Source organism: Sphingobium sp. FW305-3-2-15-F-TSA7, assembly GCF_058787155.1.
Genome location: NZ_JBYSZM010000008.1, coordinates 57,672 through 114,189, shown reverse-complemented (window position 1 = coordinate 114,189; position 56,518 = coordinate 57,672). Strand labels below are relative to the sequence as shown.

Genomic DNA, 56,518 nt, shown 5'->3' with positions numbered 1-56,518 from the left:
TGTCCGGGCCGATCGCGGCGCGGATAGTTGATATGCGTCCCTCCCAAGGACGTGCTGGGCGATGGTCGAATGCCTTTTTGGAAAGGCTATTCGTCATCGCCCGATCTGATTGCCTCGACGCTGCCCGACTCCGCGCTCCGGTAGATCGCCTCGAGCACGGTCAAGGCCCTGATCCCGTCGGCAGCGGTGGTCGCCGGTGCGGTGTCGTTGCGGACGCAGGCGGCAAAAGCCGCCATCTGCCGGGTGAACTGCACCGGTGGCGGCGTGCCATCGACCGGCAGCCGGACAATGCCGTTGCCGTCGTTGCGATAGAGCTCGCCGGCATAGTGCCGGACGAGCAGCGACCCGCGGCTTCCGTAGAGATGGATGGCGGCGGGATGCGGATCCCAGTCTCCCGCCGGGGCGGCGCCATCGCTGCCCCACCCCCGGCCATTGAGGAAAGTCCCGTGTTGCGGCAGATCGGTGAAGTAGCTGCTCTCCAGATACATGAGATGCCCGGTCGTCCGGCCGCCGCGCATCGTCATCACCGCATATTCGGACCGCGGCTCGCGTCCCGATATCTGTCCGCGCCCGCAAATGGCCTCGATCGGTTCCCCGGCCATCCAGGGAAACAGATCGAGCATGTGGACGCCGTGGTCGACCAGCCCCCAGCCGCCGCCGCCCGGGCCGCCGGGCGGATAATGCGCCGCCGACATCGGGGCATAGGCCTCCGCACCCGCGCCGCCGACGATTTCCTCGCGCAGCATCAGCAATTCCCCGATACCGCCTTCGCCGACGATCTCGCGCGCGCGCTGGATCGCCGGCAGATAACGGCACGAGGAGCCGTAGAAGAATTTGACCCCAGCCTGATGACAGGCGCGCGCCATCAGGCGCGCCGAGCGGACCGACAGCGCCATGGGTTTTTCGCACAGGATATGGAGGCCCGCCGCCGCCGCTTCGATCGCGATCACCTCATGCGTCGCGACCGCCGAGCAGATCACGATCGCGTCGAGCGGCACCGACGCGATCATCTCCGCCGCGCTCTCGAACATCTGCATGTCACGGCCGGCAAAACGGGTACGGGCCGCGAGCGACGGATCGGCCCCCGCGACGATCGTGACCGTGTCCAGCGCCGCGCTGCCGTGAATATGCGCCGCCGCCGCGTCGCCAAGGCCGACCACGCCCAGCCGGAGGGGACGCGTGCTCATCGATCGAGCCCGAGTGGAACAGAGAAAGGCGTGGTACGAAATTTCACGAGCGATTCCGGTATGTCAGAGGGATGAAGTGGCAAGGATCGCGCCGCGATCGCGCTCATCGATGGCGCGACGGCGCCGACCGCCCACGATCCAGCACAAAGCGATCGCAGCACCGCCCACCCCCAGCGCGGTCCATGGCGCAAGCCGTTCGGCGGCGGGGAACAGCAGCAGATCGCGTATCGCGAGGACAAGCAGCAGCACCGAAGCGACGACCGCCACCCATGGCGCGACCATCCGCCCCGGAACGCGATAGGGGCGCGGCAGATCGGGCGCGATGCGGCGGAGGCGGATGACAGCGCCACATGCGAAGAGGAAGACGATCACGAGCATGACGCTCGCGGCGGTGATCAGCGCGATGCTCAGCCCGCGCCCGGCCAGGCCGAGCAGATAGCCGCAGCAACTCGGCAGCAACAGGCTGACGACCGGCACGCCATTGGCGACCGGCGCACCATCTGCGGAACGCGCGCGCGAGAAGCCGGCCGGGGCGAGATGGGCGCGCGAAAGCGTGTCGAGGATACGCGCGGTGGTGAACGTCGTCGAATTCCAGGAGGACAGGATGCCGACCAGCGCCAGGAGGATGACGACCCCCGCGAGCGCACCCGACCCCGTCGCTTCGTGCACAACCTGATAGACCGACGGGCCATTCACGCTGCCGCCGATCCGTTCGGCAAGGCTGGCATATGCCAGGATGATCGCCGCATAGAAGAGGAAGCTGGCGATGATTGCCAGGATGACCAGCCGACCGATCCGGGCAAGCCGGACGCCGGCGGCGCGCTCGCCCATTGCCTGGGGAAGCACCTCGAAACCCGAGAACCAGAAGGGGGTCGTGATCGCGACTGCTGTGACGCCCGACAGTGTGGCCTGCCCCGCGGCACCGGCCATCAGCGACGCATCTGGAGCCACGCGACCGACGACCAGCGCGACGCCGCACAGCACGACGACCAGCATGAACTTCGCGATGACCAGCCCGTTCTGCAGGCCGACGGTCAGTCGCGTGCCGTGCCAATTGGCAAGAAAGACGAGCACCGTGCCCAGCCCTCCGAGCACAAGCGCGCCGCGATCGATCTCGAACCCGAATATCTGCTGGGAGCCGGCGCAGATGCCGGGAAGCGCCATCTGAACGACATAGGGCAGGGTCGTGACGAAGAAGCCGATGGTCGCGACATAGCTGAGCACAAGCAGCGCGCCGACTATATATGCCGCCGCCGACCCGAAAGCCCCATAGGTGTAGCCGACGATGCCCCCGCTATCGGGCATCATCGCCACCAGCTCCGCGAAGCACAGTCCGATGAGCGCCATCAGCGCCGCGCCGAGCCCGAAGGCGATGATGGCGCCGATCGGGCCCGCCTCCGCCACCCAGGCACTGGTCGCGGCGATCCAGCCGGCGCCGATGATCGTGCCCACCAGCAGGGAGAACATGCCGACGAGCGTCACGCCGGTCCGACCATCGTCGCCCCGCTTCATGTTCTAACAATCTATCTGTTGATATAACATAGTCGAGTTTGCTATATCAGATTCGGGCACAGGTAAAGAGGCAATGTCCCGCCCCATCGACGCCCGGAAGGATCGCGTGTGACACAAGCGGAAACCGAAGACCGTTCGGCGACGGGGAAAGGCCAGGACGACGGATCGCCTGCGCAGCCGGACGCGCTGTGGCGCCAGGCGCTGGTGTGGGACAATGTGTGGCCGGTCGACCTTCCGGGCGAGGAGCCGGTCGGCAATGGCTGGCACACGCTCGAACGCTTCCGCGCCGCGGGTTTCGATATCGTGTCGACGACGCTTGCCGGGGACAATCACGGATCGGACGGCGCGCTCGCGCTCGTCGCATGGGCGCGGCGGCGCATCGCATCCTCCGACCACACCGTGCTGATCGGATCGATCGACGAGATCCCGATCGCGCGGGCGAGCGGAAAGCTGGGCATCGTCCTCCAGTTCGAAGGCACGCGCTGCTTCGAGCGCAATCTCGACCTGATCGAGGCCTTTTATGCGCTTGGTGTCCGCCAGACGCTGCTCGCCTTCAACAATACGAACAGCGTGGGCGGGGGCTGCGCCGAGAAAAGCGACGGCGGCCTGACCAGCTATGGCCGCCGTCTGGTCGCGGAAATGCAGCGCGTAGGCATGGTGGTCGATCTCAGCCATACCGGCGCGCGCACAGCGATGGACGCGCTCGAGATCGCCACCCGGCCATGCCTGTTCAGCCATTCCAACGCCGCGCGCCTTCACCCGAGCTTCCGCAACATCACCGACGCCCAGGCCATTGCCTGCGCATCGACCGGCGGGGTGATCGGCATATCGGGAGCGAGCGAATATCTGGGCGACCCGGCCTGCTCCAGCGAGACCATCTTCGCGCATATCGACCATTTCGCGAATCTGGTCGGGATCGAGCATGTCGGACTGGGGCTCGATCTCGTGTTCGACGCGAGCGCGCTCAACGACTGGGTCCGGGAACGGCCCGACGAATGGCCGATCGCGGCCGATCCGGCATGGCCGGGCTTTCGCTACGCGACGCCGGAACAGATGCCGGGCCTGATCGGGATCATGGCCGACCATGGCTATAGCGAAACCGATATCCGCGCCGTGCTCGGCGAAAATATGGTGCGGCTCTGCCGCATGGCATGGGGAGCAACAGGACAATGAACAGAGTCTATGCATGGGCGGCCGCGGCGGCGATCGCCATCATCCCCGCCGTGCCAGCTATCGCCCAAAAGGCGGAAAGCGTGTCGGGTACGTCGCTGTCCGCGCTCGGCGTTGGCGAATATCGTTCGGACGAGCCCTTTCGCTATCGTCAGGCCGTCCGGCGTTCGGTCTATGTCCGTGCCCGTGACGGCACGAAGCTGGCAGTCGACATCTACTTACCGGCGGTCGAGGGCCGCGCGGTCCGCGCCCGTTTTCCCGTGGTTTTCGAATATACCCGCTATGCACGCGCCAGACCGCTGCCCGGCGGCGGAACCAAGATGGCCCGATATTCGATGGCCGATGCCGCCGGCGTCATGCAGATCGCGGACAAGCCGCTCTGGTCCGAGCTGATGCTCGCCTATGGCTATGCGCTCGTGGTCGCCGACATGCGCGGCGCCGGCGCTTCGTTCGGCCCGTCGCATGCCGAGGGCGACGATATCGAGGGCAAGGACGGCGCCGACCTGATCAACTGGATCGCGAAGCAGCCATGGAGCGATGGCACGGTGGGCATGCTCGGCGCTTCCTATCTGGCGGAAGTGCAACCGCGCGTCGCCGCCGAGCGCCCACCCGCATTAAAAGCGTTGTCGATGGTCTATGCCTTCTTCGACGGGCCGAGCAGCGCCTATGGGATGGGCGGCATATTCCGGTCGGGCTGGCAGTCGGGCTGGGTCAGCCGCGTCGCCGCCGCGGACAACCGGACCTCCGCGCCCGATGCGCCGATCACCAACATTCCTCCGGTCGATGGCGATCAGGATCAGCGCGAATTGCGGCAGGCGGTCGCCGAGCATCGCAACGGGGTGGACGACGAATATTTCAACCACATCGACCGCTTCAAAAGCGTCGGCATCGTGCGCGACGAGCTGCCGTTCCTCGACACCTATCAGAAGGCCGGTCAGAACAACCTCTACACGCTTCTTCCGAAGGTGAACGCCAGCGGCATTCCCACGCTTCTCAATGGCGGCTGGCACGACATCTACGCCAACGACATGCTCTATTGGTTCGCGAACCTGACGGTTCCGCGCAAGATGATCTACGGCCCCTATCCGCACGGCATCACGGGCCCCTCGCCGAACGATCCACGCGATACCGAACGCGACCACATCGTCTCCCGCGAGACGCTGCGCTGGTTCGACCATTGGCTGCGAAAGATCCCGAACGGGGCCGACACCCGGGCGCCGGTCCATTATGGCGTCGCGCGCGGTCCGGCACGCACCGAATGGTTTTCAGCCGACGACTGGCCGACGAAACTGACGCGGGACGCGATTTTCCATCTGTCGTCCGCCTCAGCGGGCAGCGCGCGTTCCCAGAATGACGGCTCGCTGGCCTGGTCGGCCGACGGCAAGACCTCGCAACAGGGCTGGGTCGTCGATCCGGAAACCTCGCTGGGCAACCGCGGGACGCGATGGGCGGGCCCAGTCTACGAGATCGACGTGACCAACAACGATCTCAAATCGATGACCTTCACGTCGCCGCCGCTGGCCCGGGATCTCTATGTCGCCGGCATTCCGTCCGTCCGTCTGTTCCTGTCCTCCGCCGACACGCCGGTGATCGACGTCCATGCCTATCTCACCGCGGTCGCCCCCGACGGGACCTCCCGGCTCGTCTCCGAAGGCATATTGCGATCGTCGCACCGCACGCTCGGCAAGCCACCCTATCGCAATTTCGGCCTCCCCTTTCCCAGCTCGCTGCGCCGCGACGTGCTTTCTGCGGCGCCGCTCTCGGTGCGCCCCGAGCCCATGGAATTCGGAATGATCGCGGTCGGCCGCATCTTCCAGCGCGGAGAGCGATTGAGGCTGACGATCGCCGGTGCGGATCGGGACAATGTGTCCGCGCCCGAGATCAGCGCCACCCAGAATGCGGGGCTGCATATGGGCGGTGAGACGGACGCCTGGATCCGGCTGCCCATCGTCGGCGAAATCGATCGATCGCCGTTCGAGTGACCCATTCTCAACACCCGACATCGGCACGGGAACTTGGCAGGCCAACGGGTCAACACTAAGAGTTCGGCTGACCATATTGATCCGCCACGACCCATCGCCCCCGACACAGCGCCTCCTCGATCAACCCGGAACCCAGTGCATGCCGACCCTCGCCCCCGCAGACCCCAAGACACCGGCCGGCAGTGCGGCAGCCGCGACGCTGAAGGACACGGCGTATGAGACGATCAGCTCGCTGATGATCCAGGGCGCATTGAAGGCGGGTGAGCCCGTGACGCTGCGCCAGGCCGCCGAACTCACCGGACTGGGTCTCGGCCCGGTGCGCGACGCGATCTTCCAGCTCGTCGCGGAGGGGGCACTGCAGATGCTGCCCAACCGGACGACGGTCGTCCCGCTGCTGACGCGCGTCGAATTCGACGAACTCTACGAGGTGCGATGCGTTCTCGAGGGGCTGGCGGTCTCTCGCGCCGCGCTCAACATCCGCTCGTCCGAACTGAAAGCGGTTCGCCGCCATCTCGGCGATCTGCTCGACGCGCTCGACGCACGGGACCTGACCAATGTGCTGCAGAGCAACCGGGCGTTCCAGTTCGGCATCTACAATGCGTCGGGATCGCACACGCTCGTCAAGATGATCGAGGGTCTGTGGCAGCGCTTCGGCCCCACCTTGATGATGCTGATGAACGCCGAGACGCTGGAGCGCGAGCAGTTCTTCCGCGGAACCTATGACGACCATGTCGGCCTGGTCGATGCGCTCCACGACCGCAATCCGGAAGCAGCGCGCAAGCATCTGGTCAGGATGGTCACGAGATCCGACGAACTCGAATATTACAGCAATCAGTCATCGGACTATGACGGCATCACCTATGCCGATATCAAGATCGAGGAAAATTCGATCTAGGATCTGAATCCGCTCTGATTCGGGTCGGGCAGGACGGGATGAGAAACGACCGATACCCGATTGGCGCGATCGCCATTGCCCTGCTGATGGCGGGATGCGGCAACAAGCCCGCGATCACGCTGCCCGCCGATCCGCAGGCACGCGCCACCACCTGCTACGCCGCCAGGATCGCGCTGTTCGGGACGCAGGGCGGCGGCACGGCGCTCACCGTCGAGCAAGCCAATGAAGCCGCACATTTCCTGCTGCTCGGCGCATCGGCCAATGGCATCGCCGAACCTGAAACGGCGAAGACGCTCGCCGCGCGCGGCCAGGCGCTGGAAGCCGCGATCAGCGAGCGGAAGAACGCCTCCGACTATGCCGAGCCATGCGCCAAGGCCTATCCCGAGACCCTGTCATCGGCGTTCAAGGGATTGCCCGCCGACGGTTCCGAGACGCGGATGATGTGCTTCACGCTCGCCAACGCGCTCGGCCAGATCCATCGGGCAAGCGACGTCCCGCCCGGCGGCAAGGCCGAAACCTATGCCCGACTCGACGCGGCGCTCGACACACGCATCTCCGACGAGATTCGGGCCGCGGGCGCGATCGATCCCGGGCAATTGCTCACGCGTGCGACGCGCGGCCTTGCCGCGGCAGCACATGCCGGTCCGCCGACACAGGTGCTGGACGCCTGTGCCGCACGGTATCTGAAACCCTGAACCTTCCCGATTTCCAGCGTCGGTCGCCTCTTGACCCGCAATATCGCAGGCATATGGTCCGCACATGAAAAAGCCTATCGTGATCATCGTCGTCCTGCTGCTGCTGGGATTTGCGGCCGCCTTTTATTTCGTGTCACGCGGCAAGCCCGCCTTATTGTCGGTCGACGCGGTGACGGGTGCGAAGCCCACCATCTCGGCACCGCGCCCCGAGCGGTTGCCGACCATCAACATCGCGGATCCGGTCGGCTGGCCGAACGGCGCCAAGCCCGACGCGCCCAAGGGCCTCAGCGTCGCCGCCTTTGCCGACAAGCTCGACCATCCACGCTGGATGTATCTGCTGCCCAATGGCGACGTGCTGGTGGCGGAGACCAATTCCCCGCCGCGTGAAGGCGGCGGCATCAAGAACTGGATCATGCGCACGCTGATGGGCCGCGCCGGCGCGGACGTGCCGTCCGCGAACCGCATCACATTGCTGCGCGACGCCGATGGCGACGGCAAAGTCGATCAGCGCACCGCCTTTCTCGAAGGATTGAACTCGCCCTTCGGCATGGCGCTGGTGGGCAACACGCTCTACGTCGCCAATACCGACTCCGTGATGGCCTTCCCCTACGAGACCGGCCAGACGAAGATCACCGCCAAGGGCAGCAAGGTGGTCGATATACCCGGCGGCGATGGTCATTGGGCGCGCAACGTGATCGCCAGCCCCGACGGCAAGCTGCTCTACGTCACCGTCGGTTCGGCCAGCAATATCGGCGAGAACGGCATGGACAAGGAAGTCAATCGCGCCGCTGTGCTCGAAGTCGATCCGGCCAAGAAGAGCTTCCGCATCTATGCGACCGGCCTGCGCAATCCCAATGGCCTGGCCTATGAGCCCAAGACCGGATGCCTGTGGACCACGGTCAACGAGCGCGACATGCTCGGCGGCGATCTGGTGCCCGATTACATGACCTGCATCGAGTTCGGCGCCGATTATGGCTGGCCCAACAGCTATTGGGGCGGTTACCAGGACAATCGCGTCGAGCCGTACCGGCCAGACCGGCTCGAATATGTGAAACGCCCCGATTTCGCGCTCGGCCCGCATGTCGCAGCACTCGGCATCGCCTTCGCCGACGGCGCCAATCTCGGCCCCGCCTATGCGAACGGCGCGTTCGTCGGCCTGCACGGATCGTGGAACCGCACGCCCGCTTCGGGCTATAAAGTGGTCTGGGTGCCGTTCGGCCCCAACGGCTATCCGCTGCCGAACGCCAAGCCGCAGGATTTCCTGACCGGATTCCTGGTGGGTGACGAAGCGCGCGGCCGGCCGGTCGGCGTGATCAAGGACCGCACCGGCGCGCTGCTCGTCGCAGACGATGTCGGCAATACGATCTGGCGGGTCAGCGCGCCCGGCGCACCGCCGCTCGCCCCTGCCCCGGCACGCCCGTCCGGCTCCTGACCGGGGTCGGGCGGTGAGCGACCGGAACGCAACCGTCGCGATCATCGGCGCCGGCGATCATATCGGCAGCGCGATCGCGCGGAAGTTCGCGGCCGAGGGCTTCACGATCTTTGCCGGGCGTCGCAATGGCGACAAGCTCAAGCCGCTGGCCGAGGAGATCGCGGCGGCGGGCGGCGACATCTTCGCCCGGTCGCTCGACGCGCGCGTGCCGGAGGATGTGGCCGCCTTTCTCGACGATGCCGATGCGCACGCACCACTGGCGCTCGTCATCTTCAATGTCGGCGCCAACGTCAATTTCCCGATCCTCGAGACCACCGACCGCGTGTTCCGCAAGGTCTGGGAAATGGCGTGCTTCGCCGGTTTCGTCGCCGGGCGCGAAGCCGCGCGCATCATGCTGCCGCGCGAAAGCGGCAAGATCTTCTTCACCGGCGCCACCGCCGGGCTGCGCGGCGGCACAGGCTATGCCGCTTTCGCATCGGCCAAGTTCGGGCTGCGCGCGGTCGCCCAGTCGATGGCGCGCGAGCTGTGGCCCAGCGGGATCCATGTTGCGCATCTGATCATCGACGCCGGCGTCGACACGCTATGGGTCCGCGAGATGATCGCACAGCGCGAGGGCAGGGATGCGGTCGACGCGATGCATCCCGACCGGCTGATGCCGCCCGCTGCGATCGCCGACGCCTATTGGCAGCTTTTTTGCCAGCCCAAGGCCGCCTGGACCTTCGAACAGGAGATCCGGCCTTATGGAGAAACCTGGTAGCTCGATCCGATCGCCGCCTTTCCGGCCGATCGACGATTTTGCCAAAAGAGTGAATCGACTCTGTCGATTTCCGCTCTAGTCTCCGTAGCGATGACGAAGACGATCATGCTTTCGCTGCTCGCCGCCGTCGCGGCACCGATCGGTATCTATGCGGTGGCGCAGCGCCAGGCCCCGGCGCTCGCGCCGGGCGAGATCACGCAAGCGGCGCCCGCGACCGACTGGCGGGATATTCCGGCACGCGACCTGCTGCTGATGGACGTCGCCGGCGGCGGCCGCGTCGTCATCCAGCTCGCCCCCGATTTCGCGCCCGTCCATGTCGCCAATATCCGCAAACTGGCGGCGCAGCGCTGGTGGGACAACACCTCGATCAATCGCGTCCAGGACAATTATGTCGTGCAATGGGGCGATGCCACCGAGCGCAAGGCATTGCCCGCCGACGTGACGGCGAAACCGCCCGAGGAATATGTCCGCACCGAGACCGGCCTGAACCCCAGCTGGATCTCATGGCCCGATCCCTATGCCAAACATACCGGCTTTGCCGATGGCTGGCCGGTCGGCGGCGACGGCGACGGCAAGATCTGGCTCGCCCATTGCTATGCGATGGTCGGGGTCGGCCGCAATCTGGCGCCCGATACCGGATCGGGCGCCGAACTCTATGCCGTGATCGGCCAGGCCCCCCGCCATCTCGACCGCAACATCGCCCTGGTCGGCCGCGTGATCGAGGGCATGGAATTCCTGGCCTCACGCCCGCGCGGCACCGCGGCGCTCGGCTTCTACGACGATCCCCGCCAGCGCATCGCGATTTCGAGCATCAAACCGATGTCCGAAGCCGATCCGGGGGCGCAATCGGCCTATCAATATCTGACCGGCAAGAGCTTCGCCGCCTATCGCGAAGCACGCGCCAACCGGCGCGACCCGTTCTTCAACGTCCCCGCCGGTGGCGCCGACGTCTGCAACATACCGGTCCCCACCCGCCGCAAACCTTAGGACGGGGCGTCATTCAGGTGATGCTGGCCTGCGAACGGCATCGATCTGCGCTTCCGGTGCTCACGTACTGAAGTACGCTGCGCGCCGGTTCTCGATCGACACCATTCTCGACTCAGCCTGACCTGAATGACACCCCGTCCTCAACGTCTGACAACGCCGATTCAGGAGACGGAACACCAAAAAAAGGCCGCCCCGGCAGATGCCGGGACGGCCGAGCAGGATGATCGCGGCCGGACGGGAACCGGTCTGGCCCCAATCTCCCTATTCGTAGCGCAGCGCGTGGATCGGGTTGGTGCGCGCGACGCGGAAACTGTGCGCACCGATCGTCCCGACCGCGATCAGCAGCGCCAACGTGCCCGCCACCAGGAAAGGCACCGGCCCCAGCGCGATGCGCGCATCGAAGCCGTTGAGCCAGTCGCGCATCAGCCACCAGGCGATCGGCCAGGCGATGATGTTCGCCAGGATCACCGGCCGGGTGAACTGCCAGACGAGCAGCCGTACGATCCGTGACGTGCTGGCGCCCAGCACCTTGCGGATGCCGATTTCCTTCGTCCGGCGCTGCGCGGTGAAGGCGGCCAGCCCGAACAGGCCGAGACAGCCGACGACCACCGCGAGCAGCGAGAATGCCCCGAAGATCTGCGCGCGCGACTCTTCCGACTTGTAGAGATCACGGACGATGTCGTCGCCGAACTTGGCGGTGAAGGGCGTATCCGGCGCCAGGCGTTTCCACACCGCCTCGATCTTGCCCATCGCCGCTGCCGGATCACCGCTGTAGCGCACCAGCATCTCGTTGTGATTGTTGCGATCGTAGAAGAACATGATCGCATCGAGCGGATCGCGGATCGAACGGAAACGCGAATCCTGGACGACGCCGATGATCGTGACCGGCACCAGGCCATATTGGTCGCCGGTGATCGCCGCGCGGATCTGCTTGCCGATCGCATCCTGTGGTGACTTGAAGCCGAGCCGCTTGACCGCGAGGGCATTGATCATCGTGTTCGCGCCGCGCGCCACGAATGCATGCTCCGCCGCCGGATCCTCGGGGGTGGGACGCGTGCTGTCGTCGAGCGGCCGGTTGATGTCGAAGCCGCGCCCCGCGAGCAGCTTGATTCCCATCGTGTCGAAGAACCTGGTATCGACATTGTAATAGCCCAGCCCGATCGGCTCCGACTGGCCGGGAAGCTGGACGCCGGTCACAGTGTTGTTGAGCGTGTTGATACCGATCGCCGTGCGCCCCACCGAGGTGACGCCGTCGATCTTGCCGATCTCGCGCACCAGCGTATCCTTGATTGGATCGAGCTGACGACGTTGCATCCCGGAGACCTGGATCAGACCGTCGCGATGATAACCCGGATCGGAGTTCCGCGCGTAGAGCGTCTGCGCATAGACGACGATCGTGCAGATGATCAGCCCGATCGAGACCGCGAACTGCGCGACGACGAGCGCGCTACGCAGCCGGCCCGACCCTTCGGCATCGGCAGCCGACTTGTTCGCCTTGAGCACACGTGCCGGCTGGAAGCGCGACAGATAGAAAGCCGGGTAGATACCGCCGGCAACGCCGACGAGCAGCACCAGCCCGATGATCGGCAGCAACAGGCCGCCGGTGCCCACATATTTGAGCGACAGTTCGGCATCGAGGAAGGTGCTGATCAGCGGCAGGACGAGCTCGGTCATCGCCAGCGCAAGCAGCATCGCAAGTGCCGACACCAGGATCGATTCGCCGATGAACTGGAAAACGAGCTGGCGGCGATTGGCCCCGAGCACCTTGCGCAACGCCACTTCGCGCGCGCGCTGGCTTGCCCGCGCCGTCGCCAGATTGACGAAATTGACGCAGGCCATGCCCAGGATCAACACCGCGATCACCGCGAAGGTCATGATCGAGCGGCGATCATTGCCCGGGGTCATCGCACCTTCCTGCGCGCGCCCGAGATGGATGTCGCGGACGTTGACCAGTGCGAATTCGGCGCTGTCGCCCTGGTTGGTGCGCCGCTCGCCAAAGATCTGATCGGGAATATTGCGTTTTTCCCAGGCATGGAATTGGCTGTTGATGTCCCCGACGTTCGCGCCGGGCTTCAACCGGAAGTAGAGTGCGCCCGCCTGCCAGCCATATTCGGTGAGGAACTGTGGATTCTCGGCCCAATAGGCATTGGCGTCGTAGCGCGCGACCATGTTGAGTTTGAGGTGCGAATTCTTCGGAATATCCTTGAGCACGCCGTTGACCCGATAATCCTGCGAGATGCCGCGCGAGATCAGGGTCAGCGTCTGCCCCATCGGATTCTCGTCTCCGAACCGGCGCTTCGCTTCACTTTCGGTCAGCACCAGACCGCCCGGCTGCGCCAGCGCGGTCTTCGGATTTCCCTGCACCAACGGCAGATCGAGCACGTCGAACAGCGGGCCGTCGACGAACTTCATCGCCTCCACTTCCGTCGCCTGACCGTTGCGAACCACGACAGGGCCGGCCGAGAGCAGATGGACGCTGCTTTCGATCTGCGGGAAATCCTTGAGTATCGCCGCCTTGGTGACATAGGCGGCCATCTGCAGGTTCTGCTGCTCGCCAGTCGTGCGGTCGGTATAATAGGTCTGGAGCTGGAAAGTCCGGTCGCCCTCCGGCATCCACCGATCGTAGGTGAGCTCGTTGCGCACAAAGATCAGGATGATCAGGCACGCCGCCATGCCGATGGCGAGCCCCAATATGTTGATGGCGGCATAGGTACGGCTCTTCATGAGCGACCGCAGCCCGACGATCAGATAGTTGCGCCACATGGCGTGTCTCCTTGTCCGCGGGGTTCAGGCGGCGCGGCGCCGTTCCTGCAGGATGCGGCCGTCGAGCATGTTGACGACGCGGCTGGCGTAATCGGCATGCGAGGGCGAGTGGGTGACCATGACGATGGTCGATCCCTCGGCATTGAGCGTCTGGAGCATCTTCATCACTTCCTCGCCATGCTGGGTGTCGAGGTTGCCGGTCGGCTCGTCCGCCAGGATCAGCCTGGGTTCGGCGACGAGCGCGCGGGCGACCGCCACGCGCTGCTGCTGCCCACCCGAAAGCTGGCTCGGCCGGTGGCGCGCGCGGTGCGCGATGCCCACCCGGTCCATCACTGCCTCGACCTTCGCCTTCCGCGCCGCGGCGGGCATGTCGTGATAGAGCAGCGCCAGTTCGACATTCTCCGCCACGCTCAGCTCGTCGATCAGGTTGAAGCTCTGGAAGATGAAGCCGAGATGCGTCTTGCGCGTTTCGGCGAGCTTGCTTTCGGGCAACCCCGCCACCTCGATGTCGCCGAAGCGGTACGATCCGCTCGACGGGCTGTCGAGCATGCCGATCACGTTGAGCAGCGTCGACTTGCCGCAGCCCGACGGCCCCATCACCGCGACGAACTCGCCCTGATGGATGTCGAGATCGACCGAATTGAGCGCGGTCGTTTCGACCATGTCGGTGCGATAGACCCGGCTGAGGTCGCGCATGCTGAGCATCGGTTGCGTCATGTCTTGGCCTTTCGTCTGTGGCTTGGTCATTTGCGTTCGAGGTCCAGCCGATCCTTGTCGGCGAAACCGGTATAGGGAGAGGTGAGCACTTTCTCGCCGGGCTCCAGCCCGTCGAGTATTTCGATGAAATCGGCATTGCGCCGGCCGAGCCGCACCTGGCGCTTGACGGCCTGGCTGCCGTCGGGGGTCACGACGAACACCCAGCTTCCGCCCGTCTCATTGTAGAAGCTACCATTCGGAATCAGCCGGGCCATGCTCGGATCGCCCAGGGTCAGCTTGACCTGCAGCGTCTGGCCGCGCTGGATCTGCGGCGGCTCGTCGCCGAGGAACTGGAGATCGACTTCGAACTGGCCGTTGCGCACGGTCGGATAGATTTTGGCGACGCGCATCCGATAGGTCTTGCCGTTCCACTCGACGACCGCGGTCTGGCCGGGCTGGACGCGCGCAAGATAGAATTCGTCGACACCCGCCATCAGCTTGTTGCGCCCGGGGCTGTCGATCTGGCCCAGCCGCTCGCCGCGTGCCATCGATTGGCCGACCTGGATCGAGAAAGCGGATAGCGTGCCCGCCACCGGTGCGCGGAGGTTCAGGGCATCGAGATTGGCGCGCGCAAGGCCGAGGCTCGTTTCGAGCGAGATTGCCGATGCGCGCAGCTGCGCAAGCTGGCTGGACTGGAGACGTTCGTCGGTCGCCTGCGCGCGCGCCAGCACTGCGTGACGATCGCGCTGATAGGAATAGTCGTCGCGCGTGTCGGCAAAGATCTTGCCCGCGACGAAACCGCGCTGCGCCAGCGGCTGCTCGCGCTCATATTGACGCTGCGCCTTCTTCACCGCCAGCCCGGCTTCGAGCAGATTGCGCTCGTTCTGGATGCGGCTTTGCGACAGCGCCAGTTCCTGGCTGCGCATCGAGTTGAGCTGCTGCGTCACTTCGGTCTGGCGCGCGAGCACGGAAAGCTGGAGTTCGGCATTGGAGAGCCTCGCGAGGAGCTGCCCCTTCTGCACGGTCGCGCCGTCCTCGACGAACACCTCCTCCACCCGGCCGCCCTCGATCGCGTCGAGATAGACAGTGACGAGCGGGGTGACGCGTGCGCGCAGCGGCAGGAAATCCTCGAAGCGTCCGCGCGTCACGGTGGAGACGGTGACGCGGTCGGCGGGAACGGTCTGGCTGGTGCCGCGCGGCATCAGATACCAGGCCGCGATCAGGATCAGCAGGATCCCGGTGCCGGCCGCGGCGAGCTTCAGACGCAACGGAATGCTCCGCCGCTCGACCACCCGATCCATCGCGCCGCCGCTTGTCGGCTGGTCGCTGCCGCCCGCGTCCTTGTTCATCCGCACCACGCTCATAGGCTGTGTCCGATTCCGAACATTTCGTGTCCGCTATCGGACATTAGGCGCGGATGGGGTCGCAGCCGACGAACGGCCGTTCGATGCACAGGCCCGATGGTGCCGATTCGTCCGCGGCAATGCGCGCATCGCCGCCATAAACGCCGTTTTCCGCCTCCGGAGCGGCAGTCATGAAGGTCATCGTCGCGGCGGCGAGCATGGCGGCGACCGCGCTGGGGAGCTTCGGCGTGCTGGGGGTGTACATGGTCTTTCTCCTCGTCGAGCGGCCGATCGCGGCCCCGTTTCCCATCCCGTTGCAGAGAGCGTGCCAATTGCGAGGAGTGGCGGTTTTGCGCGATTGAAGGCGATCGAGCCAAGTATGGCACAATTATTGATTGCCCGATTTCGGACACTCGCTGTACGGGAACGGACGCATGCCGGAGGGAAAGCCATTCGAATTGTGCGTCGTCATCGATGACGACGAAGACATATTGCTCGCGGCGCGCCTGCTGTTGCGGTCGCTGTTCGACGAGGTTCTGACCTTCACCGATCCGCGCGACGCGTTCGAACGCACGGCGACGCGCGCGCCCGAGGCGATATTGCTCGACGCCAATTTCGCGCGCGGCGCCACCGACGCTGCCGAGGGTTTCGAATGGCTGGGGCGCTTCCTGGCGCGCGATCCCGATGCGGTGGTAGTGATGATCACCGCGCATGGCGGCGTCCAGATCGCGATCGAGGCGATGAAGCGCGGCGCCACCGATTTCGCGACCAAGCCCTGGTCCAACGAACGCCTGCTCGCCACGGTGCGGACCGCCGCCGCATTGCGCCGTTCGCGCCGTGTCGCGGCGGAAAAGGACAAGCTCGTCGCGATCGCCGCATCGGCACCGGGCGGCGAGACGCCACTGCTCGGCACGTCGCCCGCGATGGCGCGCGTCCAGCAGCTGATCGAACGCGCCGCCCCGACCGACGCCAATGTGCTGATCCTGGGCGAGAACGGCACCGGCAAGGAACTGGTCGCACGCGAACTCCACCGCCGCTCGCGCCGCGCCGAACGCGTGATGCTGTCGGTCGATCTCGGCGCAGTCGCCGAGACGGTGATCGATTCGGAGCTGTTCGGTCATGTGAAGGGCGCCTTCACCGATGCCCGCACCGATCGCATCGGCCGGCTGCAAGCCGCCGATGGCGGCACCTTGTTCCTCGACGAGATCGGCAATTTGCCACTCCACCTACAGCCCAAGCTGCTCACCGCTTTGGAGCAGCGCAAGGTGACGCCCGTCGGCGCCAACAAACCGGTCCCGGTCGATATCCGTGTGATCGCCGCCACCAACCTGTCCACGGACCGGCTCGGCGACGAGCACCGCTTCAGGCAGGATCTGCTCTTTCGGCTCAACACCGTCGAGATCACGCTGCCGCCGCTTCGCGAACGGCGCGAGGACGTGCCGATGCTGCTCGACCATTATCTGGAACTCTATGCACGCAAATATGGCAAGGCGGCGCGGCCGATCCCCGCCGACGTGCTTGCCGCGCTGACCGCCTATGATTGGCCGGGCAATGTCCGCGCGCTGCGCCATGCTGTCGAGCGCGCGGTGATCCTGTCGGGCGACGCGCCGTTCACCATCGCGGATTTCTCGATCCGCCGCCCCGAGCCCGCACCGCTGCGCGTCGAGCGCAGCGCGGTGGTCGAGCCGCCGGCCGGCGACGACGATCTCAACCTCGAGCGCGTCGAGCGCCGCATGGTCGAGACCGCGTTGAAGAAACACGGCTACAACATCTCCAACGCCGCCTCCGAACTCGGACTGACGCGCGCGTCGCTGTATCGGCGGATGGAAAAACATGGGCTTTGACCGTCGCTTCGCGATCGGACTGGCGCTGCGCCTGGCGCTCGCACTCGCCGCGCTCGCCGCCTTTGCCTGGTCGTTGCTGACCCCCGGGCTCGCCGCGGCGCGGATCGTTGCCGCAATGCTCGCGACGGGCGCCGGCATCGCGCTGTGGCGCTATGTCCAGCGCACCAATCTGGAAGTCGCCCGATTCATCGACGCGGTGCGCTTCGGCGACCTCCAGGCGCGCTTCGCCCGGCCCGAGGCCGGCAGCGGCTTCGACGTGCTGGGTTCCGCGCTCGACAGCGGCATCCGTACGCTGCGCGAGGAGCGCGAGCGGATCTCGGAGGAAACGCGCTTCTTCTCCGCGCTGGTCGACGATGTGCCCGTCGCGCTCGTCACCGTCGATTCCGAGGGGCGCGCCGAATGCGTCAACAAGGCGGCACGGCGGCTGTTCAACCAGCATAAGGGCATCCGCGTCGCCGATTTCGAGATCTATGGCGCCAGCCTGGTCCAGGCGATCGCCGGCCTGCCGCCCGGGCGGCATCAGCTGCTCATCCTGTCGCTCGACATCGGGCCGCAGCGCGCGACGGTTCGCGCCGCCTCGCTCGCGCGGCTGGGCGGCACGGTGCGGGTGATCGCGGTTCAGCCGATCCAGGATGCGCTCAACGCCGTCGAGGTGGCGGCGCAGAGCGACCTGATCCGCGTGCTGACGCACGAGATCATGAATTCGATGACCCCGGTGACGTCGCTGGCGCGTACCGCCGCGCAGCTCATCGCCGAGGCCGATCGCGGCGACGATCCCGCCATTGCCGATGCGCGCGGCGCGATCGAGACACTGGCCCGCCGCGCCGACGGCGTGATGCATTTCGTCGAAACCTATCGCACGATCACCCGCCCGCCGCAGATCAACCGACGCCTGTTCGCCGCCGAACCCTTCGCGGCCGAGCTGGGCCGGCTATTCGAGGCCGACGGACATTGGGCCGATGTCCGGCTGGAGATCACGATCGCGCCGCCGAGCCACCTGATCGATGCCGACCCGGATCTGATCGCACAGGTCGTCATCAACCTGCTGCGCAACGCCGCCGATGCCGCGACGATGAACGGCGACACGCCCACCGTATCGCTGTCGATCGAGGCGATGCGGTCGGGCCGGACACGGATCGAGGTGGGCGACAATGGCACCGGCGTACCCGAAGCGCTGCGCCACGACATCTTCCTGCCATTCTTCACCACCAAGAAGACGGGCAGCGGCATCGGCCTCAGCTTCGCGCGGCAGGTGCTGCTCGCACATGACGGCTCGATCGAGGTCGATCGATCGCCCGCCGACGGCGCGCTGTTCCGGCTGGTGCTGTGAAGCGCCTTGCGCCGCCGTCAATGCCGCGATAGGGAGCCGCCTTCCAGAGCATGCGGAGCGGTGGCCGAGTGGTCGAAGGCGCTCGCCTGGAAAGTGAGTATACGCCAAAAGCGTATCGAGGGTTCGAATCCCTCCCGCTCCGCCAGCCAGTCGGCATGATTTCCGTAAATGAGAGAATCGCCGCCAGAACGGCGCAGTTCTGCGCCGTTCGCGGCATGATCCCGTAGCGGGAGAATCCCTTTTGGGGCTCTCAGAGGCGTTTTCTCCCGCTCTTTCTCCGCGGCCATTCCACTACTACGGAATCGCGTTTTCGCCATAAATCGGACGGTCCCGCACCGGGCTCCGATCCCATATTTGTCGCCCCTTGATGAACGAAAGGCAGCTTCCGAGGCACCCGAGGTCGGTCTCTAACGGCGGCTATGTTGGCGATGTTGGCGATCGCAGTTGCCTGTTTATGTCGTGATGCTGGCTGGCGGCTCTCGACCAACTCCGGTCAGTTGCATATGCAAATGGCCCTTTGCGAGTCCGCCTAGGGATCGGCTCCTTGCGATGCTGGGCGCCGGGTCCACGAGGGCCGTGGTGCGAACCAGCAGGGAGCGAATGGAAGACCAGCGCGGAAGGTGTGGATCTAATCCTGCTGGTACGAGGCGAAATGTAGCGGCATCCTGTCCGGCATGGATAACGAACACCCCAGTTGGGCCGACGCTGAATTGACGCGTGAATTGCCGCACCTGGCGGCTGCGAGCGAAACGCAGACAGTCGAGTTCAAGCGCGAGTTCCCGAAGCACGCCGGCGATCTTGCCAAGGAAATTGCGGCGTTCGCGACGTCGAACGCGGGCATGATCCTTCTAGGTGTAGAAGACAGCGGCGAGATCATCGGTATTCCGGAAGGGGGAAAGGATGTTGCCCGGCATGGCATTCGCGAGCGTCTCGAAGGCATCTTCAATCTTGTGCGGCCCACGATCACCCTCAAAACATGTATGCGCTTCTTGAAGCGATCAAGCTACGCGCAGTGCGGGTTTCGATAGACCGGCAATAATCCCAAGGTTTCATCGTCCGGAAGTTCACGACGAGGATGACGGGGACGAACCCTCTGACCAAGAGCGCATCGGTGCGGACAACTAAAGAGCAAACGCAAAGAAAAGCACGGTAGCCGCGGCCATAACCGATGTCGCAAACCAGCCTAGCGCTGTGGCCATGGGCGATAGAGTAAGCCGTCCCATTGCCCGCTTGTTGCGAACGATCAGCATCATCATCGCCATCAGCGGCGCCGCCAAAACACCGTTGACGACTGCCGCCCAGTAAAGCGCCCTCACCGGATCGATCGCGATCGACGTAAGCGCGGCGCCAGCAAGCGTCGTTATCGCGATCGTCGCATAGAATAGCCGCGCCTGGAGCGGTTTCGCGTCAAGGCTTCCCACCCTGCCGCTCATTTCGGTCACGGCATAAGCCGCCGAGCCGGCAAGAACCGGCACTGCGAGCAGGCCGGTACCAATGACGCCAAGCGCAAACATCGCGAAGGCGAAGCGGCCGGCGATCGGACGCAGCGCCTCCGCGGCTTGCGCCGAAGTGGCGATGTCGGTGATGCCTTGGGCATTGAGAGTCGCCGCGGTCGCGAACACGATAGCGAGCGAAATGATCGAACTGAACGCCATGCCGGTCAGCGTGTCGATGCGAATCCGCTTGAGTTCGGGACCGGCATCGCGTGGCGCGATACACAAAGGCTTGGCATGATGACGGTGCTGCTCCTCAATCTCCTGCCCGGCCTGCCAGAAGAAAAGATAAGGGCTGATCGTGGTGCCAAGGATCGCGACCATCGCGGTTGCGTAGTCGGCGTTCCATTGTAGCTCGGGCACGATCAGAGAGGTCAGCGCCCGTCCCCAGGGGACGCCAGCGACCGCGACGACCGCGACGTAAGCGAACAGGGACAGGGTGGTCCATTTCAGAATGGCCGCATAGCGTGGATAGCTGAGCGTTACCTCGAGCACCACGCAAAGGATCCCGAACAACAGGGTATAGAGAACAGCATTCCCCCCTGTCAGCAGCACCAGGGCAGCGCCCATAGCACTCAGGTCAGCGCCAAGGTTCACCACATTGGCGATCAGGAGCAGCGTCACCATCGCCCACAGCACGGGGCGAGGATAATGGCGTCGCAGATTGCGGGCGATTCCGGCACCCGTGACTCGCCCGATCTCGGCGGCGACCTGCTGGATGACGACCATCAGCGGAAAACTGAGGACAAAGGTCCAGGCCAGGCCATAGCCGAACTGGGCGCCGATCTGGCTGTGGGTGCCGATTCCGCTGGGATCATCGTCGGCGGCGCCAGTGATCAGCCCTGGCCCCAGCCGAGCGAAGAAGCCCGGCGGTGTGACAATAGTTTCGAAATCCGCTGTCGTCAGTGGATCCGCCGCAGGCACCGGTACACGATCTTCCGTCGGCCGCTGCATCTCAGAGGGCCGTACCGACCAGGTGCCCGATCCCCGCGGTCAATGCCATGGCGAGCGCTCCCCAGAAGGTGACGCGCGCAGCAGCGCGCCAGACGATCGCGCCGCCCGCCACCGCACCTATAGCACCGAGCAGAGCGAGGAAGAGAAGCGATGCGCCGGCTTCGATCGGAACAAGGCGGGCCATTGGCACCAGAAACACGATCAACAAAGGCAATGCAGCGCCACAGGTGAATGTCGCGGCCGACGTCAACGCGGCCTGGATCGGACGCGCCGTCGTCATCTCCAATATACCCAGTTCATCATGCGCATGAGCAGCGAGCGCATCGGCAGCCATCAGCTGGCGTGCCACCGATAGCGCCGTATCGCGATCGAGACCGCGCCGGATATAGATCTGGGTCAACTCCTCATTCTCGGCCTCATTGTCGTTCGCGAGCTCGCGGCGTTCACGGTCCAGATCCGCTTCTTCGGCATCGGCCTGCGAACTGACCGAGACATATTCGCCGGCAGCCATCGACATTGCGCCCGCGACCAGCCCGGCAGCCCCCGCGATCAGGATCGCGTCCCTTTGAGCCGCCGAAGCCGCAACCCCAAGAATGAGGCTTGCCGTGGACACAATTCCGTCGTTGGCGCCAAGCACGGCCGCCCGCAGCCAACCGATACGGGAAACCAGATGACGCTCGCGATGTGTTCCCAACCGACTCATTGGCGCCCGACTCGATGCGTCATGACTTGATCGCCCTCTCAAACCAGTGGCTCCCTGGCACCATCCTTCATTGCGCGCCTTACGTAGATCCCCAAGGAAGCCTCACTCGGCAATCGGCGATGCCCGATACAAGGCGCAGGCCCATACAAGCTTCAGCCGGGGGGATTTCAGGCGGCGGCGTCTTTGGCTCTTCCCGGCCCGGGTCGGGCGATTGGATGCCGGGCGGCTCCTGCATCGGCTCTTCGGCAGGCGGCGCAGAGACGGGCGATTCCGGCGGAGATTGGGGGTTGATAATATCGGGGGCCGGATTGCCTGGCACGGGCATCCCGTTCAGCTGTTCTCGATCAAATTCGGTCATTGTCCGGCCTTCCCGTTCACTTTGCAACGTTCGCTGCAAACGGCGCCCGATGCGTCGTTTCGGTCTGCGGAAGCTGGAATTAGCCCGTCTGCGATGCGATCGGCATTCGGGACATTACGGACTTGAGAGATGATGCCGCACGTAACCACGCCGACGTGGGTCGAGGCCGATGTATTGCCAAGGCTCTTTCAGTATAAACCGAGCATCCGTCCGCCAAGGTTAGCAATGATGGCCCAGCGCAGTGCAGGCATTTTACTCTATCGCCGCGCCGGATCGGGTGTCGAAGTTCTGCTTGCGCACCCCGGCGGCCCTTATTGGCGAAACAAGGACATAGGCGCCTGGCAAATACCCAAAGGCATGATCCAGCCGGGTGAAGATGCTGGAACCGCGGCCCGTCGCGAAGCTATGGAAGAGCTCGGTGTCGCGGTTGAAGGAGACATGCAGCCGCTTATGCAAATCCGCCAGGCCGGTGGCAAAATCGTCGAGGCGTTCGCACACGAACAGTCCATCGATCCCGCCGAGATCGTCAGCAACCGGTTCGAACTGGAATGGCCGCCGGGTAGCGGCATGTTCCAAAGCTTTCCGGAAATCGATTCGGCGCGCTGGATCCCGCTTGCCGAGGCTGATGATGCGATACTCGCCAGCCAGCGGCCAATACTGGCGGCGCTGCGTATCTTGCTCGCCAAAGCCGGTTGAAAGCTCACCATACGTAATATCCCCAATTTCGGACGCGGCACACTCGGCAGACAAAGACCGGCATGACCTGGTATATGATCCGCCTCGATCTCGCGCGAACCCGCGATTTCCCAGAAGGTTCGCGCGCGCATTGCTATCTGCTGCGTGCGCCGCTCGATCAGCAGCAGATTGTCGACCGCGAGGCGATCCGTGCAAAACCCGAGCGCGCGACCGTGCTACGCTCCTGGCCCGACGAGCCCGATGTTCACGGCTATCTGGTGCACAAACGCAAGGGCTGGGCCTTTTCCTATGCCCCCGGCGACGCCGATGACGAGCCGCTGTTCCATCTCGAAGCACATCCGATGCGCGTCGGCGAATATGTGACCGTCACCGAGCGCGACGGCACGCCGCTCGCTTTCGAGATCTCGCTCTGCCAGCCGATTGCCGACGACTGAACCTCCCTTCCGACGCAAATTTTCGACAAGGACGGGAAGGTGGCACAATGGTCATATGGCCCAGCCAATATGCCAGCGTCGCTTGATCATCTCGAGCACCACCAACACGGCCACTCCCGCCACGAAAGCGGCAAACATCTGCTCGGGCTGCAATGCACCGAACCCAAGCAGGTCGCGGACCGGCCGGATCCATTCCGCCAGGCCGAATACCAGCGCGATCACGAATACCACGGCGGCAAGCGCGAAGTTGGGGCGGAGCAACGCACCGGCAATCGACGAGGTGAAGGCGCGATTGACCAGCACGAGAGCAAGGATCGCACCGACAAGCGTCCCGAAAGCGATGGCGCGAAGCTCGGTCACCGGGGCTGTTCGGCTCCACAGCACCATGCCGCCGATCGCCGCGAGCGCGACCGCCCCTTGCACGGCCGACCAAAGCACCAGCGTGCGTGGCAGCAGCGCGGTCGCTGGCGCTCTCGGCGGCCGCTGCATGACGTTGCTTTCCTCGCGCTCCGCCTCGAACACCAGCGAACATACCGGATCGATGATCATCTCGAGCAGGGCGATATGCAGAGGCGCAAGCAAGATCGGCAATCCGAACAGGAGCGGCATCATCGCCAGGCCAGCGATCGGCAGATGCACCGCAACAATGAAGCCCATAGCTTTGCGCAGATTATCGTAGATCCGCCGGCCGACACGGATCGCGGTAACGATGGACCCGAAATCGTCGTCGAGCAGGACGATGGAAGCAGCCTCACGCGCCACATCGGTGCCGCGCCCGCCCATGGCAATGCCGATATCGGCGGCCTTGAGCGATGGTGCGTCGTTGACGCCGTCCCCAGTCATTCCCACGATCTGGCCGCCAGCCTTCAGTGCCTGGACAATGCGCAGCTTCTGCTCCGGCATGATCCTGGCGAAGATCGTGATGTCGCTTACGCGTCGCGCGAGTTCGGCGTCATCGATCTGCGCGAGCTGGTCGCCGGTCATGAGCGTGTCGGATGGAATCCCAGCCTCGCGGGCGATCGCGCGGGCCGTTTCAGGATAGTCGCCGGTGATCATCACCACGCGGATTCCGGCGGTATGACACTGCCGCACGGCGTCCGGCACCGAGGCACGCAGCGGATCCTGCAATCCCACCAGCCCGCGATAGGTGAAATCGAACCCACGCTGCGTGGCGGGAAAACTTGTCCCACGCCAGCGCGCTTCGGCAACGCCGAGCACGCGGAGGCCGCGCGCGGCCATCGCGTCGACCGCAACGGCAATAGCCGCACGTTCGGCCGGATTCATGCCGCACAGCTCGGCGATGGTTTCCGGCGCGCCCTTTGACGCAATGACATGCTCGTCGTCTCCGGGAGACGTGCGCCATATCTGCGAGACCGCGAGGAGTGCCGGATCTAGCGGATAATGGTGCCGCAAATCCCAATCGGCGCGGCGCGGCGTCCCCGCATCGCCAACACGGCCGAGATCGTGGAATGCAACCTCCATGGGGTCGAACGGCTGCGGCGCGCTTGCAAGAATACCGAGTTCCGCGAGCTGCCAGAATTCATCAGGCAGAACTGCCTCGCCGTCATGATCCAGCACCCGTCCGTCCGGCAGCTTGAGCTGAACCACCGTCATCCTGTTTTCGGTCAATGTGCCGGTCTTGTCGGTGCACAGCACGGTCGCGGAACCCAAGGTCTCGATCGCGGCCGCCCGCCGAGCAAGCACACGCACACGCGACATGCGCATCGCCCCCATCGCCATGAATACGGCAAGGACCACCGGGAACTCCTCGGGAAGCATTGACATGCCGAGCGCGATCCCGGTGAGCGCAGCGTCGAGCCAGCCGCCACGGAGTAAACCGTAGAGCAGGACCGCCAGTCCGCTGACAACGCCGCCAATGATCGCAAAGGCCAGCACGAGCTTCCGCGTCTGCTGGCGGAGCTGTGGGGCCTCGGTCTCCAGCGTCGACAGCGACTGGCCAATTCGTCCGATCTCGGTCATTGTTCCGGTCGCGGCAACACGGCAAAGCCCGCTTCCTGCGACGACCAGTGCGCCTGAGAAGATATAAGCGAGGTGGTTCCCGCCCGGCCGCGGCGCCGGCTCATCGTGACACTCCCCGACGCGCACGGCCTTGCTGACCGGCATCGACTCGCCCGTCAGGAGAGACTCATCGAGCCGCAACCCTTTGTCGGCGAGCACCCACCCATCGGCAGCAACACGGTCGCCCTCGCTCAGGACCAGCAGGTCGCCCCGCACGACATCACGCCCGGCGATGCGCCGCCGGACATGGTCGCGGATCACCAGCGCACGCGGGCTGGCCAGGTCGCGCAGCGCCTCGATCGCACGTTCGCTGCGCGTCTCCTGAATGATGGTGATCGCGATCGAAAATCCCGCGAGAACGATGAGGACGAGCGCTTCCACCAGATCACCGAGCGCCAGGTAGACGCCTCCACCAGCCAGCAACAGCAGCAGCATCGGTTCGCGCATGACTTCGACGACGATCGAGATCAACGAGCGGCGTCTTTGCCGTGGAAGCTCATTGGCGCCGTCTCGCGCCAGACGGATCGCCGCTTCACTCTGGGTCAAGCCAATAGGCGCCGCCTCGGCCAGTGCGGTCGTCAAGGTCGTGGACCCGGCCACAGCCTTCAATCCCGTACGACGAATACGGAACAGCGCGCATGACGCACGACGCGCGAGGCGCTGGCACCGAGCAGATAGTCCTTCATCTCGGGGCGGTGAGAGGCCAGAACGATCAGATCGGCAGCAATCCGTTCAGCGACGTTGAGGATACCGCGATAGATGCTGCCGGTCTCGACAAGGCATGAAACGTCCGGCAACCCGGACACGCTGTCGGCAAGGCCGGCAAGACGGCTGCGGGCTGTGTCCACCATCTTGCGAAGGGCGATCGGCGACCACTGAGCTCCGAGCGCCAGCTCCGTTCCGGAGACCACCGTCACAAGCGTGAGCTTTGCCTCGAAGCATCTGCAAAGCCCAACTGCGGCGGGCAACGCCTTGGCCCATGAACTGCTCTGATCGAGATCGACGGCGATGAGGACGTTCCGATACATGACATCTCAGCCTTGGAGTCTGGCGGCCTGACGGTCGCCCTGCCCGACCGAAAGAATTTCGATGCAGCTGCACGACGCCGGCTCCGCGCGATCGTTGCAGATCGAACGCCGTCTACAGTTCGGCTGGTGCAGTTCCACGGCGCCCCCTGAATGCGCGCGATGACATGTACCGTTTGAACGCTGATCAGCAGTGCGGCCATCCGGACTTGTACTGAGTTCGCGCGACAGAGGACGCCGCTAGGCTGGCATCTCGCCTTTGCCGGAGACGCATGATGCTGCACACCGAACCGCAACCCCTAGGCCACCGCGACAGCGACGGTGCGGGATCTCGAAACGCCTCCGCCTTTCCCGGTGCGACGAAATGACGGTCGAGCTGACCTTTCACGGTGCCGCGGGCACGGTCACCGGCTCCTGCATGGAGCTCAATGTCGGCGATCGCCGCCTGCTGATAGACTGTGGCCTGTTCCAGGGGTCGCGCACGCTCGAGGCGCTCAACCATGAGACCCTGCCCTTCGACGTGCGCGGCCTTGATGCGATCGTGCTGACGCACGCGCATCTCGACCACAGCGGTCGGCTGCCGGTTCTGACCCGGGCCGGTTACGATGCGCCGATCTGGTGCACGCCACCGACGCGCCATCTGCTCGCACCGCTTCTACTCGACGCAGCTAAGCTGCAGGCTGCCGACGCCGAACGACGCAATCGTCGCCCCGATCGTGCCGGACTTCCCGCGTTCGAGCCGCTTTACGACGCCAGCGATGTCGAACAGCTCGTCTCTCAGATCCAGGATCTGCGCTATGGCGAATGGGCCGAGCCGTGTCCGGGTGTAGCAATCCGCTTTTCGGACGCGCATCATATTCTTGGTGCCGCCTCGCTGGAGATCCAGGCCGAGGGCCAGAACCTCCTGTTTTCCGGCGATATCGGCGTTGCGGCCGCAGATGCCGCTGATCCGGCCATGCCCGGCAGCGGATGGGACCATGTCGTCTGCGAAGCAACCTATGGTGATCGGGATCGGGTTGTCCCCACGGCTGCCGATCGGCGCGAGATGCTGGCGGCGATCGTCGAAACCGCCCTCGCCAAGGGCGGCAATCTGCTAATTCCGGCTTTCGCGCTCGAGCGTACCCAGGTTCTGCTCGAGGATCTCGTCGCGTTGTTCGCATCGCGACGATTGCCTGCCTCGTCGGTGTTCGTCGACTCACCACTCGCCGATCGGGTAACACGGGCATATCGCCGCTACGGCGCACGTCCGGGTAAAGGCGTTCCTTCTCCCTTCGACAACCCGAATGTCCGTTTCACCGCCGACGTCGCCCAGTCCAAGGCTCTCAACCGGATCTCCGGCGCCATCCTTATTGCCGGCTCGGGCATGTGCAATGGTGGGCGCATCCGCCACCATCTGATCCGCAATCTTCCACGCGTCGAATCCACGGTCTTGTTCGTCGGCTATCAGGCACGCGGCACTTTGGGAGCCGTGCTCCAGTCCGGCGCGCGCGCAGTGCGGATTTCCGGCAACGACATTCGCGTCCGCGCGCGGATCGAAACTCTCGATGCTTATTCCGCCCATGCCGATCATGCCGCACTGCTTCGCTGGCTGGCAAGGCGCGCACCCGTCCGGGGCAACATCTTTCTCGACCATGGCGAAGCGCCTGCGCTCGAACGTCTGTCGGCTGACGTCTCCACAATCGCGGGATTGCCCCATCCGATCATACCGCTGCTCGGCGAACGCTTCCGGCTGGAGCGCGGCACACCGGCGCGCCGAACCAGTAAACCGCGGCCGCACGCGTCTGACCTGATCGCTCCGCAGGATTGGCGCAACCGCTACGCCGCCTTCGCAGCCTCGCTCGAGGAACGACTGCGCGCGCTGCCCGATGACATGGCGCGGCAGCGCGCTCTTGCCGCCGCCGAGCACGCGTTCGACCCGCTCCGACGCAGTCAGGCTTCGTAACCTGGGCCGGGCTCGGGACGATGCGACGAGGCGGCGCCGAGCATTGCGCCAGTCGCGACCATCCGGACGATCAGACACGGCGCGCGGGCATGACTGCGTTGAGATGTTTTGCGGGCCGATGTCCGGAACATTCCGTAAAGACCGATTGCCGGCGGCGGTGCACGCTTCGTCCTCCCAAAGGAGACAGCCATGGCCAACAAGATGCGCGCAACGATCTTTCTCGAGCCAGGACGGATCGTTCTCGGTGAGAAGCCGATCCCTCAGCCAGGCCCCCTCGATGCGCTGATCCGCATCACGACCACCACCATCTGCGGGACCGACATTCATATCCTCAAGGGCGAGTATCCGGTCACATCCGGCCTCACCATCGGTCATGAGCCGGTCGGCGTGATCGAAAAACTGGGCTCGGCGGTCACCGGATATCAGGAAGGGCAGCGCGTCATCGCCGGTGCGATCACGCCCTCGGGCTGGTCGAACGCCTCACTCGACGGCTGCCATGCCCAATGCGGCGCCGGCACGCCGCATGGGTGGAAACCGATTGGCGGATGGCGGTTCGGAAATACCATCGACGGTGCACAAGCCGAATTTCTGCTCGTTCCCGATGCTATGGCCAATCTGGCACCGATCCCGGATGGGCTCAGCGACGAGCAGGTGCTGATGTGCCCCGACATCCTTTCGACCGGATTCGGCGGCGCAGAAGCAGGGAAAATTCGCCTCGGCGACACGGTGGCGGTCTTCGCGCAAGGGCCGATCGGGCTGTGTGCGACGGCAGGCGCGCGATTGATGGGGGCGACGGAGATCATCGCGGTCGAGAGTGTTCCCGAACGCGCGGCAATCGCGCGCAAGATGGGTGCCGACCATGTCGTCGACTTCACGCGAGAGGATCCGGTCAGCGCAATCATGACGCTCACCGGCGGCCGGGGCGTCGACGTCGCCATCGAGGCACTGGGCAAGCAACAGACCTTCGAATGGGCCCTTCGTTCGCTTCGCCCCGGCGGCACACTGTCGTCGCTCGGCGTCTATTCGGAAGACCTGAGGATCCCTCTCGATGCTTTCGCCGCGGGCCTCGGCAATCACCGCATCGTGACCACATTATGCCCCGGCGGGAAGGAGCGGATGCGGAGACTGATGGCGACGGTAGCGAACGGACGGATCGATACCGGCGCGCTTGTCACCCATCATTTCAGCCTAGACGATATCGAGACCGCATATGATGTCTTCGGGCATCAGCGCGATGGTGTACTCAAGGTGGCGATCAGGCCATGACGCCGCTGCCCGCGGCGCCGGTGAGATCCTGCGTAAAGCGTCACGCAGTCTCGATCGGCGGGTGCGTCTTGACGAAAGCGGAGATCATCCGTCGCCCGCTCGCCCGGATGATTAGCCCAGAGAGGAGCATCGCTCAGGCGAACAGGGCGTATTCCCCTCTTTCCTCGAGCGGCTCGGGCACGACAAGCTGCTCATCCGCCGGTCGCCGGTGCGCCCGGCCCGCTGGCGACACTGAGACCGCCGCAATCAGGTCCCAGTACCCGGTGAACAGAGCCAGGTACATGTGCCAGAACGCCTCGGCCGCCTCAGCTACCACCTGACCCGCCACTGTCGTCTCTTCTACGCTTGAATCGTCCGTCATATGAACGTCCCCATTCGACCGCTCAAAGCTACAATTCACCTAAAGCTACAATTCACCTGCAGCATTCAACATTGGGAAGAGTACCTAATCCGGACCTTCGCATTTCCTGGTTGGTTCGTGGTGCCAAATCCCTCTTGAAGTGCGAGTTCGGCAGCACACCAGAAGCGAGGCGATCGAGGTCCGAAAGGCGCGTCCGCGACGGCCCCAATAGCTGACTCGTAAGCGGCCATCCCCACCCGTTCCTTCGGCATGACCAATCGCGGCGTTCGGCCTGGAATGCGGTCGATACGCAGGAAGATGTCCGGTGCACGAGGCAAGACCGACCGCGCTCGGGACGATGGCCACGAAGCCTGCGGACGCGTTACGTCTCCGCAGGAACACGTTTATTTCAGGGCGTCGTTCTGCTCATCACGGCTGCGGACCCATCCGGGTTGATGATGATGAGGTGTGACGCACCATCCTCGCATCGTGCGCGCCAAGTCGGCTTGCCCATCGTGTCTTCGATCTGTTCGGTCCTGACGACATCCTGGCAAGGGAGCCCGGCATCTCTGATCGCCCGGAACAGAACCGCCTCGCGCTGGCGCGGGTGAAGTGCCGCGACAGTCTCTGCGGAATTGGCACTCGCCACATTTTCGTTTGAAGCTTCGGTCGCTTCGTGGCCGGGTCGGTCGCATGCGCCCAGCGCAAGCACGGATATCAGAATGACTAACGAGCGCATTGAAAGCCTCCTCGGTTGGAAGACCTCAATCGCGACAACGTCGGCTCGCGCAAATGCGTAGATTTCCCGATGCCGACAATGGGAGCGCAAGCGTCACCAACAATTCCGCTGCCGCACGCGGCGAGTGACCTGGTCACATTTCCGGCTGCCCCGCCGCAAGCCCACGTTCGAGTAGCTTGAGCCGATCCACAACCGAAAAGAAAAAGGCCGTCGACCAGCCGATCAATATGATGCCGCTTGCGCCCTCGATCGCACCAAGGATCCGACTTCCGTGCGGAAGGACGACATCCCCATAGCCGATCGTGACATAGGTCGACGTCGAGAAATATAGCGCCTGCTCCAGATCGGGCAATACATCGAGCCATCGGTACACCCCGGCCCAGGCCCAGATCTCCAGCGAATGGAGGCCGAAAAGCCCGAACGCTCCGAACAGGATTGCGGCAGTGTTCAGCATTGCCGCCAGCATACGGTCCGGAACGTGCCGGTGACGACGTAAGATTGCCAAAAGCGCTGCCAGGCCTGCGAGATGGAGCAGAACCGTTGCAGCAACGACCAATGATGCCATCGCGAGTTGCGTGGTGAGCGTCATAGCAAACCTCTGTGCAGATACCCAAGTTGCAGCGGGCACAGACTTAATCGCGAACTGCCGGCGCCCGATCGCCGTTCCACATATGACAAATCGCCCGAGGTCGAACCTAGGGCTTCTACCGATTACGTTCCGAGAGATCGTCGATCCCGAGCCGTTTTCGCAGAAGTACGGGAAACTCCGTATATCTGGAAAACTGCGCCGAGATCATCAGGGCGCCGGGGCAGGAGCGACGCCGGATCCGCCGGAGCAGCCCCTGGCGACAGTGATATGACAGCATCTTTTCAGGTTTCCGTGACGCGCGGCGCTCGGGCGCAAATGACATGCGAGGCATGCGTACGCGACACGGATGGCATCTGCGCACGGATCGACGAAGAGAGTCGGCGCGCGCTTCATTGGATGGGCCGGCGCCGCACGATCGCCAAGGGTCAGACGATCCTCTGGCAGGGAGAGACGCCCGCTTTCGTCGCCAATATCCTGAGCGGTGCAGTGAAGCTGTCCGCCACCACCGCGGATGGGCGCGAACAAATCCTGGGCATTGTCGGGCCGGGAGGCTTTATCGGCCGGATTGACGACAGAATCAGCGCCTTCGCGGCGGTTGCGCTCAATCCAGTCGAAATTTGCCTATTCCCGCGCGAGGCCTTTGCCACGATGGCGGGAAGCCATCCCGAGGTGAGCGCGGCGATGCTCGATCGCGCCCTCGCCGACCTCGATCGCGCCCGCCGCTGGCTGCTGATGATCGGGCGCGGGACGGCGATGGAACGGGTGGCAGCCCTCATCGCGGACTTCGCAGGCGACAACCAGGCGATGTGTCATCGCTTTCCGCTCAGCCGGGGCCAGATGGCAGATCTGGCGGGGCTGACGATCGAAACGGTGAGCCGCCAGATCGGCAAACTCAAGGCCAGCGGCATCATCGCGCTGCCGACCCGCGACAGTTTCGAGATCCGCGACGCAGACACGCTTCGGGCGATTGCCGGCGAGCAGCCGGGCCACCGCCCGCATTGAACAACGCCGCGCAGAGGGAGCCGGTCGATGGATAATCTGGTGATGAAGAGCGGGGGCTGGATGCTTGTCGTCCTGCTCGCGATCGCGGGGTTCGCGCTGTCGCACGACCCCGGATTTTCGGTGCATATGGTGATCGTCGGCCTCGCCGCGATGATCGCGCTCTGGGCAGGGCTCAGGCGGGCGGACTATGCCGCCTTGGCCAGCGGCATCCTGCCCGGGCCGGCGGACGAGGGCGTCTATGACGACGATCCGATCCGCTGGGGCGTGGTCGCGACGGTCTTCTGGGGCCTCGCGGGTTTCCTAGCCGGGCTCTACATCGCGCTCCAGCTCGCTTTCCCCGCGCTCAACCTGGGGATCGAATATACCAGCTTCGGCCGGCTGCGTCCGCTGCACACATCGGCGGTGATCTTCGCGTTCGGCGGCAACGCGCTGATCGCGACCAGCTTCTATGTCGTCCAGCGCACCTGCCGCGCGCGGCTGGCGTTCCCGACGATGGCGCGCTTCGTCTTCTGGGGATACCAGCTCTTCATCGTGCTCGCCGCCACCGGCTATGTCATGGGCGTCACCGAGGCGAAGGAATATGCCGAGCCCGAATGGTATGTCGATCTGTGGCTCACCGTCGTCTGGGTCTGCTATCTGCTCGTGTTCGGAGGCACGATCCTCAAGCGCCGCGAGCCGCATATCTATGTGGCCAACTGGTTCTATCTTTCCTTCATCATCACCATCGCAATGCTGCATATCGTCAACAATCTGGCGATCCCTGTCAGCTTGGTCGGTTCCAAGAGCTATAGCGCCTTCGCGGGCGTCCAGGATGCGCTGACACAGTGGTGGTACGGCCACAACGCCGTCGGCTTCTTCCTGACCGCCGGCTTCCTGGCCATGATGTATTATTTCGTGCCCAAGCAGGCCGAACGGCCGGTCTATTCCTACCGCCTGTCGATCATCCACTTCTGGTCGCTGATCTTCCTCTACATCTGGGCGGGTCCGCACCATCTGCACTACACCGCGCTGCCCGATTGGGCGCAGACGCTGGGCATGGTCTTCTCGATCATGCTGTGGATGCCGAGCTGGGGCGGCATGATCAACGGCCTGATGACGCTTAACGGCGCATGGGACAAGATCCGCACCGATCCGATCATCCGCATGATGGTGATGGCGCTCGCCTTCTACGGCATGAGCACCTTCGAAGGGCCGCTGATGTCGATCAAGGCGGTCAACAGCCTGTCGCACTATACCGACTGGACGATCGGGCATGTCCATTCCGGCGCGCTGGGCTGGAACGGCATGATCACCTTCGCCGCGCTCTATTATCTGGCGCCGCGCCTGTGGGGCCGCAGCCGGCTCTATTCGCTGCGCATGGTCAACTGGCACTTCTGGCTCGCGACCGTGGGCATCGTCCTCTACGCGGCGTCGATGTGGGTCGCCGGCATCATGCAGGGGCTGATGTGGCGCGAATACGGGGCTGACGGCTACCTCGTCTACGCCTTCTCCGAAGTCGTGAGCGCGATGTTTCCGATGTACGTGATCCGCGCGACGGGCGGCCTGCTCTACCTGGCCGGCGCGCTGGTGATGGCCTTCAACATCTGGATGACGATCGCCGGCCGGCAACGCGCCGAAAAGCCGATGCGCGACGCCGCCTATGATCCCGCGAAGGATCGTCCGCTGCCGGCCCCCGCCGCCGTTCCCGCCGAATAAGGACCTCAGTCATGGCGAGCAAATTCTTCAGCCACGCGAAGATCGAACGCAACGTCACGCTGCTCGGCGCGCTGTCGCTGGTGGTGGTCGCGATCGGCGGCATCGTCGAGATCGCGCCGCTCTTCTGGATCGACAGCACGATCGAGAAGGTGGAGGGCGTGCGGCCCTACACCCCGCTCGAACAGGCCGGGCGCAACATCTACATGCGCGAGGGCTGCTACAACTGCCACAGCCAGATGATCCGTCCGTTCCGCGACGAGGTGGAGCGTTACGGCCATTACAGCCTGGCGGCGGAAAGCATGTACGATCATCCCTTCCAATGGGGATCGAAGCGCACCGGCCCCGATCTGGCGCGGGTGGGCGGCCGTTATTCCGACGAATGGCATGTCCAGCACCTGAAAGATCCGCAATCGGTGGTGCCGGAATCGATCATGCCCTCCTACGCGTTCCTGGCGGAGCGCGAGCTGAAGGCGGGCGACATGCGCCAGCATCTGCGTGCACTCTACCGGGTCGGCGTGCCTTATACCGACAAGGCGATCGAGGCGGCCAATGACGACCTGCGCGCGCAGACCGATCCCGATTTCGACTCCGAAGGCTTCAAGGATCGCTATCCCAAGGCGCAGATCCGCGATTTCGACGGCAAGCCCGGCCAGTTGACCGAGATGGACGCGCTCGTCGCCTATCTCCAGATGCTTGGCACGCTCGTCGATTTCGAGGCGGCCGCCCCGCAGGAGCAGGCGCGATGAGCCTGTACGACACCCTCCGCCACTTCGCCGACAGTTGGGGCCTCGTCTTCATGAGCGTGCTCTTCGTCACCTTTGTCGGCTGGACCTTTCGCAAAGGCGCTTCCGCCCGTCACCGCGACGCGGCGCACATGATCTTCGAGGATCGTCACAATGGCTGAAAAACGCATCGACGAAGCCACCGGCACCCAGACGATGGGCCATGAATGGGACGGGATCGAGGAACTCGATACCCCCATGCCCCGCTGGTGGCTGTGGACCTTCTACGCCAGCATCGTCTTCGCGGTCGGCTATACCGTCGCCTATCCCGCCTGGCCGCTGATCGACCGTGCGACCGGCGGCACGCTCGGCTGGTCGAGCCGCGGCGATTTCGAGAAGGAGATGGCGGCGGAGGCGAAGAAGCGCTCCCCGATCATGCTGGCGCTCGCCGCCACTCCGATCGATCGGCTAACCGACAATCCGGAGCTGATGCACGCCGCCGTCGAGGGCGGGCGCGCCGCGTTCAAGGTCCATTGCGTCCAGTGCCACGGCTCGGGCGCAGCGGGGTCCAAGGGCTATCCCAACCTCAACGACGACGACTGGCTGTGGGGCGGCGACATCAAGTCGCTTCAATATACGATCGAACATGGCATCCGGAATCCGGATCATGATCAGACGCGCATGTCGCTCATGCCCGCCTTCGGCCGCGACGGCATATTGAAGCCGGCGCAGATCGACGATCTCGCCGCCCATGTCCGCGTGATCTCCGGACAGGAAAAGCCGGGCCCGGCAGCGCGCCGGGGGGCGACGCTGTTCGCGGAGAATTGCGCGGTCTGCCACGGCGCGGACGGCAAGGGGCTGCGCGCGTTCGGCGCGCCCAATCTGACCGATCCGATCTGGCTCTATGGCGGCAGCCGCGAGGATATCGCCGCGACCATCACCGCCGCGCGTTACGGCGTGATGCCGCGCTGGGGCGAGAAGCTGGGGCCGGTGACGGTGAAGATGCTCGCCGCCTATGTCCATTCGCTGGGCGGCGGAGAGGCGCTGCCCGCGCTCGGCACCCTGCCCGTCTCCGATGCGCCCGCGACCCCCGTCGCGGATGCGGCGGCGACTGCGGCGACGACCAATGTCGAACGCTGAGCACATAACTCCGTCGCTCTACGAGAAGCGCAAGGCCGTCTATCCCAAGGCGGTCGACGGTTTCTATCGCCGCCTGAAATGGGCGATCATGGTGGTCACCCTCACCATCTATTACGTCACACCCTGGCTGCGCTGGGATCGCGGCCCCTATGCGCCCGACCAGGCGGTGCTGGTCGATCTCGCCAATCGCCGTTTCTACATGTTCGCGATCGAGATCTGGCCACACGAATTCTATTATGTCGCCGGGCTGCTGGTGATGGCGGGGATCGGCCTGTTCCTCGTCACCTCGGCCGTCGGGCGCGCATGGTGCGGCTATGCCTGTCCGCAAACCGTGTGGACCGATCTCTACCAGCATGTCGAACGCTTCATCGATGGCGACCGCAACGCCCAGTTCCGGCTCGCCAAGGCGCCCTTGGGGCCGGCCAAGATCGCGAAGCGACTGGGCAAGTGGAGCATCTGGTTGCTGATCGCCGTTGCAACGGGCGGCGCCTGGGTCTTCTATTTCGCCGACGCGCCGACTCTGCTGAGGGCGTTGCTGGCATTAGACGCCGCGCCGGTCGCCTATGGCAGCATCGCGGTGCTGACCGCGACCACCTTCACCCTGGGCGGCTTCATGCGCGAGCAGGTGTGCGTCTATATGTGCCCCTGGCCGCGCATCCAGACCGCGATGCTCGACGAAAAGTCGCTGATCGTCACCTACAAGGACTGGCGCGGCGAACCGCGCGGCCATGGCCTGAAGAAGACGCAGACGGCGGCGCTGGCCGAAACCGGCGACTGTATCGATTGCCTGCAGTGCGTGTCCGTCTGCCCCACCGGCATCGACATCCGCGAAGGGCCGCAGATCGGCTGCATCACCTGCGCCCTGTGCATCGATGCGTGCGACAAGGTGATGGCACAGATCGGCAAGCCCCGCGGCCTGATCGACTATGCATCGACCGAGGACGCCGATCGCGAGCGCGCCGGCGCGCCGGCCAAGCCGGTCATCAAGTTGCTGCTGCGGCCGCGCACCATCGCCTATCTGCTGGTTTGGATGTCGATCGGCGCGGCGATGCTGTTCGCGCTGGGCACGCGCACCCGGCTCGACATCAGCGCGCAGCAGGATCGCAACCCGCTCTACGTGCGGCTGGCCGACGGCACGATCCGCAACAGCTTCACCGTCAAGGTCCGCAACATGGAAGCGCGCCCGCGCGACGTGGAGATCGGCATGGATGGGCTGGCGGGCGCGGTGCTGTGGACGGGCGGCGCGCGCCCGGCAAATGCCCGCACGCTCCGCATCCAGGTGCCGGCGGACAGCGTCGCCAAGCAGCGCGTCTTTGTTGGGGCGGATATGGCGGGCGCGGTGCGCGAACCCTTCGGCTTCACCGTCCGCGCGCTCGACGCCGAAGGCGGGCGCAACCGCAGCGATGCCCAGTTCGAACGTCCGGAGGCCACGCCATGATCCGTCCCTTCAAGGCCCGTCCTTTCACCGGCCGCCATATGGCCGCGATCCTCATCGCCTTTTTCGCGGTGGTCGTCGCGGTCAATATCACCATGGCGCGCCTCGCCATCGGCAGTTTCGGCGGCACCGTCGTCGATAACAGCTATGTCGCCAGCCAGAAGTTCAACGGCTGGCTGAAGGACGCGGCGGCGCAGAAGGCGCTGGGCTGGAGCGTGGCGATGACGCTCGACGGGCAACGCCATGTCGTGATCGATATCGACGCGCCGGGCGCGCACGCCACCGCGACCGCGCGCCATCCATTGGGCCGCGCGCCCGATATCGCGATCGATTTCGTGCCCGTGGCGCCCGGGCGGCTACGCGCCACCCGGCCGCTGCCCGCCGGGCGCTGGCTGCTGCACGCCACGATCAGCCGCGACGGCCGGGACTTTCATGCGATGGAGACGTTGAAATGAGCGTGGTCGATCGTCCCGCCGGCGCCGCGCCACTCAGCGAAACCGTCTTTTCCGTGCCCGGCATCCACTGCGCCGGCTGCATCTTCAAGCTGGAGGACGGGCTGGCGCTAACCGCCGGGATCGCGGCGGCGCGCGTCAATTTCACCACGCGGCGCGTAACGATCAGCCATTTGCCCGAACTCACCATTCCCGATCTGGGCGACGCGATCGGCGCGCTCGGTTTCGAGGCGCAGCCGCTGGGCGACGCCGTGGCGGAGGCGGACGACAGCGAAAGCCGGGCCCTGCTGCGTGCGCTGGCGGTGGCGGGCTTCGCGTCGATGAACGTGATGCTGTTGTCGGTCTCGGTCTGGTCGGGCGCGCAAGGCGCGACGCGCGACCTGTTCCACTGGCTTTCCGCGATGATCGCGCTGCCCACCGTCGCCTATGCGGGGCGGCCCTTCTTCAAGTCCGCCTGGACCGCTCTTCGGCACGGCCGCACCAATATGGACGTGCCGATCGCGATCGGCGTGCTGCTGACCTGCGCGATCAGCCTGTTCGAAACGATCAACAGCGGCCCGCACGCCTATTTCGACGGCGCGGTGATGCTGCTGTTCTTCCTGCTGACCGGCCGCGTGCTCGACAGCGTGATGCGCGATCGCGCGCGCGACGGCGTCACCGCGCTGCTCAAGCATCGCGCGGCGGGCGCGCTCGTGCTCAACAAGAGTGGCGGCACCGACTGGCGCGACGCGCAGAGCCTGGCGCCCAACATGCGGATGATCGTCGCAGCGGGCGAGCGGCTGGCGGCCGACGGTGTGATCGAAAAGGGCGCGAGCCGCTTCGATATCGCGCTGCTCACCGGCGAAAGCGCGCCGCGGGCGGCGGGGGAGGGCGATGCCGTCCATGCCGGCACGCTCAATATCGACGCGCCGGTGACGGTGCGAATCACCGCCGCGGGGCCGGATACTGCGATCGCCGATATCGCGCGGATGATGGAGAACGCTACCCAGTCGCGCTCGCATTATGTCCGCCTCGCCGATCGCGCGGCGCGCTATTACGCGCCCGCCGTCCATCTGCTCGCACTGCTCAGCTTCGCGGGCTGGATGCTGGCGGGCGCCGGCTGGCACCAGTCGCTGATGATCGCGGTGGCGGTGCTTATCATCACCTGCCCCTGCGCGCTGGGGCTGGCGGTGCCGGTTTCACAGATCGTCGCCTGCGGCGCGCTGATGCGCGCGGGCGTGCTGGTGAAGGACGGGTCCGCGCTCGAGCGGCTGGCGGAGGCCGATCGCGCGGTGTTCGACAAGACGGGCACGCTCACGCTTGGCCGGCCCGAGCCCGTCAACCTCTCTGTGCTGGACTGGCGGCAGAAAAGCGTGATCCTGGGCCTGGCCCGCAACAGCCGCCATCCACTGAGCCAGGCGCTGCGCAAGGCGATCGAGCGTGAGGGCATTCCCGCCGCGCAGGTGGAAGCGATCAGCGAGACGCCGGGCATGGGATTGAGCGGGCTGTTCGAAGGCGAGGCGGTGGCGCTGGGCCGCGCGGACGAGGCGGGGGAGGCGATGGCCTGCCGCTTCGGGATCGAGGGTGAGGAACCCGTGACGATCCTGTTCGAGGATCGCCTGCGCCCCGGCGCGGAGGCGCTGCCCGCCCAATTGGCCGCGCTGGGCATCCAGAGCTCGATCCTGTCAGGCGACCGCGCCGCGGCCGTGCTGCCGGTCGCGCGCGCGCTGGGGCTGACCGCGCAGACCGGCATGCTGCCGCAGGACAAGCTCGACGCGCTCGCGCGGCTGTCCGCCGGCGGCGCCAAGGTGCTGATGGTGGGCGACGGGCTGAACGACGGGCCGGCGCTCGCCGCCGCCCATGTCTCGATGGCGCCGGCCTCGGCCAGCGATGCCGGGCAGAGCGGCGCCGATACGGTGTGGCTGGGCGACGGGCTGGCGCCCGTGCCAATCGCGATCCGCGCGGCGCGCGCGACGATGCGCGTGGTGCGCCAGAATTTCGCGCTCGCGATCGGCTATAATGTGGTCGCGATCCCGCTGGCGATCGCCGGCCATGTGACGCCGCTGATCGCGGCGCTGGCGATGTCCGGATCCTCGATCATCGTCGTCGCCAATGCCCTGCGTTTGAGGAGTGCCGCCCGATGAATGGCCTGGCCCTGTTGATTCCGATCGCGCTGTCGCTTGGCCTTGCCGGGCTCGCGGCATTCTTCTGGGCGCTGCGCGCCGGCCAGTTCGACGATATGGACGGCGCCGCGCTCCGCATCCTGGTCGATGAGGACGAGCCTCGCTGACAAAAAGAGAGGCCGGCGACGATCATCGCCGGCCTCAGTGGGAGGGCCCGGTGGAGCGAGATCAGAGCCTGAGTCCGATACCCACTCCGATGACGATGGGATTGAGGTCGATCTTCACCTTCTGGGTGCCGGCAGCGGTGGTACGCAGCGTCGCGACCGTCGAGATATCGAGATATTTGGCGTCGAGATTGAGGAAGATCGTCTTGTTGAGGTCGATATCCACGCCCGCCTGCAAGGCGTAGCTGACGCTGTCGGACATCGAGACCTGCGTCTTGCCGACCGCGGCTTCCAGCCCCTTGGACGCGTCCTCCGCATAGAAGAGCGTGTAGTTGATGCCGGCGCCGACATAGGGGCGGACCGGGCCGTTCGCGATCGGGTGGTATTGCACCGTCAGCGTCGGCGGCAGTACCCAGGTGGAGGCGAGCCTGCCGATGGTGCCGGTGGTACCCGTGCGGCCCGACGCGGCATGTTTGGTGGTCGCCGCGATCAGCTCGACGCCGACATGGTCGGTCAGCATGTGCGTCACGTCGATTTCAGGCATCACGCTGTCGTTGACGCGGACCTTCTCGCCCGGAAAGCCGGGCAGCACGCTGCCCGACCGCTCGGCGGGCGTGACGGCGATCGCGCGGATGCGCAGATAGGTATCGCCCCTTTCGGCGAGGGCGGGCGGAGCGATCAGGCCGGCGGCGATCACCGGCAACACGATCAGTTTCCTCATGACACGATGGTCCTTCCTTGCTTCGATGCGCAAGGAACTGGACCGGAATCTGTGAACGCTCCTTGATCCAAGCCAAGGAGAGTTTTGACCTGGATCAAATGATGACAGCACAGGCACGGTATGATCGCAGGCATGTGGACCTATCATCCCGATCTGCTCGCCACGCCGGTGCCGCGCTACACCAGCTATCCGACCGCCGCGGAATTCCATGACGGGCCGGGCGCCACTGATATGGCCGACGCGTTGGATGCTTTGGAGGCCGAAACTCCGGTTTCGCTTTATGTCCACATCCCCTTCTGCCGCGAGATCTGCTGGTATTGCGGGTGCAACACTGGTGCTGCCAATCGAGAGAGCCGCCTCACCGCCTATCTCGATGCGCTGCACGCGGAGATAGCGCTAACCGGCGAGCGGCTTGCCGGGCGCGGACGGCTGAAACGCATCTCGTTCGGCGGCGGCAGCCCCAATGCGATCGCGCCCGCCGCCTTTATCGCGCTGTGCGGGGCGCTTCGCGCCGCATTCGGCGATGCGCAAGACGGACTTTCGGTGGAGCTCGATCCACGCGACTTCAGCCATGAATGGGCCGGTACACTTGGTGCGATGGACGCGCGCCGCGTCAGCCTGGGCGTCCAGACGCTCGCCGAGCCGGTTCAGCGCGCGATCGGGCGTGTCCAACCTGCAGAGACGATTGCGCAAGCGGTGCGCTGGCTACGCGCGGCTGGAATCGGATCGATCAATTTCGACCTGATGTACGGTCTGCCCGGGCAGAGCCTTGCAGATCTCAGCGAGTCACTGGACGGGGCAATGGCGATGGCGCCCGATCGCATCGCACTGTTCGGCTATGCGCATGTGCCACACCTTATACCACGACAGCGGCGGATCGAAGCGACCGCGCTGCCCGATGCCTCCGCACGTTTTCGGCAAGCAGCGCTCGGCCACGACCAGCTCGCCGCGCTGGGCTATAAATCCATCGGCTTCGATCATTTCGCGTTGCCTGACGATCCGCTCGCAGTGGCCGCGCGAGCGGGTAAACTCACCCGCAATTTCCAGGGTTTCTCCGACGATCCGAGCGAGATCGTGATCGGACTGGGCGCCAGCTCGATCAGCGCCTTCCCCGATCGCATCCTCCAGAACGAGAAGAATGCCGGGCGCTACCGCATGCTGGTCAGCGCCGGTCGGCTGCCGACATCGCGCGGCATGTTCCGCGGTGCGGAGGATCGATTGCGCGGCGGTATCATTCAAAGGCTACTCTGCACCGGAGAGACCGAGACCGCCGGCCTGCCCGATCGCGCCGCGACCGTCGCGCGGATGGCGCCCTTCGTCGATCGCGGCCTGGCCGCATGGCATGGGTCGGTGCTCCGCATGGCGGACGACGCCACTCCCTATGCCCGCGTGATCGCCGCCATATTCGACGGCTATCGCCAGCCCGATGCGCGGCGCTTCAGCAATGCTATCTAGGATCGTCGCGTTCGTCAGCCTGGTGATGCTCGCCTCGCCCGCTGCCGCGTTGCCGCCGAACGAGATGATGGTCCGCATCTGCACCGGCGCCGGCCCACGGATGATGACGATGCCCGTAAATGACCGGAATTCCACGCCAGCCGATTGCAAGAAGGCATGCCATGCCGTGTGCGACCGGCGCAAGAAATCGGGAAAGCGCCCAAATGCCGACTAGAGCGCTGCCTCCCATAGTCGTCCTGAACATGTGAGCCAGTGGATTGTCCCAATCTCCTCAGACAGGAGAATCTTCATGCCCCATAAGAATATCGGAGACGTCGATCGATTTGCGCGGCTGCTGCTCGGTGCTGGTTTGCTGGCGCTGCCCCTCATCATCGACGACAATGGGTTTGGCCGGATCGGCATCATCCCCTTGGCAACGGCCCTGCTGGGCTGGTGCCCTCTCTATTGGGTTTTGGGTATATCGACCGTGCGCTCCGATCTGTGATCGATGCGACGCCAAAAGACTTTCCAAGCTTCGAACCCGCCGGTTTCGCCAAGGGGCATGACGCGCAAACTATATTGATCCATTACCGATGCGAGTCCATTCGTAGCGGTGCCCCCCTACCAATGCCTCCCCAACCGCATGCGCGCTCCTGCTACCGCACGCTCGTCATCGGCGAAGTTGCATCGATCAGCGGACCAAAGCCAGCCCCGCCATAGCCGCTACCACACTTACGAAGAGCGGCGCGGCCGCTCTCACCCCTCGCCCATTCCGGGCGATTGCAAGCGTCATAACGGCCTTGAGCAGCGTGTTTGCAAGCACGGGCGCCGCCAGCAGAGTCCCTGCCGTGTCACCATCCATCAGTTGCGGCACGATGCCAGACACCGCCAAAACCGCCGCGTCGACATCAGCAACGCCAGTCAAGGTGAGAAGAATGCCCATTCCCGCTTCACCGAACCGGCCCTCCGCCCAGCGCAAGGCGATGGACAACGCACCCACCATACCGGCGAGCAGAAGGGCTGGTCCAAAATCGAGCGGATTGCCCAGCGGGATCTCACCACTCGCCTTCGGGAGGCGCCAGACCGCGAGCACGGCACAACCGAGTGCGACCATCGCTGCCGGGATCATCGATATCGCCAGTCTTGGCAAGGCTGACGGCACCAGGACGGCCGCAAGCAGCAGCACGCGCACGAACATCGTGCTCGACGCGATGGCAATGCCAGCGATGAGCGCCCCCTCGCTGTCCGAGGGTATTGAAAGCTTGCGTGCATAAGCGGCCGTCACCGCCGTCGAGGAAACGATCGCGCCCGTGGCGGCGGTGAGCAGCAGGCCGCGTGTCGGACCCGCGCGGCGCGTCGCCGCATACCCTATGAAAGACAGGCCGCAGACAAGGACGACGACCATCCATATCTGAAAGGGATTGATCGCCCCGTAGGGACCGAGCGGACGATTGGGCATGACCGGCAGGACGACCAAGGCGATGAGGGCGAAGCGACCGATCGACCCCATTTCCTCCGGACTGATTCCCTTGAGCAGGGCATGAAGACTGCGACGCATCGACAGCAACGCCATGACGACCGCCGCTGAGGCAAACGCTCCAGCCTGATAAGGCGTGGTCGCGAGTGCACCGAGCATCAGTGTCATAAGTGCAGCGAGCGACGTGGTAGCGCTACGCGCATTGCGATCGACGCTGTCGCGGACGTAGCCGACCACGATAAGAGTGACCGCGGCGGCCAGAATTACGCTAGCTATAGGGAGTGGCAGAAGCGTCGCGATGCCGCCCGTCAAACCCAGCATCCCGAAGGTCCTGAAGCCTGCCACGCGACTTCCAGCGGGCTCGAGACGGAGCAGCCAACCCCGCTCGACGCCGATGAGCAGACCGATAGCGAGAGCCGCGGCGAGCGGCCTGAGCTGCTCCAACTCCGTCAATCCCCACCACTGCATGCTATGATGCCCCGGCCGGAGTGAAACCCGATTTGCAAAGGATCAGGCTATGGTGGCTTTGAGCCCCGAACAGATTCTGCATCTGCGTCTTTCGCGACAGGTCGTGGAGCGCTCCAGCCATGGCGCGTCCAGCGTGCCGCAAGCACGCCCCGCCGGATCTGAGCGCGGATTTCCGGATGCACATCGACAAGGCCGCTGAATGGTGCCCCGCCTGACGGCCGGGACACGCGGGGAACCGTCAGGACTTGACGGCGATCCGCCGCGACCGGCCGGCGGCGCTCTTGTCCTTGGCAATCTCGACGCGCAGGACGCCATGCTTGTAATGTGCATCCACGGCATCGGAATTGACATCCGACGGAAGCGGGATCTGGCGTCGAAATGCGCCGTATCGACGTTCGCTGAGAAGTATGCCGTTCGATTCCCGCTCGCTCTCTTCCCGTTTCTCGCCCGACAATGTCAGCACGCCATCGGCAACGCTGACATCGATATCGTCTCCTTTGAGGCCGGGAAGCTCGGCGGTCAGCTGGTATGCCGCTCCGGTGTCGACAAACTCAAGCGCGGGGCTGATCGATACTGGACCTCTCGGTCGTATGAAAACGCTGGACGGCGACATGAAGTCATCGAACAGCTTGTCGATCTCGGTTCGAAGCACTCCGAATGGTTCTAACGGGGCGCTGCTCCTGGTGACGGGAACCGGTGAGGCTGGTGTTTTGACCACGGCTTTTGAATGGCTGGACATCTTCGACCTCCCACAAATGAATAGTGAGGGCACAGCCTAGCGCATGCGCCCTGCTTACCCATTCGCAATGCTACGTAGGCGCCGGATCGGGAATGTTGCGTATGGCGGAACCGGTCGAGATCGCCGAAGCCCGGTTGGCGGAAAGGAGATCGACGATGAAAAACATCCTGCTCGACGCTCATTCGGACGATCTGATCGGGTCTCGCCTTGCCGCAGCCGAGTTACTGGCAAAGTCCTTTCGCGCGAAAATCATCAGTCTCCAGACACTTCCCCACGCTGCGACGCCGGTCACTGCAATGCGGGTGCCAGAAGCGGGCGCTGCCGCGCTCGAGCTGGCGAAACGGCCCGATATAGAGGCTGCTGACCGGTGCCGACTGGAGATCGTCGAGCGCTTCCGTCCGTCGCGTACAGTTCATTGGGAGCGAGCGGTTGGAGATCGGGGAGCGCAGTTGCTTGTGCGCTCGCGTCTTGCAGACCTCTGCATTGTGTCGATCGACGATCTGCGCGACTTCGGGGGCCTTCCAGGCACGCTGCCCAAGCGTGCAGGGTCGCCGATCCTCGCCATGCCCAGTGAGGGTGAGGGAATCGTGCTGGACGCTCCCATATTGGTCGCGTGGGACGGATCCGTGGCGGCGTCATCCGCGCTCAAAGGCGCACTGCCGCTTCTGCGCCGCTCAGGGGACGTAAAGCTCGTTTCTATCGGCGGCGAGCGGAACTTGTCGGTCGAGGCCGCGATTGATTATCTCGCGCTATACGGCGTCTCAGCCAGCGCCGACGTCATCACCGATCATATCTGTATTGCGTCGACGCTGAGCGAGGAGGCAGAACGCCATTGCGCCGGTTTGGTGGTGATGGGCGCGACGGGCCACGGGATCATTCGCCACACCTTTCTAGGGAGTGTGGCGAGGGGAATGCTCGACCGCGATCGCCACCCGCTCTTCCTGGCGCATTGAGACGAAGGCGGCGAACGGTATTCGCGATGGTGCAGGCCTGGCGGATTGATCGAGGCGATGGCCGTTGCCCTGCGGTGCGTATTAATCCGGATATCGATCAATCGTCCGCTACGCGATGGCATCGTCATGAACCGTATCTCGATCTGCCTTCTCGCTCTTTGCCTGATCGGCGCCGCGCCGCCGGAGCCGGGACCGCCAAATTGGTCCATCGAGCAGTCACGCGTGCTGAACGCCTGGCTTACGAAAGCGAAGGACGAAGGCCTCGCCATCCCCGCAGGCGTAACTGCGTCGCTCAATGCAGCAATGGCAGAGGGCGTTGGCGAGCGACTTGACGATGCGGCGACCGAAGCGGCGGTCGTGATGCTCGAGAGCCATCGCAATGGATGTTGCAACGCAGCGCTTCGGACCGGCTGGCATATCGCGGACGATCCGGCATGGCCCGATGCACTGACATCCGTTCGAAGCGCCGTCGAGCGAGATCGGATCGGCGACCTCTTCAACGCCGCGCAGCCGTCTCACCCCTTCTATCTGGCGCTGCGCGACGCCTATCGCACCGAACGGAATCCAGCGCATCGCGCCACGATCGCGGCAAATCTCGACCGCTGGCGCTGGATGCCCCGGCGGCTGGGGCGCCGATATCTGCTCGTCAATACCGCCGCATATGAAGCGACATATTGGGAAGATGGCGCGATGAAGGGCCGCTGGCGCGTGGTGGTCGGCAAGACCAGTTCGCCAACACCCAGCTTTGCCGCGACCGTCACCGGGGTGATCCTCAATCCCTGGTGGGAGATTCCACCGTCGATCGCGCGCGAAAGCATCGCCGCGCTGGTGCGCAACCACCCGAAAGAGGCGGCCCGCAAGGGGTATGTCCAGCAGGGCAGTCGGTACCGCCAGCGGCCCGGCTCCGCCAACGCACTCGGCCACATGAAGCTGGTCATGCCAAACGCCTACAATGTCTATCTGCACGATACGCCGAGTCGGGATCTATTCACGCTCGATGCACGCGCTTTCAGCCATGGGTGCGTTCGTGTCGGCGATGCCCTGGGGCTCGTGGCTTCTTTGCTGGGCGATGTGCCGGACTGGACGCGCGAGCGCATCGACGCGGCGGTGGCATCAGGTGAAACACGTTCGATCGACTTGTCGAGCCCGGTTCGAGTTTATATCGCTTACTTTACCGCCGAGCCCGACGAGGCGGCCGGCATTCGTTATTTTGACGATGTCTATCGTCGCGATTTGGGCGCGCGCGCGCCCGCCGCCAATGGCCAATGCCCTCGCTGAAACTGCCGGTATCGGTGGTCAACGATTCGAAAACACACGCTTGACGGAATGCATCGCAGCGTCGCTGCCCAGTTTGCGCAGAAGCCGGGCGCGATAGATTTCAACGGTGCGATGACTGATCCCCAGGGCGGCAGCGATCGACCTGTTCGTGAGCCCAAGAACCAGACCTTCGAGCACCTCTCGTTCACGCGCCGACAGGACATGGCGCGGCGAAAGCGCGTCGGCAGGTCTGGGACTGCGTCGATCAGACCATGCCTTATCCAGCACGCCAAGAAGCTGATCACGCGAATACGGCTTGGTCAGGAAAACGCTCCGTCCCGACGACTTGATCAGGGCATCGACGATCGGTGGCAAGCCCGTTCCCTGCACGACGATCGCGTGCGGGAGATCGCGGGCCCAAAGCCGTTCGATCGCCGTTGCGTATTCGCTATCTGGCAGATCCAGATCGAGCAGTATGACGCCGGGCTGCAAATGCAGCGATTCGTTCAAGAAGGACACGACGCTCGCGAAGGCCCGGATTTGCAACGACATGTCGGCATTGTCAAAAATGGCGTCACGTTCGGCGTCCGGGCCAATCAAATAAACCGGAATCCGGATCATCTCAATCGGCCGGGTGGCCTGTGGTCAGGCGCTCGAGCGCGTCGACCAAATCGTGCTGGTTTAGCGGCTTCTCGAACACAGCCGTGAACCCCGCCGCCTTTGCATCGCGCGCGAGTTCGTCGGATGGATAGCCGGTGATCAGGAGTGCCGCGCCGCGCCACCCCTGGGCACGAAGCCGGCCCAAAAGCTCGATCCCATCGATCGACTCGATCCGATAATCCGCAACCATGCCCGACGCATCAGAGGCGGATTCGTCGTGGAGGACGGACTGCGCGGTCGCATAAGCCCGAACGTCGAACCCTCTGCCTTGTAGGAAGAGCTGCATCGAGCGACGCACTGAAGGATCGTCCTCGACAACCAGAATCTTGGGTCGAACCCGTATCTCACTCACAATCGAAACGTCCTTGATCGCTCTGTTGCACGATCAAGCAATGGCAGGCGAAATGCAGATGGTCGTTAAGTATTGGTCCCTAGGGGTTGCATGCCGAGTCCGGCGGCAAAGGCGATCCTAAGCGCTTCCGACAGACTGCGGACATCGAGCTTGGTCATCAGGTTCGCCCGGTGGACTTCGACAGTGCGCGGTGAGATTCCTAGGTCATAGGCGATCGTCTTGTTCGGCAGGCCTTGTGCCAACCCTTCGAGCACATCCCGCTCTCGCGCCGTCAGAACGCCGAGAATAACCGCTGCCTCTGCGGCACGACTTGCCTGTTTATCAGCGGAGGCGATTCGATCGAACGCCGTCTCGATGGCATTCAGCAGGCTCGATTTTTCGAAGGGTTTTTCCATGAAATCCACAGCGCCAGCCTTCATGGCGCGCACCGCGATCGAGACATCGCCATGGCCAGTCATGATGATGATCGGCATGGTGACGCCGCGCTCGGCGAGCATTCGCTGCACGTCGAGGCCATCTATCTCGGGCATGCGGATGTCGAGGAGGATGCAGCCATGCTCGACATGCTTTACCTCCTTGAGGAACGCTGCGCCCGATGGCCATGTCGTTACCGCATATCCCGATGTCTTCAGCATGTAGCCGGCGGAACGCCTGATCATTTCCTCGTCATCGACGATATGGACAAGTTTCTTATCCATTCTCACTATCCTCCGTGATCGCGCGAACCAGCGTGAAATGAAATTGTGTTCCGCCGCCCCGCGCCGGCTCCATCCAGATTCGTCCGCCATTGGCTTCGACGATCGTCCGGCAGATCGACAGGCCAAGGCCCATGCCATCCGACTTCGAGCTGACAAAGGCGGTGAAGAGCTGCTCCGCTATTTCGGGGGCGACGCCGGGACCAGTGTCCGCGACGGTCACCCGAACAAAGCCAGGCTGATCGGGCCCGCTCGTCACAGTGAGGATCCGCCTGGGCTCGGGCGCGTGCGCCATCGCCTCCACGGCATTGCGGATGAGATTGATCAGTACCTGCTGGATCTGCACTTTGTCGACCAGGACAGGCGAGGCATAGGGATCGAGATCAAAGTGCGGGGTGATGCCGTTCTCGCGCGCGCCCAGCAGACCAAGCACCGCTGCTTCGTTGATGAGTGCGGGCAGTTTTTCGTTAGTCTTCTCGACATCGCCGCGCGAGACGAAGTCGCGCAGTCTGCGGACGATATGCCCAGCCCGCATCGCCGCCTTGGCGGTATCGTCGAGCGCTTCGCGGATCATGAGCATTTCTTCGGACTCATGGCCTGCGAGCTGATCGCGGATCGCCTCGGTATAATTGGCGATTGCCGCGATCGGTTGGTTGAGTTCGTGAGCCAGAGTCGATGCCATGGTGCCCATAGCGCTTACACGCGAGACATGGATAAGTTCGGACTCCAGCGATTCGAGGCGTTCTTCGGTCTTTTGTCGCTCGGTCAGATCCCGGATGAACCCGGTGAAGAGGCGGCGATCCACACCTGCGGCCTCGCCGATCGAAAGTTCCATGGGAAAAGTCGTTCCGTCCTTGCGCTCGGCAAAGACCACGCGCCCGATCCCTATGATCCGTTTCTCGCCGGTCGCGAGATAGCGTTCGATATAGCTGTCGTGCCGCTCGCGGTCCGGTGATGGCATAAGAAGACTCACATTCTTGCCGAGGACCTCCTTCTCCTCATAGCCGAACAGTCGCTCGGCGGCCGCACTGAACGAAAGCATCTTTCCCTTGTCATCGATGACCACCATGGCATCGGGCACAGTCGAGAGGATCGAGCGCACATGGCTTTCACGCGAGAGAATGGCCGCTTCGGCAGCCTTGCTTTCGGTGACGTCGGAAACGATTTTCGCAAAGCCGCGCAGCTCGCCATCAGAACCGCGCAGCGCCTTGATCGACACGCCTGCCAGGAACTCAGAGCCGTCCTTGCGGACCCGCCAATCTTCTTCCTCCAGCTTTCCTTCAGCGATGGCGCGCGCAAGGTCGGCGTCCGGCTTGCCGGCCGCGACCGCATCTGCGGGGTAAAAAAGCGAAGTGTGGCGACCGATGACTTCCTCTTCGGACCAACCCTTCATACGTCGGGCGCCATCGTTCCAGATAGTAACATATCCCTCAGTATCGAGCAGATAGATCGCATATCCGTGTGCGCCGTCGATCAACAAATTGAGTTCTTCCGCGATCTGGTCGGCCCGCTCGGCTCTAGCTTCAGAGCGCCTGTCCTTCTCGATCGCGTCACGCCGCGCGCGATCGAGGATCGCCGTCAGCATGATGATTCCTGCGGAGGCCGCAACGAAGAACCCCGCTTCGATTGCGTCGGCGACACCGAATGCATTGGGTGTTGCAAAATAGATCCCGAACAGCAGCGCAGGTAGCGTGGCGATGGCTGCGGGAACAGGGCCGGTGAGCAACGCGGCCAGCAACAGCGCCACGCTGAAGGGAAAGAAGGCCGCGCGATCGCCCAGCCATGTCTGGAACAATTCGCGCAAGCCGGCGGTGACGATCACGATGGCGAGGGCCATAAACAGGCGACGCGGGAACGAGTGACGCTGGGATGACACCAGCCCCATGATCAAACGCTGATCACGTTGTGCGGCAAATGCGTCATCGATCCTGACTCGTGCCCGTTCCCAAGGAACGCCCTCATAGCCGGGATTGATCTGCGACAAAATGGTGGCGCCTTCGATCTAATCAATTCGACCTAAGGGCCGTGCCAAGGCGCTACCCGCCAGCGCAGGCATCCAGAATTCGGAATTGTACGTAGACGAAACCAAGCCCAATTCAGCATTGGAACCCACCGCCATCTGCCTCAAGGTGGGCGTCCCCATCATCGCCGGAGGTTGCTCCGGGGACGCCATGCCAAGAATGGGATCCGGTGGCAGCAACTATGCATGACTTGCCGAAGTGCTCGCGGCCGCCCTGAGCAACAGGCGGCCGCAGCATAGCGATCGTCAGAATGCGACGACGATGTTGTCCTCGACACGACTGACGCCGGGCGCCGACCAGGCTGCGCGTTCTGCAATACCCCGTTCGTTCCAGGCCTTTACCCTGCCGCCGAGCCTGACCGTGTTACCTTCGGTGACGACAGTGACTGACGCGGCATCGAGATTGGCTTGGCGCTTGAACGCTTCTTTGATCCGCGCCTTTATGTCGGTTGCGGCGGGTGCCGGGCGCAAAGTCACGAGGTTGCTCACCCCTACGACGCCATTCACGCGACCGGCAACCTTGCGCGCTTCCTCGGCCTGGTAATGCGCATCGACGGTACCCGTCAGCGTCACCCAGCCATGCTCGACCTTCACGGCGATCTTGTCGTCGGGAACGAACACGTTCCAGTTGAACATGTCGACGATCCGCTTGGCGATCTCATGATCCGCCGTCTTGGGATCGGACGCGAAACGCACCCGGATCTCCTCGGCGATCGCAGTGACGCCGGCGACACGCCGCGCCGCCTTTTCGGCCGCCATTTTCTGAGGATAGCTTTTGACATAACCGGACAGGGTGACGACCCCATCGTTCACGGCAACGCCGATATCGGCATGATCGACACTGGGCTCCCACTCGAGCTCTGCGATGACATCATGCTGCACCTGACTGTCGGATTTCTTCATCTTGCATCTCCTTTCTTGATTGAACGCCGCCCCGCATGCGCGGAGACGGCCTCGCGACCGGCCAGACTGAGGACCGTCGGCAAGCTGATCGAAATGGTGGTTCCGCGGCCTCGACGACTGCGGACATGAAGCCGGCCATGTGCCGCTTCCGCGAAGTGGCGGACACGGCTGAGGCCTGTGCCATGAGCATCGCCCCGATCCGTACCCGTGCGTGCGGTTTCGCATTGCGGGGAGGACATCCCGGTGCCCGTGTCGGCAACGGTCAGCCAGCAGCGCGCGCTGGCGCGACGCGTCCGTATGACGATAGATTTTGCGCCGGCGGCTCGCGCATTCGCGACAAGCTCAAGCAACGTCGCGTCGAAATCATCGCCATTCGCCCGGACACGAAGCGACCCTTCGCACAGATCCAGATGTAGCGCTCCCGTCCTGCCCGCGGCCGCGTGCAGCAATGGTGCAAGGTCGCGTGCCTGTCGGTTGATATCGACGCGGCGAACGCCAGCTCGGCAGGACGGAGCGAGCAGGCTTGTCGTCAGCGCTCCGCCCTTAAGGGCAGCGTCCTCGATGGCCTCCAACAACGAGATGTCACTGCGACTGATGAGGTGCGGTTCAAGCAGATGCGTCGCCGACGCCACCACGCCAAACAGGTTGCGCAGATCGTGAATCGCCTCGCGCTGCCCCCGGCCAGGCATCAGCATGATGGGCGCCGCCACCAGCAAAGCCTCGATTCGGTTCATCTGCATGATTGCCTCCCAAAGGTTTCGCCAAGTCTTTTGGGGCCGCTCGCACCGCCAATGAATTGGGAGAATTCCGTAGGGGCTATTGAGATCGCGCCGCTCCGAAGAACACAGCGTGACCGTCATCGCTGGGCAAGCCCAGCGATTGGCGCGTCTCGCGCGCTTTCATCGGTCGGGAGAATGTGACGATGCGGGAGGGATCGGGCGACTGAAGTCAGGTTGGATAGCGTGTGCGTCAATCACCGTCCAAATCGCCCGCCTCGGCCGCACCAGGGGCAGCCGGAACATGACGCCGCGATCCAATGGTATCCTGGCCTATTCCGCAATGACCTCCGTTATGGCATCCCGGTGCGGGCGGTGGATCAGCGAGGCACACACTTGGCGTGCCGCTTCCTCCACCTGAAAAAGCTGCTCCGCAACGAATCTGGCCGCCAGGTCGGGGACAATATTATCGAAATGGAAATGCTGCGCCGACTCCATCGAGAACACCTGTTCGAGGTAATTGTCGTAGAGGTTGCGCAACGACGTCCACGCCGCATGCTCCTCGAGCCAGGCGCGACTGGTTCCGGATGATGTCAGGCTGACCAGCTTCTTGCCTGAAAGCAGCGGATGTGGAGCCGTGTCCCGAACGGCACGATATGAAACACCGGCACCAAATACCCGGTCGATATAGCCCTTGAGCATTGCCGGGGGACTGCCGAACCATATTGGATAAGCCAGTATGAAGACGTCCGCGCCGCCGATCAGGCCCAACTCGCGCGAGACGTCATGATGCAGCGTGACCGCGCCGTGCGTCGGAATCTCGTCGATCTTGAGCACGGGGTCGAAATCGATACGATAGAGATCGCGAATGACAACCTCATGCCCGATCGCGCGCACGGTCTTCGCATATCGTTCCGCCACGGATGTTGTAAAACTCTGCTCGTTGGGATGACTGACGATAATGGCGTGCTTGACCGATGGTGAGGACATGACGCTGCTCCCTCGATGATGCGCTCCATATATCGCTGTCGAGCACGGGGTGCTTTCAGGAACACTACTTAAGAACCGTCCGGCCGCCCTACGTAACCTTCCCAATGCCGGTCCTTCGGTTCCCACCCTATCGATCGAGCAACACTGGAAAGGCTTTCGCCATGCGGGAAACACTGTTTCGACTGAAGATAAGTGCTGTTCTGCTGATCGCGGTGTTCGCCGTTCCGGCGTTGGCGACATCAGGTCTGGTCGGCTGACGAGATTGTTGCGGCCGCGCGGGTCACAGTCGCGAATAGCCCGTCCGCACGCGCTACTGGATTAGAATAAAAGGAGGCGATTGTGACGGTGGTCCTTGTACATATTCACGACGACGACGGGCAGGACGCGCGACTGGACTGCGCGCTGGACCTAGCGAAGGCGTTCGATGCCCATCTGCTCTGCGTCCAGACCCTACCATATGAGAGCTACATCGCAATGGATTCGCTCGGCGGCATCTATTCGCTTCAGGATGTCAGAGATCGGCTGCAGGTGGACCTCGACAGGGAAAAGACGCGCCTCTCTGCGAAACTCGACGCAGCGCAGACGCAATACGAGTGGCGCCAGATCCAAGGCAACCCGGCTGACACGCTGATTGACCAGGCCCGGCTCGCGGACTGGGTGATCCTGAGCCGGCGGCTGCAGAGCAAACAGACCGGCGGCGAAAACCCGATTCTCATCGCCAGTCACGTCGCGATTCATTCACGTGCGCCGGTGATCGCCATCGGGCCAAAGGCAAGCGGCTTCCAAGTGCGTGATATCGCGGCAGTGGCCTGGAACGGCTCTCCCGAAGCAGCGAACGCTCTGAAGCTCGCCCTGCCGCTACTCTCCCGGGCACAATATGTGCACATTGTCGAGATTGGTCGAACTACCGATCGCATTTCCGCAGCCCAGGCCGCCACCTATCTGCTCAGACACGGTATCCAGGCGCAAATCTGTCGCCGTCCGGTCAAAAGCGGCGATGTCGCCCTGACGCTGTGCGAAGCGCTCGACGACCTGGGCGCCCGATACGTGGTGATGGGCGCCTATGGCCATTCCCGCTTCCGCGAGACCATGTTCGGAGGAATGACCCGAGATATGCTGGATTGCGCCACGGTCCCACTTGTCATGGCACATTGAGCGACAACCAAGCCTTAGGAAACCGGCCGTCAATTGATAGCGACAATCCATACGGGTCCTCGCCGTTGGAGCGAGCGGGAGGAATGTCGGCATACGCATGATTACGAATGTTGCGCGGCTGGCGGACACTGCAAACAACGCCATATTCCGAAGGAGTGAGATATGATCGACAGTGCAGACTGCACGGCGGTGTCAGAAACTGATCTGACGACGTTCAGCGGGTATCGCTTCCACGTCCGTCCGGCCGGTCCCGAAGATACGCATGCGCTTGAAGATTTTTTCGAGCATGTGGCCAGGGACGACCTGATGTTCCGTTTCCTGAGTGCTGTCCACCACGTGAGCCCGGAACAGATTGCGGCCATGACCGGCGGTGACCATATCCATCGCGAGACAATCCTGGCAATTGATCCCGACGAAGGGCTTCCGGTGGCCGCCGCCATGCTTGCCGCCGATCCCGCGGGAGATACCGCGGAGGTCGCAATCTCGGTGCGCACCGGATTCAAGAGGAAGGGCATCAGTTGGTGCCTATTGAAACACTGTGCACAGATCGGACGAACGCTCGGGATCAAACGCCTGTACTCGATCGAGGATCGGGCAAACTGGTCGGCGATCAGCCTGGAACGCGAAATGGGGTTTTCAGTGAAGCCTTGTCCCGGCGACGCGACCTTGGTGATTGTCGATGGCAGCGTCGACGACATCCTCCGTCTCTGAGACGGCCCGAGATTGGCGGTTATCGAACCGCTTGCCTTGTCATGGGCGGATCGGTCCATGCCCGCCTCCACGCCTGCATCCGACCGATCCGGCGACAGATCATCAGGAGCGCAGGAGATGGCTATGAATTCCACCGCGCCGCAAAGCATCTGCATCAGTGTCGGGCCCGATCAACTCGAAGGCTATCTCGACCTGCCTGAAGCGCCACGTGGCTTGGTCATTTTTGCGCAATCCTGCGGAAGCGGCCGCCACAACGCAATGAACAACCGGATGGCTTCACTTCTCTGGCGCCGGCGCTTCGCAACGCTGCTCGTGGATCTGATCGACTGGCCTGTTACGTCGAGCGACACTGCGCCCGATATGGCCGCATTGGCCCGCCGATTGGATCAGGTCACTGCATGGGTGCGCCTTTCCCCCCTGCTTCGTGATCTGCCGCGAGGATATTTTGCATCGGACGCAGGCGCCGGCGCAGCGATCAGAGTGGCCGCGACAGCTTTGGATATCGATGCAATGGTGATGCTCGACATCCCGGTCACCACGACGGTCGAGCAATTGAAGCTACTGAAATCGCCTACACTTTTCATCTCGACGGACAAGGCCCAGCATTGCCGCCTCTGCTCCAGCGAGGCAATCGCGGACATGAAAGCCACTCACGGCTTTGTGCTCATTGATGACGGCATAATTCGCACAGATGGGCAGATGGCGCTGCAAGAAATATCATGTTCCGCGATCGACTGGTTCGAGCAACATTTTCTCGTAGATCGGCCGATCGGGGCAAGCTGAAGACAATGCGCATGGGCATCATCGCTACGTGTTGCTGGGATATCCCCCGCCGCTGTGCCCAGGAGCGGGCACCAAATCTCCATCTCGCGCCATGACGCAAACTGCGGAGATTACCCGGATGCAAAACAAGCTCGGTTTTCGCGCTGCAATCGGTGCTTGCGCAGCATCGGTCGGATACGGCATCGCGCAAATTCTCCAGATATCCGGCTCGCTTCCGGCACCGCTTGATCGCTGGATGATCTTCGTGCCGTCGCTCATGCTCGCGCCGTTTTTTGTGCTCGCGGTCGCCGCAAGTGCTGCGGAGGCTCCCACGCCAGCACGCGCATTGCGCTATGGCGCGCTGGGCATGGCGATCGCCTATGCCGTACTTGTTTCCGCCCTTTATATCCTGCAGCTCGGCGTGGTCCTCCCGGGTGAGGCACGAGGTGCCACGCAGGGACTCGCCAGCTTCACTTGCTGCGATGCAGGGCGGCCGCTGACGGCGGTGGATTTGCTGGGGTACACATATATGAGCCTGGCCACATTGTTGCTGGGCACCAGCTATCGCCCGACGATATTGCGCTGGAGCTTGATCGCCAACGGCCTCCTCGCACCTGTCATCCTGCTGCAGCTGGCATGGCC

At 64.1% G+C, this 56,518-nt stretch carries 54 protein-coding genes and 1 tRNA gene (1 of these 55 running past the window's edge); 32 read left to right on the top strand and 23 right to left on the bottom strand.

Annotated features, from left to right (window positions below):
* Positions 1-86: 86 nt before the first annotated feature.
* Together AC3WN8_RS08230 and AC3WN8_RS08225 are read right to left on the bottom strand one after the other, a co-directional pair.
* Positions 87-1,187 carry a Gfo/Idh/MocA family protein gene (locus AC3WN8_RS08230; protein ID WP_492668918.1) on the bottom strand — a complete coding sequence of 367 codons (1,101 nt, stop codon included), beginning with the start codon at positions 1,185-1,187 and terminating at the stop codon, positions 87-89.
* Between the two features lie 63 nt (positions 1,188-1,250).
* On the bottom strand, positions 1,251-2,699 hold the full coding sequence (locus AC3WN8_RS08225; RefSeq protein WP_492668917.1) for an APC family permease: 1,449 nt from the start codon (positions 2,697-2,699) through the stop codon (positions 1,251-1,253).
* 108 nt (positions 2,700-2,807) lie between these two features.
* On the opposite strand from AC3WN8_RS08225, the gene AC3WN8_RS08220 reads away from it, so the two are divergent.
* The 7 genes from AC3WN8_RS08220 (at position 2,808) to AC3WN8_RS08190 (ending at position 10,617) form a co-directional block, all read left to right on the top strand.
* Entirely contained in the window at positions 2,808-3,872 is a 1,065-nt protein-coding gene (locus AC3WN8_RS08220) for a dipeptidase (protein ID WP_492668916.1), read from the top strand.
* A complete protein-coding gene (locus tag AC3WN8_RS08215) occupies positions 3,869-5,851 on the top strand; it encodes a CocE/NonD family hydrolase (RefSeq protein WP_492668915.1) in 1,983 nt (660 codons plus the stop codon). The genes AC3WN8_RS08220 and AC3WN8_RS08215 overlap by 4 nt, the downstream gene beginning before the upstream one ends.
* A gap of 139 nt (positions 5,852-5,990) precedes the next feature.
* Positions 5,991-6,746, top strand: coding sequence for a GntR family transcriptional regulator (locus tag AC3WN8_RS08210; protein ID WP_492668914.1), 756 nt, complete (start codon positions 5,991-5,993; stop codon positions 6,744-6,746).
* 38 nt (positions 6,747-6,784) lie between these two features.
* The gene (locus tag AC3WN8_RS08205; protein WP_492668913.1) at positions 6,785-7,441 is read left to right on the top strand and encodes a hypothetical protein; all 657 of its coding nucleotides are present in this window, start codon (positions 6,785-6,787) and stop codon (positions 7,439-7,441) included.
* Positions 7,442-7,505: 64 nt separating this feature from the next.
* Positions 7,506-8,873, top strand: a complete 1,368-nt coding sequence (locus AC3WN8_RS08200) for a PQQ-dependent sugar dehydrogenase (RefSeq protein ID WP_492668912.1) — start codon at positions 7,506-7,508, stop codon at positions 8,871-8,873.
* 13 nt (positions 8,874-8,886) lie between these two features.
* Positions 8,887-9,630 (top strand): SDR family NAD(P)-dependent oxidoreductase, encoded by a 744-nt coding sequence (locus tag AC3WN8_RS08195; protein WP_492668911.1) that lies wholly within the window; start codon positions 8,887-8,889, stop codon positions 9,628-9,630.
* A 105-nt stretch (positions 9,631-9,735) separates the two neighbouring features.
* Positions 9,736-10,617 (top strand): peptidylprolyl isomerase, encoded by an 882-nt coding sequence (locus AC3WN8_RS08190; RefSeq protein ID WP_492668910.1) that lies wholly within the window; start codon positions 9,736-9,738, stop codon positions 10,615-10,617.
* 261 nt (positions 10,618-10,878) lie between these two features.
* Here AC3WN8_RS08190 and AC3WN8_RS08185 read toward each other — a convergent pair whose 3' ends face one another.
* From AC3WN8_RS08185 to AC3WN8_RS08170, 4 genes are read right to left on the bottom strand one after another with little or no spacing between them, the layout of a single operon-like run.
* Complete coding sequence (locus tag AC3WN8_RS08185; protein WP_492668909.1) at positions 10,879-13,380, bottom strand: ABC transporter permease; 2,502 nt, start codon at positions 13,378-13,380, stop codon at positions 10,879-10,881.
* A gap of 24 nt (positions 13,381-13,404) precedes the next feature.
* A complete protein-coding gene (locus tag AC3WN8_RS08180; protein ID WP_492668908.1) occupies positions 13,405-14,097 on the bottom strand; it encodes an ABC transporter ATP-binding protein in 693 nt (230 codons plus the stop codon).
* Positions 14,098-14,123: 26 nt separating this feature from the next.
* Positions 14,124-15,440 carry an efflux RND transporter periplasmic adaptor subunit gene (locus tag AC3WN8_RS08175; protein WP_492668907.1) on the bottom strand — a complete coding sequence of 439 codons (1,317 nt, stop codon included), beginning with the start codon at positions 15,438-15,440 and terminating at the stop codon, positions 14,124-14,126.
* Positions 15,441-15,483: 43 nt separating this feature from the next.
* On the bottom strand, positions 15,484-15,684 hold the full coding sequence (locus AC3WN8_RS08170) for a hypothetical protein (RefSeq protein ID WP_492668906.1): 201 nt from the start codon (positions 15,682-15,684) through the stop codon (positions 15,484-15,486).
* A gap of 169 nt (positions 15,685-15,853) precedes the next feature.
* Here AC3WN8_RS08170 and AC3WN8_RS08165 point away from each other — a divergent pair, with 169 nt between their 5' ends.
* The 4 genes from AC3WN8_RS08165 to AC3WN8_RS08150 all read left to right on the top strand — a co-directional run bounded on the left by AC3WN8_RS08165 (position 15,854) and on the right by AC3WN8_RS08150 (position 19,621).
* Positions 15,854-17,263, top strand: a complete 1,410-nt coding sequence (locus tag AC3WN8_RS08165; protein ID WP_492668905.1) for a sigma-54-dependent transcriptional regulator — start codon at positions 15,854-15,856, stop codon at positions 17,261-17,263.
* A complete protein-coding gene (locus tag AC3WN8_RS08160; protein WP_492668904.1) occupies positions 17,253-18,593 on the top strand; it encodes a sensor histidine kinase in 1,341 nt (446 codons plus the stop codon). Before AC3WN8_RS08165 ends, AC3WN8_RS08160 begins: the two co-directional genes overlap by 11 nt.
* 54 nt (positions 18,594-18,647) lie before the next feature.
* A tRNA-Ser gene (locus AC3WN8_RS08155) sits at positions 18,648-18,738 on the top strand.
* A gap of 529 nt (positions 18,739-19,267) precedes the next feature.
* A complete protein-coding gene (locus AC3WN8_RS08150) occupies positions 19,268-19,621 on the top strand; it encodes an AlbA family DNA-binding domain-containing protein (protein ID WP_492668903.1) in 354 nt (117 codons plus the stop codon).
* A gap of 93 nt (positions 19,622-19,714) precedes the next feature.
* Here the strand turns inward: AC3WN8_RS08150 and AC3WN8_RS08145 are convergent, their stop codons facing one another.
* Together AC3WN8_RS08145 and AC3WN8_RS08140 are read right to left on the bottom strand one after the other, a co-directional pair.
* Positions 19,715-21,040, bottom strand: a complete 1,326-nt coding sequence (locus AC3WN8_RS08145; protein ID WP_492668902.1) for an NRAMP family divalent metal transporter — start codon at positions 21,038-21,040, stop codon at positions 19,715-19,717.
* Position 21,041: 1 nt separating this feature from the next.
* A complete protein-coding gene (locus AC3WN8_RS08140) occupies positions 21,042-21,743 on the bottom strand; it encodes a VIT1/CCC1 transporter family protein (protein ID WP_492668901.1) in 702 nt (233 codons plus the stop codon).
* A 586-nt stretch (positions 21,744-22,329) separates the two neighbouring features.
* On the opposite strand from AC3WN8_RS08140, the gene AC3WN8_RS08135 reads away from it, so the two are divergent.
* A complete protein-coding gene (locus AC3WN8_RS08135) occupies positions 22,330-22,797 on the top strand; it encodes an NUDIX hydrolase (RefSeq protein ID WP_492668900.1) in 468 nt (155 codons plus the stop codon).
* Between the two features lie 62 nt (positions 22,798-22,859).
* On the top strand, positions 22,860-23,231 hold the full coding sequence (locus AC3WN8_RS08130) for a hypothetical protein (protein WP_492668899.1): 372 nt from the start codon (positions 22,860-22,862) through the stop codon (positions 23,229-23,231).
* Positions 23,232-23,282: 51 nt separating this feature from the next.
* Here AC3WN8_RS08130 and AC3WN8_RS08125 read toward each other — a convergent pair whose 3' ends face one another.
* Both AC3WN8_RS08125 and AC3WN8_RS08120 read right to left on the bottom strand, forming a co-directional pair.
* A complete protein-coding gene (locus AC3WN8_RS08125; RefSeq protein ID WP_492668898.1) occupies positions 23,283-25,832 on the bottom strand; it encodes a cation-translocating P-type ATPase in 2,550 nt (849 codons plus the stop codon).
* A 23-nt stretch (positions 25,833-25,855) separates the two neighbouring features.
* Complete coding sequence (locus AC3WN8_RS08120; RefSeq protein ID WP_492668897.1) at positions 25,856-26,278, bottom strand: universal stress protein; 423 nt, start codon at positions 26,276-26,278, stop codon at positions 25,856-25,858.
* Positions 26,279-26,639: 361 nt separating this feature from the next.
* Here AC3WN8_RS08120 and AC3WN8_RS08115 point away from each other — a divergent pair, with 361 nt between their 5' ends.
* Positions 26,640-28,217, top strand: a complete 1,578-nt coding sequence (locus AC3WN8_RS08115; RefSeq protein ID WP_492668896.1) for an MBL fold metallo-hydrolase — start codon at positions 26,640-26,642, stop codon at positions 28,215-28,217.
* Between the two features lie 189 nt (positions 28,218-28,406).
* Positions 28,407-29,483, top strand: coding sequence for an NAD(P)-dependent alcohol dehydrogenase (locus tag AC3WN8_RS08110; RefSeq protein WP_492668895.1), 1,077 nt, complete (start codon positions 28,407-28,409; stop codon positions 29,481-29,483).
* Between the two features lie 133 nt (positions 29,484-29,616).
* Here AC3WN8_RS08110 and AC3WN8_RS08105 read toward each other — a convergent pair whose 3' ends face one another.
* The 3 genes from AC3WN8_RS08105 to AC3WN8_RS08095 form a co-directional block, all read right to left on the bottom strand.
* Positions 29,617-29,844: a hypothetical protein gene (locus AC3WN8_RS08105; protein WP_492668894.1), complete on the bottom strand. Its 228-nt coding sequence runs from the start codon at positions 29,842-29,844 to the stop codon at positions 29,617-29,619.
* A gap of 388 nt (positions 29,845-30,232) precedes the next feature.
* Complete coding sequence (locus AC3WN8_RS08100) at positions 30,233-30,562, bottom strand: hypothetical protein (RefSeq protein ID WP_492668893.1); 330 nt, start codon at positions 30,560-30,562, stop codon at positions 30,233-30,235.
* A gap of 133 nt (positions 30,563-30,695) precedes the next feature.
* Positions 30,696-31,151 carry a potassium channel family protein gene (locus AC3WN8_RS08095; protein WP_492668892.1) on the bottom strand — a complete coding sequence of 152 codons (456 nt, stop codon included), beginning with the start codon at positions 31,149-31,151 and terminating at the stop codon, positions 30,696-30,698.
* 267 nt (positions 31,152-31,418) lie between these two features.
* Between AC3WN8_RS08095 and AC3WN8_RS08090 the strand changes: the two genes are divergently transcribed.
* The 9 genes from AC3WN8_RS08090 to ccoS are packed head-to-tail and all read left to right on the top strand — an operon-like array spanning position 31,419 to position 39,866.
* Positions 31,419-32,153 carry a Crp/Fnr family transcriptional regulator gene (locus AC3WN8_RS08090; protein ID WP_492668891.1) on the top strand — a complete coding sequence of 245 codons (735 nt, stop codon included), beginning with the start codon at positions 31,419-31,421 and terminating at the stop codon, positions 32,151-32,153.
* Between the two features lie 27 nt (positions 32,154-32,180).
* Positions 32,181-33,848 (top strand): cytochrome-c oxidase, cbb3-type subunit I, encoded by a 1,668-nt coding sequence (ccoN, locus tag AC3WN8_RS08085; RefSeq protein ID WP_492668890.1) that lies wholly within the window; start codon positions 32,181-32,183, stop codon positions 33,846-33,848.
* A gap of 11 nt (positions 33,849-33,859) precedes the next feature.
* Positions 33,860-34,594, top strand: coding sequence for a cytochrome-c oxidase, cbb3-type subunit II (gene ccoO, locus AC3WN8_RS08080; protein ID WP_492668889.1), 735 nt, complete (start codon positions 33,860-33,862; stop codon positions 34,592-34,594).
* A complete protein-coding gene (locus AC3WN8_RS08075) occupies positions 34,591-34,752 on the top strand; it encodes a cbb3-type cytochrome c oxidase subunit 3 (protein WP_222989191.1) in 162 nt (53 codons plus the stop codon). Before ccoO ends, AC3WN8_RS08075 begins: the two co-directional genes overlap by 4 nt.
* Positions 34,745-35,710, top strand: coding sequence for a cytochrome-c oxidase, cbb3-type subunit III (gene ccoP, locus AC3WN8_RS08070; RefSeq protein ID WP_492668888.1), 966 nt, complete (start codon positions 34,745-34,747; stop codon positions 35,708-35,710). The genes AC3WN8_RS08075 and ccoP overlap by 8 nt, the downstream gene beginning before the upstream one ends.
* Positions 35,697-37,148 (top strand): cytochrome c oxidase accessory protein CcoG, encoded by a 1,452-nt coding sequence (gene ccoG / locus AC3WN8_RS08065; RefSeq protein WP_492668887.1) that lies wholly within the window; start codon positions 35,697-35,699, stop codon positions 37,146-37,148. The genes ccoP and ccoG overlap by 14 nt, the downstream gene beginning before the upstream one ends.
* The gene (locus tag AC3WN8_RS08060; protein ID WP_492668886.1) at positions 37,145-37,600 is read left to right on the top strand and encodes a FixH family protein; all 456 of its coding nucleotides are present in this window, start codon (positions 37,145-37,147) and stop codon (positions 37,598-37,600) included. Before ccoG ends, AC3WN8_RS08060 begins: the two co-directional genes overlap by 4 nt.
* Positions 37,597-39,720, top strand: a complete 2,124-nt coding sequence (locus tag AC3WN8_RS08055) for a heavy metal translocating P-type ATPase (RefSeq protein WP_492668885.1) — start codon at positions 37,597-37,599, stop codon at positions 39,718-39,720. The genes AC3WN8_RS08060 and AC3WN8_RS08055 overlap by 4 nt, the downstream gene beginning before the upstream one ends.
* On the top strand, positions 39,717-39,866 hold the full coding sequence (gene ccoS, locus AC3WN8_RS08050) for a cbb3-type cytochrome oxidase assembly protein CcoS (RefSeq protein WP_492668884.1): 150 nt from the start codon (positions 39,717-39,719) through the stop codon (positions 39,864-39,866). The genes AC3WN8_RS08055 and ccoS overlap by 4 nt, the downstream gene beginning before the upstream one ends.
* A gap of 61 nt (positions 39,867-39,927) precedes the next feature.
* On the opposite strand, the gene AC3WN8_RS08045 is transcribed toward ccoS, so the two are convergent.
* Complete coding sequence (locus tag AC3WN8_RS08045; protein ID WP_492668883.1) at positions 39,928-40,584, bottom strand: OmpW/AlkL family protein; 657 nt, start codon at positions 40,582-40,584, stop codon at positions 39,928-39,930.
* A gap of 132 nt (positions 40,585-40,716) precedes the next feature.
* On the opposite strand from AC3WN8_RS08045, the gene hemN reads away from it, so the two are divergent.
* Positions 40,717-42,039, top strand: coding sequence for an oxygen-independent coproporphyrinogen III oxidase (gene hemN / locus AC3WN8_RS08040; protein WP_492668882.1), 1,323 nt, complete (start codon positions 40,717-40,719; stop codon positions 42,037-42,039).
* A gap of 289 nt (positions 42,040-42,328) precedes the next feature.
* Complete coding sequence (locus tag AC3WN8_RS08035) at positions 42,329-42,523, top strand: YgaP family membrane protein (RefSeq protein WP_492668881.1); 195 nt, start codon at positions 42,329-42,331, stop codon at positions 42,521-42,523.
* A gap of 186 nt (positions 42,524-42,709) precedes the next feature.
* Here the strand turns inward: AC3WN8_RS08035 and AC3WN8_RS08030 are convergent, their stop codons facing one another.
* Entirely contained in the window at positions 42,710-43,939 is a 1,230-nt protein-coding gene (locus tag AC3WN8_RS08030; RefSeq protein ID WP_492668880.1) for an MgtC/SapB family protein, read from the bottom strand.
* 262 nt (positions 43,940-44,201) lie between these two features.
* Positions 44,202-44,702 (bottom strand): Hsp20/alpha crystallin family protein, encoded by a 501-nt coding sequence (locus tag AC3WN8_RS08025; RefSeq protein WP_492668879.1) that lies wholly within the window; start codon positions 44,700-44,702, stop codon positions 44,202-44,204.
* 101 nt (positions 44,703-44,803) lie between these two features.
* Here AC3WN8_RS08025 and AC3WN8_RS08020 point away from each other — a divergent pair, with 101 nt between their 5' ends.
* Together AC3WN8_RS08020 and AC3WN8_RS08015 are read left to right on the top strand one after the other, a co-directional pair.
* Positions 44,804-45,655 (top strand): universal stress protein, encoded by an 852-nt coding sequence (locus AC3WN8_RS08020; protein WP_492668878.1) that lies wholly within the window; start codon positions 44,804-44,806, stop codon positions 45,653-45,655.
* Between the two features lie 126 nt (positions 45,656-45,781).
* The gene (locus AC3WN8_RS08015) at positions 45,782-46,933 is read left to right on the top strand and encodes a L,D-transpeptidase family protein (protein ID WP_492668877.1); all 1,152 of its coding nucleotides are present in this window, start codon (positions 45,782-45,784) and stop codon (positions 46,931-46,933) included.
* Between the two features lie 18 nt (positions 46,934-46,951).
* Here AC3WN8_RS08015 and AC3WN8_RS08010 read toward each other — a convergent pair whose 3' ends face one another.
* The 7 genes from AC3WN8_RS08010 to AC3WN8_RS07980 all read right to left on the bottom strand — a co-directional run bounded on the left by AC3WN8_RS08010 (position 46,952) and on the right by AC3WN8_RS07980 (position 53,248).
* Positions 46,952-47,533 carry a response regulator transcription factor gene (locus tag AC3WN8_RS08010; protein WP_492668876.1) on the bottom strand — a complete coding sequence of 194 codons (582 nt, stop codon included), beginning with the start codon at positions 47,531-47,533 and terminating at the stop codon, positions 46,952-46,954.
* 1 nt (position 47,534) lies between these two features.
* Positions 47,535-47,924, bottom strand: a complete 390-nt coding sequence (locus AC3WN8_RS08005) for a response regulator (RefSeq protein ID WP_492668875.1) — start codon at positions 47,922-47,924, stop codon at positions 47,535-47,537.
* A 65-nt stretch (positions 47,925-47,989) separates the two neighbouring features.
* Positions 47,990-48,622 carry a response regulator transcription factor gene (locus tag AC3WN8_RS08000; RefSeq protein ID WP_492668874.1) on the bottom strand — a complete coding sequence of 211 codons (633 nt, stop codon included), beginning with the start codon at positions 48,620-48,622 and terminating at the stop codon, positions 47,990-47,992.
* Positions 48,615-50,504, bottom strand: coding sequence for a PAS domain-containing sensor histidine kinase (locus AC3WN8_RS07995; protein ID WP_492668996.1), 1,890 nt, complete (start codon positions 50,502-50,504; stop codon positions 48,615-48,617). Before AC3WN8_RS07995 ends, AC3WN8_RS08000 begins: the two co-directional genes overlap by 8 nt.
* A gap of 381 nt (positions 50,505-50,885) precedes the next feature.
* The gene (locus AC3WN8_RS07990; RefSeq protein ID WP_492668873.1) at positions 50,886-51,542 is read right to left on the bottom strand and encodes a BON domain-containing protein; all 657 of its coding nucleotides are present in this window, start codon (positions 51,540-51,542) and stop codon (positions 50,886-50,888) included.
* A complete protein-coding gene (locus AC3WN8_RS07985; protein ID WP_492668872.1) occupies positions 51,539-52,282 on the bottom strand; it encodes an ATP-binding protein in 744 nt (247 codons plus the stop codon). Before AC3WN8_RS07985 ends, AC3WN8_RS07990 begins: the two co-directional genes overlap by 4 nt.
* Before the next feature lie 309 nt (positions 52,283-52,591).
* Complete coding sequence (locus tag AC3WN8_RS07980; RefSeq protein ID WP_492668871.1) at positions 52,592-53,248, bottom strand: NAD(P)H-dependent oxidoreductase; 657 nt, start codon at positions 53,246-53,248, stop codon at positions 52,592-52,594.
* A 339-nt stretch (positions 53,249-53,587) separates the two neighbouring features.
* Between AC3WN8_RS07980 and AC3WN8_RS07975 the strand changes: the two genes are divergently transcribed.
* The 4 genes from AC3WN8_RS07975 to AC3WN8_RS07960 form a co-directional block, all read left to right on the top strand.
* Positions 53,588-54,403: a universal stress protein gene (locus tag AC3WN8_RS07975; protein WP_492668870.1), complete on the top strand. Its 816-nt coding sequence runs from the start codon at positions 53,588-53,590 to the stop codon at positions 54,401-54,403.
* A 162-nt stretch (positions 54,404-54,565) separates the two neighbouring features.
* Positions 54,566-55,114 carry a GNAT family N-acetyltransferase gene (locus AC3WN8_RS07970; protein ID WP_492668869.1) on the top strand — a complete coding sequence of 183 codons (549 nt, stop codon included), beginning with the start codon at positions 54,566-54,568 and terminating at the stop codon, positions 55,112-55,114.
* Between the two features lie 123 nt (positions 55,115-55,237).
* Positions 55,238-55,897 carry a hypothetical protein gene (locus AC3WN8_RS07965; protein WP_492668868.1) on the top strand — a complete coding sequence of 220 codons (660 nt, stop codon included), beginning with the start codon at positions 55,238-55,240 and terminating at the stop codon, positions 55,895-55,897.
* Between the two features lie 118 nt (positions 55,898-56,015).
* Positions 56,016-56,518 carry the 5' portion of a hypothetical protein gene (locus AC3WN8_RS07960; protein WP_492668867.1) on the top strand. The gene runs 115 nt beyond the window's last position, so 503 of the gene's 618 nt are visible here — the first part of the coding sequence; the start codon lies at positions 56,016-56,018; the stop codon falls past the right edge of the window.

Excerpts from the sequence above, each read along its gene's own strand:
- AC3WN8_RS08230 (WP_492668918.1), bottom strand. The coding sequence starts at position 1,187 with ATGAGCACGCGTCCCCTCCGGCTGGGCGTGGTCGGCCTTGGCGACGCG.
- AC3WN8_RS08225 (WP_492668917.1), bottom strand. The coding sequence starts at position 2,699 with ATGAAGCGGGGCGACGATGGTCGGACCGGCGTGACGCTCGTCGGCATG.
- AC3WN8_RS08215 (WP_492668915.1), top strand. The coding sequence starts at position 3,869 with ATGAACAGAGTCTATGCATGGGCGGCCGCGGCGGCGATCGCCATCATC.
- AC3WN8_RS08210 (WP_492668914.1), top strand. The coding sequence starts at position 5,991 with ATGCCGACCCTCGCCCCCGCAGACCCCAAGACACCGGCCGGCAGTGCG.
- AC3WN8_RS08205 (WP_492668913.1), top strand. The coding sequence starts at position 6,785 with ATGAGAAACGACCGATACCCGATTGGCGCGATCGCCATTGCCCTGCTG.
- AC3WN8_RS08200 (WP_492668912.1), top strand. The coding sequence starts at position 7,506 with ATGAAAAAGCCTATCGTGATCATCGTCGTCCTGCTGCTGCTGGGATTT.
- AC3WN8_RS08190 (WP_492668910.1), top strand. The coding sequence starts at position 9,736 with ATGCTTTCGCTGCTCGCCGCCGTCGCGGCACCGATCGGTATCTATGCG.
- AC3WN8_RS08185 (WP_492668909.1), bottom strand. The coding sequence starts at position 13,380 with ATGTGGCGCAACTATCTGATCGTCGGGCTGCGGTCGCTCATGAAGAGC.
- AC3WN8_RS08180 (WP_492668908.1), bottom strand. The coding sequence starts at position 14,097 with ATGACGCAACCGATGCTCAGCATGCGCGACCTCAGCCGGGTCTATCGC.
- AC3WN8_RS08175 (WP_492668907.1), bottom strand. The coding sequence starts at position 15,440 with ATGAGCGTGGTGCGGATGAACAAGGACGCGGGCGGCAGCGACCAGCCG.
- AC3WN8_RS08170 (WP_492668906.1), bottom strand. The coding sequence starts at position 15,684 with ATGTACACCCCCAGCACGCCGAAGCTCCCCAGCGCGGTCGCCGCCATG.
- AC3WN8_RS08165 (WP_492668905.1), top strand. The coding sequence starts at position 15,854 with ATGCCGGAGGGAAAGCCATTCGAATTGTGCGTCGTCATCGATGACGAC.
- AC3WN8_RS08160 (WP_492668904.1), top strand. The coding sequence starts at position 17,253 with ATGGGCTTTGACCGTCGCTTCGCGATCGGACTGGCGCTGCGCCTGGCG.
- AC3WN8_RS08150 (WP_492668903.1), top strand. The coding sequence starts at position 19,268 with ATGGATAACGAACACCCCAGTTGGGCCGACGCTGAATTGACGCGTGAA.
- AC3WN8_RS08145 (WP_492668902.1), bottom strand. The coding sequence starts at position 21,040 with ATGCAGCGGCCGACGGAAGATCGTGTACCGGTGCCTGCGGCGGATCCA.
- AC3WN8_RS08140 (WP_492668901.1), bottom strand. The coding sequence starts at position 21,743 with ATGAGTCGGTTGGGAACACATCGCGAGCGTCATCTGGTTTCCCGTATC.
- AC3WN8_RS08135 (WP_492668900.1), top strand. The coding sequence starts at position 22,330 with ATGGCCCAGCGCAGTGCAGGCATTTTACTCTATCGCCGCGCCGGATCG.
- AC3WN8_RS08130 (WP_492668899.1), top strand. The coding sequence starts at position 22,860 with ATGACCTGGTATATGATCCGCCTCGATCTCGCGCGAACCCGCGATTTC.
- AC3WN8_RS08120 (WP_492668897.1), bottom strand. The coding sequence starts at position 26,278 with ATGTATCGGAACGTCCTCATCGCCGTCGATCTCGATCAGAGCAGTTCA.
- AC3WN8_RS08115 (WP_492668896.1), top strand. The coding sequence starts at position 26,640 with ATGACGGTCGAGCTGACCTTTCACGGTGCCGCGGGCACGGTCACCGGC.
- AC3WN8_RS08110 (WP_492668895.1), top strand. The coding sequence starts at position 28,407 with ATGGCCAACAAGATGCGCGCAACGATCTTTCTCGAGCCAGGACGGATC.
- AC3WN8_RS08105 (WP_492668894.1), bottom strand. The coding sequence starts at position 29,844 with ATGACGGACGATTCAAGCGTAGAAGAGACGACAGTGGCGGGTCAGGTG.
- AC3WN8_RS08100 (WP_492668893.1), bottom strand. The coding sequence starts at position 30,562 with ATGCGCTCGTTAGTCATTCTGATATCCGTGCTTGCGCTGGGCGCATGC.
- AC3WN8_RS08095 (WP_492668892.1), bottom strand. The coding sequence starts at position 31,151 with ATGACGCTCACCACGCAACTCGCGATGGCATCATTGGTCGTTGCTGCA.
- AC3WN8_RS08090 (WP_492668891.1), top strand. The coding sequence starts at position 31,419 with ATGACAGCATCTTTTCAGGTTTCCGTGACGCGCGGCGCTCGGGCGCAA.
- ccoN (WP_492668890.1), top strand. The coding sequence starts at position 32,181 with ATGGATAATCTGGTGATGAAGAGCGGGGGCTGGATGCTTGTCGTCCTG.
- ccoO (WP_492668889.1), top strand. The coding sequence starts at position 33,860 with ATGGCGAGCAAATTCTTCAGCCACGCGAAGATCGAACGCAACGTCACG.
- AC3WN8_RS08075 (WP_222989191.1), top strand. The coding sequence starts at position 34,591 with ATGAGCCTGTACGACACCCTCCGCCACTTCGCCGACAGTTGGGGCCTC.
- ccoP (WP_492668888.1), top strand. The coding sequence starts at position 34,745 with ATGGCTGAAAAACGCATCGACGAAGCCACCGGCACCCAGACGATGGGC.
- ccoG (WP_492668887.1), top strand. The coding sequence starts at position 35,697 with ATGTCGAACGCTGAGCACATAACTCCGTCGCTCTACGAGAAGCGCAAG.
- AC3WN8_RS08060 (WP_492668886.1), top strand. The coding sequence starts at position 37,145 with ATGATCCGTCCCTTCAAGGCCCGTCCTTTCACCGGCCGCCATATGGCC.
- AC3WN8_RS08055 (WP_492668885.1), top strand. The coding sequence starts at position 37,597 with ATGAGCGTGGTCGATCGTCCCGCCGGCGCCGCGCCACTCAGCGAAACC.
- ccoS (WP_492668884.1), top strand. The coding sequence starts at position 39,717 with ATGAATGGCCTGGCCCTGTTGATTCCGATCGCGCTGTCGCTTGGCCTT.
- AC3WN8_RS08045 (WP_492668883.1), bottom strand. The coding sequence starts at position 40,584 with ATGAGGAAACTGATCGTGTTGCCGGTGATCGCCGCCGGCCTGATCGCT.
- hemN (WP_492668882.1), top strand. The coding sequence starts at position 40,717 with ATGTGGACCTATCATCCCGATCTGCTCGCCACGCCGGTGCCGCGCTAC.
- AC3WN8_RS08035 (WP_492668881.1), top strand. The coding sequence starts at position 42,329 with ATGCCCCATAAGAATATCGGAGACGTCGATCGATTTGCGCGGCTGCTG.
- AC3WN8_RS08025 (WP_492668879.1), bottom strand. The coding sequence starts at position 44,702 with ATGTCCAGCCATTCAAAAGCCGTGGTCAAAACACCAGCCTCACCGGTT.
- AC3WN8_RS08020 (WP_492668878.1), top strand. The coding sequence starts at position 44,804 with ATGGCGGAACCGGTCGAGATCGCCGAAGCCCGGTTGGCGGAAAGGAGA.
- AC3WN8_RS08015 (WP_492668877.1), top strand. The coding sequence starts at position 45,782 with ATGAACCGTATCTCGATCTGCCTTCTCGCTCTTTGCCTGATCGGCGCC.
- AC3WN8_RS08010 (WP_492668876.1), bottom strand. The coding sequence starts at position 47,533 with ATGATCCGGATTCCGGTTTATTTGATTGGCCCGGACGCCGAACGTGAC.
- AC3WN8_RS08000 (WP_492668874.1), bottom strand. The coding sequence starts at position 48,622 with ATGGATAAGAAACTTGTCCATATCGTCGATGACGAGGAAATGATCAGG.
- AC3WN8_RS07995 (WP_492668996.1), bottom strand. The coding sequence starts at position 50,504 with ATGGGGCTGGTGTCATCCCAGCGTCACTCGTTCCCGCGTCGCCTGTTT.
- AC3WN8_RS07990 (WP_492668873.1), bottom strand. The coding sequence starts at position 51,542 with ATGAAGAAATCCGACAGTCAGGTGCAGCATGATGTCATCGCAGAGCTC.
- AC3WN8_RS07985 (WP_492668872.1), bottom strand. The coding sequence starts at position 52,282 with ATGCAGATGAACCGAATCGAGGCTTTGCTGGTGGCGGCGCCCATCATG.
- AC3WN8_RS07980 (WP_492668871.1), bottom strand. The coding sequence starts at position 53,248 with ATGTCCTCACCATCGGTCAAGCACGCCATTATCGTCAGTCATCCCAAC.
- AC3WN8_RS07970 (WP_492668869.1), top strand. The coding sequence starts at position 54,566 with ATGATCGACAGTGCAGACTGCACGGCGGTGTCAGAAACTGATCTGACG.
- AC3WN8_RS07965 (WP_492668868.1), top strand. The coding sequence starts at position 55,238 with ATGAATTCCACCGCGCCGCAAAGCATCTGCATCAGTGTCGGGCCCGAT.